51 protein-coding genes (1 of these 51 running past the window's edge) are annotated in these 57,671 nt (G+C 55.6%); 24 read left to right on the top strand and 27 right to left on the bottom strand.

What is annotated here, in order from left to right:
- From JAB8_RS07255 to JAB8_RS07235, 8 genes are all read right to left on the bottom strand, one after another.
- On the bottom strand, nt 1-1,518 hold the 5' portion of the coding sequence (locus tag JAB8_RS07255) for a heavy metal translocating P-type ATPase (protein WP_083287605.1). It extends 585 nt beyond the left edge of the window; 1,518 of the gene's 2,103 nt are visible here — the first part of the coding sequence; its start codon is at nt 1,516-1,518; the stop codon falls past the left edge of the window.
- A 228-nt stretch (nt 1,519-1,746) separates the two neighbouring features.
- Nucleotides 1,747-2,331: an SIS domain-containing protein gene (locus JAB8_RS28030; protein WP_071650239.1), complete on the bottom strand. Its 585-nt coding sequence runs from the start codon at nt 2,329-2,331 to the stop codon at nt 1,747-1,749.
- 127 nt (nt 2,332-2,458) lie between these two features.
- Nucleotides 2,459-2,869 (bottom strand): MgtC/SapB family protein, encoded by a 411-nt coding sequence (locus JAB8_RS28025; protein WP_217494206.1) that lies wholly within the window; start codon nt 2,867-2,869, stop codon nt 2,459-2,461.
- A 426-nt stretch (nt 2,870-3,295) separates the two neighbouring features.
- Complete coding sequence (locus tag JAB8_RS28020; RefSeq protein WP_071650237.1) at nt 3,296-3,958, bottom strand: response regulator transcription factor; 663 nt, start codon at nt 3,956-3,958, stop codon at nt 3,296-3,298.
- 510 nt (nt 3,959-4,468) lie between these two features.
- The gene (locus tag JAB8_RS07250) at nt 4,469-7,654 is read right to left on the bottom strand and encodes a CusA/CzcA family heavy metal efflux RND transporter (RefSeq protein WP_070289056.1); all 3,186 of its coding nucleotides are present in this window, start codon (nt 7,652-7,654) and stop codon (nt 4,469-4,471) included.
- Nucleotides 7,655-7,668: 14 nt separating this feature from the next.
- Nucleotides 7,669-9,189, bottom strand: a complete 1,521-nt coding sequence (locus JAB8_RS07245; protein WP_070289055.1) for an efflux RND transporter periplasmic adaptor subunit — start codon at nt 9,187-9,189, stop codon at nt 7,669-7,671.
- Complete coding sequence (locus tag JAB8_RS28015; protein WP_071654388.1) at nt 9,186-10,511, bottom strand: TolC family protein; 1,326 nt, start codon at nt 10,509-10,511, stop codon at nt 9,186-9,188. The genes JAB8_RS07245 and JAB8_RS28015 overlap by 4 nt, the downstream gene beginning before the upstream one ends.
- 552 nt (nt 10,512-11,063) lie before the next feature.
- Entirely contained in the window at nt 11,064-14,036 is a 2,973-nt protein-coding gene (locus JAB8_RS07235; RefSeq protein ID WP_070289053.1) for a Tn3 family transposase, read from the bottom strand.
- Between the two features lie 755 nt (nt 14,037-14,791).
- Here JAB8_RS07235 and JAB8_RS07230 point away from each other — a divergent pair.
- From JAB8_RS07230 to JAB8_RS07215, 5 genes are read left to right on the top strand one after another with little or no spacing between them, the layout of a single operon-like run.
- Nucleotides 14,792-16,141, top strand: coding sequence for a TolC family protein (locus JAB8_RS07230; protein ID WP_232731429.1), 1,350 nt, complete (start codon nt 14,792-14,794; stop codon nt 16,139-16,141).
- Complete coding sequence (locus tag JAB8_RS07225) at nt 16,138-17,709, top strand: efflux RND transporter periplasmic adaptor subunit (RefSeq protein WP_070289051.1); 1,572 nt, start codon at nt 16,138-16,140, stop codon at nt 17,707-17,709. The genes JAB8_RS07230 and JAB8_RS07225 overlap by 4 nt, the downstream gene beginning before the upstream one ends.
- The gene (locus tag JAB8_RS07220) at nt 17,706-20,861 is read left to right on the top strand and encodes an efflux RND transporter permease subunit (protein WP_070289050.1); all 3,156 of its coding nucleotides are present in this window, start codon (nt 17,706-17,708) and stop codon (nt 20,859-20,861) included. Before JAB8_RS07225 ends, JAB8_RS07220 begins: the two co-directional genes overlap by 4 nt.
- 5 nt (nt 20,862-20,866) lie before the next feature.
- Entirely contained in the window at nt 20,867-21,226 is a 360-nt protein-coding gene (locus JAB8_RS28890) for a hypothetical protein (protein WP_131687601.1), read from the top strand.
- A gap of 58 nt (nt 21,227-21,284) precedes the next feature.
- Entirely contained in the window at nt 21,285-21,545 is a 261-nt protein-coding gene (locus JAB8_RS07215; protein ID WP_070289049.1) for a hypothetical protein, read from the top strand.
- A gap of 161 nt (nt 21,546-21,706) precedes the next feature.
- Here JAB8_RS07215 and JAB8_RS30235 read toward each other — a convergent pair whose 3' ends face one another.
- The 10 genes from JAB8_RS30235 to JAB8_RS07165 all read right to left on the bottom strand — a co-directional run bounded on the left by JAB8_RS30235 (nt 21,707) and on the right by JAB8_RS07165 (nt 31,577).
- Nucleotides 21,707-22,246, bottom strand: coding sequence for a flagellar basal body protein (locus tag JAB8_RS30235; RefSeq protein ID WP_306821361.1), 540 nt, complete (start codon nt 22,244-22,246; stop codon nt 21,707-21,709).
- A 97-nt stretch (nt 22,247-22,343) separates the two neighbouring features.
- On the bottom strand, nt 22,344-23,735 hold the full coding sequence (locus JAB8_RS07205) for a hypothetical protein (RefSeq protein WP_232731428.1): 1,392 nt from the start codon (nt 23,733-23,735) through the stop codon (nt 22,344-22,346).
- A gap of 42 nt (nt 23,736-23,777) precedes the next feature.
- A complete protein-coding gene (locus JAB8_RS07200) occupies nt 23,778-26,159 on the bottom strand; it encodes a heavy metal translocating P-type ATPase (protein ID WP_070289048.1) in 2,382 nt (793 codons plus the stop codon).
- A 99-nt stretch (nt 26,160-26,258) separates the two neighbouring features.
- Nucleotides 26,259-26,771: a cupredoxin family protein gene (locus JAB8_RS07195; protein ID WP_070289063.1), complete on the bottom strand. Its 513-nt coding sequence runs from the start codon at nt 26,769-26,771 to the stop codon at nt 26,259-26,261.
- Nucleotides 26,772-26,803: 32 nt separating this feature from the next.
- Nucleotides 26,804-27,703, bottom strand: coding sequence for a CopD family protein (locus JAB8_RS07190; protein WP_070289047.1), 900 nt, complete (start codon nt 27,701-27,703; stop codon nt 26,804-26,806).
- Nucleotides 27,704-28,072, bottom strand: a complete 369-nt coding sequence (copC, locus tag JAB8_RS07185; protein WP_070289046.1) for a copper homeostasis periplasmic binding protein CopC — start codon at nt 28,070-28,072, stop codon at nt 27,704-27,706.
- Nucleotides 28,073-28,093: 21 nt separating this feature from the next.
- Entirely contained in the window at nt 28,094-28,423 is a 330-nt protein-coding gene (locus tag JAB8_RS07180) for a copper-binding protein (protein WP_070289045.1), read from the bottom strand.
- A gap of 25 nt (nt 28,424-28,448) precedes the next feature.
- The gene (locus tag JAB8_RS07175; protein WP_070289043.1) at nt 28,449-29,840 is read right to left on the bottom strand and encodes a copper oxidase; all 1,392 of its coding nucleotides are present in this window, start codon (nt 29,838-29,840) and stop codon (nt 28,449-28,451) included.
- A complete protein-coding gene (locus JAB8_RS07170) occupies nt 29,837-31,222 on the bottom strand; it encodes a TolC family protein (protein WP_070289042.1) in 1,386 nt (461 codons plus the stop codon). Before JAB8_RS07170 ends, JAB8_RS07175 begins: the two co-directional genes overlap by 4 nt.
- A gap of 1 nt (nt 31,223) precedes the next feature.
- Complete coding sequence (locus JAB8_RS07165) at nt 31,224-31,577, bottom strand: hypothetical protein (RefSeq protein WP_070289041.1); 354 nt, start codon at nt 31,575-31,577, stop codon at nt 31,224-31,226.
- Between the two features lie 443 nt (nt 31,578-32,020).
- Here JAB8_RS07165 and JAB8_RS28010 point away from each other — a divergent pair, with 443 nt between their 5' ends.
- Nucleotides 32,021-32,449: a nuclear transport factor 2 family protein gene (locus tag JAB8_RS28010; protein ID WP_083287604.1), complete on the top strand. Its 429-nt coding sequence runs from the start codon at nt 32,021-32,023 to the stop codon at nt 32,447-32,449.
- Nucleotides 32,450-32,488: 39 nt separating this feature from the next.
- Here JAB8_RS28010 and JAB8_RS07160 read toward each other — a convergent pair whose 3' ends face one another.
- On the bottom strand, nt 32,489-32,833 hold the full coding sequence (locus tag JAB8_RS07160; RefSeq protein ID WP_083287603.1) for a CzcE family metal-binding protein: 345 nt from the start codon (nt 32,831-32,833) through the stop codon (nt 32,489-32,491).
- Nucleotides 32,834-33,374: 541 nt separating this feature from the next.
- Between JAB8_RS07160 and JAB8_RS07155 the strand changes: the two genes are divergently transcribed.
- The 8 genes from JAB8_RS07155 (at nt 33,375) to JAB8_RS07120 (ending at nt 38,623) form a co-directional block, all read left to right on the top strand.
- A complete protein-coding gene (locus JAB8_RS07155; protein ID WP_070289040.1) occupies nt 33,375-33,701 on the top strand; it encodes a metalloregulator ArsR/SmtB family transcription factor in 327 nt (108 codons plus the stop codon).
- A 57-nt stretch (nt 33,702-33,758) separates the two neighbouring features.
- Nucleotides 33,759-34,259: an arsenate reductase ArsC gene (locus JAB8_RS07150; RefSeq protein WP_070289039.1), complete on the top strand. Its 501-nt coding sequence runs from the start codon at nt 33,759-33,761 to the stop codon at nt 34,257-34,259.
- A 69-nt stretch (nt 34,260-34,328) separates the two neighbouring features.
- Nucleotides 34,329-34,838 (top strand): arsenate reductase ArsC, encoded by a 510-nt coding sequence (locus tag JAB8_RS07145; RefSeq protein WP_070289038.1) that lies wholly within the window; start codon nt 34,329-34,331, stop codon nt 34,836-34,838.
- Nucleotides 34,832-36,115, top strand: coding sequence for an arsenic transporter (locus JAB8_RS07140; RefSeq protein ID WP_070289037.1), 1,284 nt, complete (start codon nt 34,832-34,834; stop codon nt 36,113-36,115). Before JAB8_RS07145 ends, JAB8_RS07140 begins: the two co-directional genes overlap by 7 nt.
- A gap of 14 nt (nt 36,116-36,129) precedes the next feature.
- A complete protein-coding gene (gene arsC / locus JAB8_RS07135; RefSeq protein ID WP_070289036.1) occupies nt 36,130-36,561 on the top strand; it encodes an arsenate reductase (glutaredoxin) in 432 nt (143 codons plus the stop codon).
- Nucleotides 36,554-37,297, top strand: coding sequence for an arsenical resistance protein ArsH (arsH, locus tag JAB8_RS07130; RefSeq protein WP_070289034.1), 744 nt, complete (start codon nt 36,554-36,556; stop codon nt 37,295-37,297). Before arsC ends, arsH begins: the two co-directional genes overlap by 8 nt.
- 77 nt (nt 37,298-37,374) lie before the next feature.
- Nucleotides 37,375-38,034, top strand: a complete 660-nt coding sequence (locus JAB8_RS07125) for an NADPH-dependent FMN reductase (protein WP_198511367.1) — start codon at nt 37,375-37,377, stop codon at nt 38,032-38,034.
- Nucleotides 38,035-38,137: 103 nt separating this feature from the next.
- Nucleotides 38,138-38,623 carry an arsinothricin resistance N-acetyltransferase ArsN1 family B gene (locus tag JAB8_RS07120; RefSeq protein ID WP_070289033.1) on the top strand — a complete coding sequence of 162 codons (486 nt, stop codon included), beginning with the start codon at nt 38,138-38,140 and terminating at the stop codon, nt 38,621-38,623.
- A 42-nt stretch (nt 38,624-38,665) separates the two neighbouring features.
- Here the strand turns inward: JAB8_RS07120 and JAB8_RS07115 are convergent, their stop codons facing one another.
- Nucleotides 38,666-40,093, bottom strand: coding sequence for a heavy metal sensor histidine kinase (locus JAB8_RS07115; RefSeq protein ID WP_070289031.1), 1,428 nt, complete (start codon nt 40,091-40,093; stop codon nt 38,666-38,668).
- A complete protein-coding gene (locus tag JAB8_RS07110) occupies nt 40,090-40,761 on the bottom strand; it encodes a heavy metal response regulator transcription factor (protein ID WP_070289029.1) in 672 nt (223 codons plus the stop codon). The genes JAB8_RS07115 and JAB8_RS07110 overlap by 4 nt, the downstream gene beginning before the upstream one ends.
- Nucleotides 40,762-41,192: 431 nt before the next feature.
- Here JAB8_RS07110 and JAB8_RS28885 point away from each other — a divergent pair, with 431 nt between their 5' ends.
- The 9 genes from JAB8_RS28885 (at nt 41,193) to JAB8_RS07065 (ending at nt 50,583) form a co-directional block, all read left to right on the top strand.
- Nucleotides 41,193-41,588: a hypothetical protein gene (locus tag JAB8_RS28885; RefSeq protein ID WP_139142965.1), complete on the top strand. Its 396-nt coding sequence runs from the start codon at nt 41,193-41,195 to the stop codon at nt 41,586-41,588.
- Nucleotides 41,589-41,811: 223 nt separating this feature from the next.
- Complete coding sequence (locus tag JAB8_RS07100; protein ID WP_070289025.1) at nt 41,812-42,927, top strand: efflux RND transporter periplasmic adaptor subunit; 1,116 nt, start codon at nt 41,812-41,814, stop codon at nt 42,925-42,927.
- Nucleotides 42,927-46,010, top strand: coding sequence for a CusA/CzcA family heavy metal efflux RND transporter (locus JAB8_RS07095; protein WP_070289023.1), 3,084 nt, complete (start codon nt 42,927-42,929; stop codon nt 46,008-46,010). The genes JAB8_RS07100 and JAB8_RS07095 overlap by 1 nt, the downstream gene beginning before the upstream one ends.
- The gene (locus JAB8_RS07090; protein ID WP_070289021.1) at nt 46,003-46,305 is read left to right on the top strand and encodes a DUF3240 family protein; all 303 of its coding nucleotides are present in this window, start codon (nt 46,003-46,005) and stop codon (nt 46,303-46,305) included. Before JAB8_RS07095 ends, JAB8_RS07090 begins: the two co-directional genes overlap by 8 nt.
- Nucleotides 46,302-47,531 carry a TolC family protein gene (locus JAB8_RS07085; protein WP_070289019.1) on the top strand — a complete coding sequence of 410 codons (1,230 nt, stop codon included), beginning with the start codon at nt 46,302-46,304 and terminating at the stop codon, nt 47,529-47,531. The genes JAB8_RS07090 and JAB8_RS07085 overlap by 4 nt, the downstream gene beginning before the upstream one ends.
- Nucleotides 47,532-47,581: 50 nt before the next feature.
- On the top strand, nt 47,582-48,292 hold the full coding sequence (locus JAB8_RS07080; RefSeq protein WP_070289017.1) for a HupE/UreJ family protein: 711 nt from the start codon (nt 47,582-47,584) through the stop codon (nt 48,290-48,292).
- Between the two features lie 11 nt (nt 48,293-48,303).
- Entirely contained in the window at nt 48,304-48,912 is a 609-nt protein-coding gene (locus JAB8_RS07075) for a hypothetical protein (RefSeq protein WP_070289015.1), read from the top strand.
- Nucleotides 48,913-49,024: 112 nt separating this feature from the next.
- Nucleotides 49,025-49,387: a hypothetical protein gene (locus tag JAB8_RS07070; protein WP_139142964.1), complete on the top strand. Its 363-nt coding sequence runs from the start codon at nt 49,025-49,027 to the stop codon at nt 49,385-49,387.
- A 107-nt stretch (nt 49,388-49,494) separates the two neighbouring features.
- Nucleotides 49,495-50,583, top strand: a complete 1,089-nt coding sequence (locus JAB8_RS07065) for a DMT family transporter (RefSeq protein ID WP_070289012.1) — start codon at nt 49,495-49,497, stop codon at nt 50,581-50,583.
- Here the strand turns inward: JAB8_RS07065 and JAB8_RS07060 are convergent.
- The 6 genes from JAB8_RS07060 to JAB8_RS07030 form a co-directional block, all read right to left on the bottom strand.
- Nucleotides 50,574-51,080: a hypothetical protein gene (locus JAB8_RS07060; RefSeq protein WP_254679468.1), complete on the bottom strand. Its 507-nt coding sequence runs from the start codon at nt 51,078-51,080 to the stop codon at nt 50,574-50,576. The genes JAB8_RS07065 and JAB8_RS07060 overlap by 10 nt on opposite strands.
- Nucleotides 51,081-51,149: 69 nt before the next feature.
- Nucleotides 51,150-54,116: a Tn3 family transposase gene (locus JAB8_RS07055; RefSeq protein WP_070289008.1), complete on the bottom strand. Its 2,967-nt coding sequence runs from the start codon at nt 54,114-54,116 to the stop codon at nt 51,150-51,152.
- 32 nt (nt 54,117-54,148) lie between these two features.
- Nucleotides 54,149-54,727, bottom strand: coding sequence for a recombinase family protein (locus tag JAB8_RS07050; protein ID WP_065306380.1), 579 nt, complete (start codon nt 54,725-54,727; stop codon nt 54,149-54,151).
- A 34-nt stretch (nt 54,728-54,761) separates the two neighbouring features.
- Nucleotides 54,762-55,091, bottom strand: a complete 330-nt coding sequence (locus JAB8_RS29435; RefSeq protein ID WP_065306351.1) for a hypothetical protein — start codon at nt 55,089-55,091, stop codon at nt 54,762-54,764.
- 450 nt (nt 55,092-55,541) lie between these two features.
- The gene (locus JAB8_RS07035) at nt 55,542-56,297 is read right to left on the bottom strand and encodes a substrate-binding domain-containing protein (protein ID WP_254679467.1); all 756 of its coding nucleotides are present in this window, start codon (nt 56,295-56,297) and stop codon (nt 55,542-55,544) included.
- A gap of 65 nt (nt 56,298-56,362) precedes the next feature.
- Nucleotides 56,363-57,373, bottom strand: a complete 1,011-nt coding sequence (locus tag JAB8_RS07030; protein WP_065306348.1) for a putative sulfate exporter family transporter — start codon at nt 57,371-57,373, stop codon at nt 56,363-56,365.
- A gap of 100 nt (nt 57,374-57,473) precedes the next feature.
- Between JAB8_RS07030 and JAB8_RS07025 the strand changes: the two genes are divergently transcribed.
- Nucleotides 57,474-57,671: LysR family transcriptional regulator (locus tag JAB8_RS07025; RefSeq protein WP_139142963.1), on the top strand; the 198-nt coding region annotated here is incomplete at its 3' end.

The following is a 57,671-nucleotide window of genomic DNA, read 5'->3' as shown; positions in this document are numbered from 1 at the left end:
GCGTTTCCCTTTAAGAACAATCATGGTCGTACGCCCTGCTTCCACTAGTTTCAGATCAGCGTTGAGCACGTCCACCGGCAGGACATTTCCATCTGTTTCCGAAAAAAAGACCGGCTTGGCAATGTACACGAGTTCTTCACCGACCATCGCCTGTACCCCGCGCCCCGTAATGCTCTTGATATCGGACGCCTGCACTGGTATCACGGAGTTCCCTAGTCGTTCCTTTGCACCGACCACCACGGCGGACGCCAGCGGATGGTCACTATGCTCCTCAATTGCCATAGCTACTGATAACAGTTCCTGTTCGGTCGCCCCGTCAGCTGCAACAGCATCAGTCAGCTTAGGCTTGCCTTCAGTGAGAGTGCCGGTTTTATCAAAAGCAATTGAAGTAAGCGTGCCTAGATTTTCCAGCGGCGCTCCTCCTTTTACCAGAACACCACCCCGCGCTGCCCTTGCAACACCGCTCAATACAGCACTTGGTACGGAGATGGCCAACGCACATGGGCTTGCGGCAACCAGGACAGCCATGGCGCGGTAAAAGCTGTCCGAGAAAGGTTCATCCACCACAACTCCGGCAAACAGCAGAATGGTTACCAGAACAAGAACTGCCGGCACGAAGATACGCTCAAACTTTTCGGTAAAATTCTGTGTCGGTGAGCGCTGCGTTTCTGCATCGGCAACCATCTTGACTACGCGCGCCATCGTCGACTGATCCGCACGCCGAGCCACCATGACCTCGATGACGCCACTACCATTGATGGTGCCTGCGAACACGCGGTTTACAGCTGCGACCTTGTCAAAAGCCTTCACCGCCTCTGCAGGATCAGAAGCGGGTTGCTTGTCGACGGGAACGCTTTCGCCGGTTACTGGCGCCTGGTTCACACTGCTGGTACCCCGGGTCACCACACCGTCAGCAGGAAGGCGTTCGTTCGGTCGGACAATCACGATATCGCCAAGCTGCAGTTGTGACACTGGAAGCTCAATCATCGTCCCATTCCTGCGTACGTTGGCCGTTTCGGGAGCAAGCTTGGCCAATGCCTCGATCGCACGACGTGCACGCCCCATTGCATAATGCTCCAGCGAATGCCCAAGGCTAAACAAAAACAGTAATAGAGCCCCTTCCGCCCATTTTCCCAATGCCGCAGCACCCACGGCAGCGACCAGCATCAGAGTGTCAATTTCGAAACGACGCGCACGGATATTCTCGATCGCTTCCTTGGCGGTAAAAAATCCGCCGAAAAAATACGCTGCAACAAATGATGCAGTAGGCAACCAGCTTGGGCCGAACGAGAATTTTTCGATCCCCCATCCTGCCAGCAGCAAGATGCCCGATACACCGGCAAAAATGAGTTCCGCATTTTCACCCAAAGCACCACCATGCGCATGGTCGTGGCCAGCATGTTCATCCTTGGGGCGGTGATCGGCTGCCACCTGCCCAGGATGGTCGTAGGCTTGCGCAGCCTTGTCAGGCTGGTTATCTTCTGGTCCGCCTTCAACGGGATGTTTAGTTGCATTCATGGATTAATTCTTTCATGTCAAAGGAATTATGGAGCTTGCGCTGTGGAACATCGGTCGTACTTAACATTTTCCGATACCGCATCTTTCGCGCAGCTATTGAAACAGTGTCTTTAAGAACCATCCCTAACGATGGGGAAGTAAAAAAACAGTATAAACCAAGGACAAGTTTTATCTCATCAGGTAAAAATTCTCTGCATTCCAGTGAGGCCGGATTTTCACATAAATGTACTAGTAGTTTTCAGGAAAGCGCGAACGCTCTACCAATTCGATCAGTATGTGAATAATCTTAATATGCATCTCTTGCACGCGGTCTGCATATTGGCCAGCTGGTGCACAAATACAAACATCGCATAGTGGCTCAAATTCCGAACCCGCCTTGCCCGTCAATCCAATTACCTTCATTCGGAGATTGCGGGCGCTGGTAACAGCCATAATGATCGACGGACTTTTTCCGCTCGTACTGATGGCTAACAGCACATCGCCTTCACGCCCATGCGCCTCCAGATAGCGAGAAAATACCTGGTCATATCCGAAATCGTTTGCAACACACGACATATGGCTTGGGTCACTGATCGCTGTTGCTGGCAGACCAGATCGATCATTACGGAAACGCCCAGTAAACTCTTCTGCAAAATGCATCGCGTCGCACATGGACCCTCCGTTACCACATGTGAATATCCTTCCTTCACCATTAAAGGCAGCCAGCAAGACATTTGCTGCACGCTCTACCCGCTGCAGCCCAGATTCGTCGGTTAGAAATGTATCGAGGGCCTGTTTAGCATCGGTCAAACTTGCTTTGATGTGTTCCAACATAGTTTACTCCGAAATATATTTTAAAATATCTTACTATTGATAATAATTTTAACTTCATTAATTTTAACAAATAACTATACATAAAACTTCACAAGAAATATTCGTAATGATGGGCATTCATGATCATTCATGTATTTAATTTTCTGAGACGTAGTGTCAAAAAAGTTACAAAACTCAATACCACGGCGATATCGTACAAAGCAAATCCCACTGCAGCGCCAATTGCGCCAGTCACCCACACTGTCGATGCCGTGGTATTTCCGCGCATCTCGCTACTACTCTTGAAGATAGTACCGGTACCAATAAATCCAATCCCCACAATCAAACCGTATAGGACCTGCGCTAACTGTGGTGAATTTTCACCGAGCGCACCGATTCCAATTAAAATAAAACCGCAGCTGGCCATTGCAACTATAGGAAATGTCCGCAAACCTGCGCCACCATTTGTTGCCGACTCTCTGTCCCACCCAATTGGCAATGCCAAAGCATAGGCGATCAACATATCAATAATGTGAGAAGCGACTTCAATCCAGCTCATTGATTGAAAGCGAAGCATCAAAATATAACCTTCTTTTAATTTATTAAAATTTTGGACTGCACAATGGTTTTAATGGCGTCGCCGTTTTCGCTTTCGTGGATGTCGAGTCGGTAGAAGAATTTCTTTCTTTACCAACTTTTTTCTACGACTCGACAGCCGCATCCATAACACGAATCCCATGAGCAGCAAGAATGTCAGAACGGATGTACCCAAAACTGTCCAAGTGACCTCCAGATGAAAATCAGGCATCTCTGTAAGATTGCGCGCCCCCACGCTTTCAATTGGTTTATTTTCTACTATCGGAGAATTTTTAATCGCATCATTCATTTCAGATCTCAATTAATATGTGAGATGTATGTTAAAATTTATATAGCTTTTTAATTTTTATATTTTGTATTTAGAACGCATTCAACTCCAAAGGAATTTTTAGCATGGATTAGCCATTAAATATCCTTGGCCATAGGCGGTAGTAATAATGCCCGCACCCAGTTTGCGTCGGACCTGACAAATATGCACGGCTAGCGTATTGCTTTCAATCGTAGCAGCTCCGTCATACATCATTGCTTCTAGATGCTCATGTCCAACAACATGTCCCTTCCCCTGCATAAGGGTTAGCAGGATCCGGTATTCGTGATCGCTAAGCCGGACTGGCTTACCAGCACGCGTTACACTACGCTTTACGACGTCAATTTCAATATCGCCCCAAGTTATTAAAGGCACCATACGGCCCTCACTTCTTCGGGTTACTGCGCGTACGCGCGCCCACAGCTCATCAAATTCAAATGGTTTCAGCAAATAATCGTCTGCACCAGAATCAATCCAAGTTATACGCTCACTCACCTTACAGGATTCGGCTGTTATGAGTACTGGTGTCACGTCATATTGAGCACGCATATTTCGAAGCAGGTTCAACCCGAATTTCGAAGATAGATCATTATCGATTAGGACAATAGAGTAACTCGTCTCAAGCAAGGCCAATCTTGCTGCGATAAGGTCTTTCACATGATTGATCCTCCAGCCATTTTTCAAGGCGCTATCAAATACCTTATCGGCAAATGAGATATCACTTCCCAGCAATAATATACGCATGACTCCCCCCCATCTTTACCAAAAAATTATTTTTATTTGATTGTCAAATATTTTATTTCTATAAAATTTTTGTGATTAACCAATTTAAATCCGGCAACCAATAGGACACAGAATCAAAAACAACAAAAATCAACAATAAAACGAGTGCCAATATCAACAATTTTTCGCCGATATATTTTATAAATTCTCTTTCATTTTTCATTGATACACCAACTCTTTCCCTATACATCATATCAATGCACAATTAAATCGCAATATTTTTTGAAAAAATTCAATTACTGCCAACCTTCTGATCGCGCTAACCAAGAAGAAATTCTAAAAATATTAATTAATAATTTTCATTTTTAATAAAATAAATAATAATTACATGCAGTATTATCGAAATCATACTTTTCTACTGTGCCCATAGCGGTATTGTGATTTCTGACCACGTCTATGTCGCTCTTTTTCCGCCCAAGCGATGCCATGCTTGGGCGGTTTGTTATCAATTGTCGTTAATCAATATGAGGATCAAGCAGGAAGTTGATCTTTTTCCTGGACAGTACCGGATTCAGCATCCTCATCCTTGCCATGTGCTAAGCGATAAAGCAGCGGAAGGACCAGTAGCGTTAGCAGCGTCGATGAAATAATTCCCCCAATAACGACTGTCGCAAGTGGCTGTTGTACTTCCGCACCTGTGCCGGTCGCAATCGCCATCGGAATAAATCCCAGCGATGCCACTAATGCAGTCATCAAGACTGGTCGCAAACGAGTCAGCGCACCCGTCGTGATTGCCTGGTCTAAGGACATGCCCTCATCGCGAAGTGTCCGGATAAAGGAGATCATCACTAAACCGTTCAGCACGGCCACACCAGACAAGGCGATAAAACCGACTGCAGCGGAAATCGAGAGCGGAATATCGCGCAGCCAAAGCGCCAGAATGCCGCCTGTCAGCGCAAACGGAATGCCTGTGAACACAATCAAGCCGTCCTTGGCGTTATTGAACATCACGAATAGCAAGGTAAACACGAGGAATAATGCGAGTGGCACGACCAGTTGCAGTCGCTGGGTTGCTGACTGCAGTTGTTCAAAAGTCCCGCCCCAGATCATCCAGTAACCAGGTGGTATTTTGACTTCCTTCTGAATCAGTTTTTCCGCTTCGGGAACGAAGGTACCAATATCGCGCCCACGCACATTCGCGCTCACCACGATGCGTCGCTTGCCATCCTCCCGGCTGATCTGATTAGGACCTGGTGCAAAATCGAGGGTGGCTACTTCGGAGAGAGGGATGAAACTAACTTCCCCGGCCGCACCGTTCGTTCCCGAAGAACGTGCCAAAGGAATAGGCAGGCGCTTGAGTGCCTCCAAGTCAGTTCTCAGATCTTCCGGAAGCCGCACGATGATGTCGAAACGGCGGTCACCCTCAAACACGGTGCCGGCATTTCTTCCGCCTGTAGCAATCGCCAACGCTTCTTGAACCGCGCCGACATTGAGGCCATAGCGAGCAGTCTTCTCCCTATCGATATTGACAGTGAGCATCGGCAGGCCGGAAGTCTGTTCGGTCTTGACCTCCGCCGCGCCGGGGATGCGAGAAAGTACACCAGCGATTTGCGCCGCTGTCGCATTCAGGACGTCCATATCGTCGCCAAATATCTTGACGGCGACATCGCTACGCACCCCAGAAATGAGTTCATTGAAGCGCAACTGAATGGGCTGTGAGAACTCATAACTGTTGCCAGCGTAAGTGGCTGCCTCCGCTTGTACGGCCGCTAGTACTTGCGCGCGGGTTTTTTTCGGACTCGGCCAGTCTTTTTCAGGCTTAAGCATCACATAGCCGTCTGAAATATTCGGCGGCATCGGGTCAGAAGCAATTTCCGCAGTACCTGTACGCGCGAAGACCCGCTCAATTTCCGGAAACTTGGCCTTCAGACCAGCTTCGAGCTGTTTCTGCATTTCGATCGACTGGGTCAGGCTAGTCCCCGGGATGCGCAACGACTGAATCGCAAAATCGCCTTCGTTCAGATTGGGAATGAACTCGCTCCCCATCCGACTTGCGACAGCACCCGACAGTACGATAAGCACGACTGCAGAGGTTACCACGACAGCTTTATTGAGTAACGCCTTGGCCAGCAAAGGCGTGTATAAGCGCTTGGCGAACTCCATTACGCGATTTTCTTTTTCAGCAACATTCTTGCCGATAAACAGTGCGATAGCGGCCGGGATGAAAGTGAGCGACAGAATCATCGCGCCGACAAGTGCCGCGACAACGGTAAATGCCATTGGATGGAACATTTTTCCTTCCACACCGGTCAGGGCGAAGATAGGAATATAGACGATCATGATGATGAGCTGACCGAACAACAATGGGCGACGTGCCTCTTTTGCCGCAGCAAATACCTCATGAAAACGTTCCGCGCGAGTCAATGTGCGTTGATGATGCGCTTGCGCATGAGCCAGACGGCGTACGCAGTTTTCTACAATGACAACGGCTCCGTCGACGATGATGCCGAAGTCAAGGGCGCCGAGACTCATCAGGTTCGCGCTGACCTTATAAGTTACCATCCCCGTGAACGTAAACAGCATGGCCAGCGGAATGACCATCGCGGTGATCAGAGCAGCTCGTATGTTACCAAGGAATAGGAACAGTACGACGATGACCAGTACCGCGCCTTCCATCAGATTTTTCTTAACGGTATTGATTGCCTTGTCAACCAGCACGGTCCTGTCATAAACAGTGACGGCTTTGACACCAGCGGGCAAAGTGCGGTTAATCTCCGCCATTTTTTTGTCTACCGCTTGCGAGACGATCCGACTGTTTTGTCCAATCAGCATGAAGACAGTACCCAACACAACCTCGCGGCCGTTATCGGTCGCCGCACCGGTACGCAGTTCACGCCCGAGTTCGACTTCGGCCACATCACGAATGCGAATCGGTACCCCTTGAACGGTATTGAGAATAATATTTCTCATATCCTCCAGCGACTTTACCTGGCCAGGAGCGCGGATCAGAAACTGTTCACCACGTTTTTCAATATAACCGGCACCGACATTGTTGTTGTTCGCGTCCAGCGCAGTGACGATGGCCTGAAACGTCAGGCCATACGATGACAGCTTTGTCGGGTTCGGTGTAACGTGATATTCCTTTGCAAAGCCACCTATGGAGTTGATTTCCGTAACCCCAGTCACGTTGCGCAATTGCGGCTTGATGATCCAGTCCTGGATTTCACGCAAATCCGTCGGCGTGTAAGGCTGGCCATCGGCCTTCTTTGCGTTCGGCTCACTCTCAACTGTCCAGAGATAAATTTCGCCCAAACCCGTTGAAATTGGACCGAGTACCGGAGATACGCCTTCAGGCAAGCGTTCTTTCGCTTCCTGCAATCGTTGGTTGACCAGTTGCCTGGCGAAGTAAATATCCGTTCCATCTTTAAAGATGACGGTAATCTGCGACAAGCCATAACGCGACAATGAGCGCGTCTGCTCCAGACTTGGCAAGCCGGCCATCACTGTTTCGATCGGAAAAGTCACACGTTGTTCAACTTCCAGCGGCGAATACCCTGGTGCTGAGGTATTAATCTGAACCTGGACATTGGTAATATCGGGTACGGCATCAATTGGCAGCTTTTGGTAGCTGAAGATACCAATACCCACCATGGCAATAACACCGAGTATCACCAACCATCGATGCTCGATGGAAAAGCGGATTATGCGTTCAAACATTTGATTTCTCCGGCTTAATGTGCATGTTCGGCGCTGTCTTTGCCCTGCTCCGCCTTGAGGACGAAGCTACCTTTTGCCGCATACGTAGTACCAGCAGCAAGACCCTTTACGATCTCGGTGTATTTCCCATCGCTGCGGCCGGTCTCCACTGGCTGAGCGAAAAAGCCGCCATCGATGCGGATATACACGGCTGGACTACCTTCAACCGTCTGGATTGCATCGCTGGCCACCGCAACAGGTACTTCGCGCTCATCGGAGGTCAGGTCGACATTGACGAACAGGCCCGGGCGCCAGGCCAGTTTCGGGTTTGCCAGGGTGACTCGCGCTTTGGCCGTGCGTGTCTGTTCTCCAAGCAGCGAACCCACATAGGAAACTACACCAGATGCCTCGGAATCCATCGTGGTTGCCTTGACGAGTGCTTTCGTACCAACGCGCACAGTGCCGAGATCCTTGGCGGGAACGATGATTTCTGCCCATACCGTTGACAGATCCGCAATCGTGAATACGTTCACATCGGCGGCCACAGATTCGCCTAAAGTAATGTGCTTTTCGATGATTGCACCATCGAATGGCGCACGCAGTTCAAAGCGGTTCAATGCACCGGAACTAGCACCAGAGGCACCAATGGCGGCGATTTTTTGAGAAGCGTTCTGAGCAGCTATTTCCGCTTCGCGCAGCCCCTGCTGGGCTTGCAAATAATCCTGCTCTGCGGAAATTTTGCCTTCCCACAATTTTTTCTCGCGGTCGTAGGTCAATTTCGCCATCGCCAAGCGCTTTTGCGCACCAAGCGATTCGCTGCGCATTTCAGACAAAACGGTGCTGGCGATGATTGCTAGAACTTGTCCTTTCTTTACCTGCTGACCAAGGTCGACGGCCACACTTTCAACTACACCTTGCAAACGGGGCACGATGTGTGCAGTACGGTCTTCGTTGAAGCGCACTTCGCCAGCTAGTTGAAAGGCACTATTAATACTCGCCGTACCGGATTTTGCTACCATCACCCCAGCAGTCTTGATTTGAGCATCAGTCAACTCAATTTTGCCTTCCTCGCTTTGCAACTTGATCGGGATCGTGACGCCGCCCTTACGGACAGTAATGAGAGCATCAAAAATATGCGGTTCGGCAATGCTCTCTTTGGCCAGCAAACTATCTTTGTCGACTGCGAATTCAAAGTTCATCACCTGGCCGTCAGCGCGTTTGATTTGCTCGGTCGCAGTGGCGGTAGTCGGCGCAACGGGTTTGCCATTTTCGTAGAGCCATAAGCGATGGCGAGCTTCTCCCTTCTCTTCTGCAAGGATGACTTCAACGGTAGTCGCCCCTTGGACAAACAATTTTCCGCCATGGCTGCCTTTGCCGGCGCCTCCTCCAACGCCTTTCTCTTTTTCATCTGCCTTGGCGGAAGTTTCAGTGTCCGTCCCTTCCGGGGCGCCGCCGGATTTACCAGTAAATAAAATGGCGGCCAACAGCACAGCGCCGATTGCTACGATCGCCATCATCGCGCGCAGCGATTTCTTTTCAATGTTCGGTGTTTTCATTTTGTTTCCTGATATGAGATCGCAGGTGCAATCAAAGTGCCATTCGATTCAACGCGTCCGATAATGCGATCGATGTCGGCGGCGGAGCGATGTGATTCAGCGAGCGCGCGTACATATTGAGTTTTTGCCTGGAAAAGTGTGCGCTGTGCATCAAGGACATCAAGGAAGCTAAATTTTCCGAGTTCAAACCCTTTTGAAGCTGCCTCATATGCACTCAGCGCTCCTGGCAGAATGTCGGTCCGCAAAATTGTCAATTCGGACTGCGCAACACTGAGGCGTGCAGTTGCCTCAGCAACTTCCGCTGACAATCTGTTCTCTACTGCCTTCAGTTCATCTCTGGCTTTGTCTGCTCGGCGCAAGGCTGCGAGGACATTGCCTTGATTACGATCGAAAAGTGGCAACGGAATCGATAGCCCCAAGATGGTGCGACGCGGCCCGACTTGACCAAGTTGTTCGTCACGCTGGGTTCCAACGATCAGATTTACATCAGGAATCCTGCGGCTGCGTTCTACCTTAGTCAACGCCTCTTGGCGATCAACTTCCAGACGTGCCCGGAGAGTCTGTGGGGCTGTCGGAAGGCGATTATTCAATTCATTAGAGGTAGGGATAGCCTGTGCTGGCATTTCAAGTGCGACAACGGAATCAAACTGGGGTGTCTGGCTTCCCCAAGTTGCAGCGAGACGCCGTTTGGACAGCGTCAGATCATTGGCAGCCTGATTGAGTTCGATCTTGCTGCTTGCTTCCGCCACACGAGCCCGGGTTTGCTCTACCGGTGACACCTTGCCTGCCATCACACGCCGCGCCGCTGCATCGCTGACGCGCTGCGCAAGTTGCTGTGATACAAGCGCAAGTTGATAGCCCTCTTGAGCCGCTACGACGTCGAAAAAAGCAGTCACGACGTCAGCGCGCAACGAGGTACGGTACCCGGCCAGATCGGCAGAGGCAATATCCCCTCCGAGGCTCGCTGCCGCCATGCGGGCAGCACGTTTGCCACCCAGCTCCAACGGTTGACTGAATTGTATAGTTCGTGTCCTCTGTTCTTTTTTTAGACCCTCCGAAACAAAGGAAAGCTCAGGGTTAGGTCGGGTACCCGCCTGGATCAATTCGCCAGCGGCGATATCAATATCACGCATGGCTGTCCGGAGCCCAGGGTTGCCCTCAAAGGCGAGTTTGATTGCTTCTGCCAATGTCAATGCAGAAGCGCCTTTATGAGCAGCCGCTGGGGCTGCCGTTGCAACTGACGGTGCTTCCGTCTGTGCAGCCGCTTGCAGCGGAAATGCGAGTACGATAGCAAGCACAAGCGGCAAAAATGATGGTCGCATAGAATTCTCCAAAAAATGAAATGGGAAGAATCCGGCGACGACACGCTCACCTGTAGTGGTGATCTACAAATACGAAGATGTGTATGAGTCGATGTCGCCGGACTAGGCGGCAACATGCCACTGAGGGCGCTCAGGTAATTCAGGATAGGGAGGGGGTAATGCTCGAACTAATAACGGCGGGGAATGAATTGCCGTCAACGGCTCCTCGAAATTGGAAGCCCAAGTGATCATGCCTACCAAGCCATGCGAGCACGATGGGCAGTCAAGATGAACAGCCGATTTCTTTGAACTGGAAGAGGAAGAACCACAGCAAGTATCTTTGGATGTTTTGTGTTCGTGCTGGTGATGCCCAAAATGCAAACTTGCTTTACCGCTCTCATGCAAGCAATATGCGCTCGCAATTCCCCAACTCATCTGGAGAGCGAAAGCGACAGCAAGAATATAGAGGAAGCGTTTGAGCATGACTGATTATAACTGGATATTACTCGGGATGTGATAGAGGGCCGGCCGGGATTGCAGTTTTTTTCGCAAAAACCGACCTAACCAATTGATTTATTTGGTAAATTCGACTTTATAATTCATCGGGGCTACCTCGCGTTCAAGGTCCAGCATATATTCGCCGAATCGGTTGATGTGCCCTTTCCGATATGGCGCTAAGCCGCGAAGCACCTCCTCCGTTAGCACATATCCCTTTGCCTGTATTGTCTTGAGGAGCCGCGTCATCTCATGGACATTGTGCAGGATGACCATGTTCGCAACGAGCTGGTTGTACTTGATAACCTTGCGCTGTTCGTGCCGAACGTTTTCGGCAATGATGCCTTCGCCCCCAAAAAACAACCATTTGATGAAGCCGTTGAATTCCTCGCTCTTGTTGGTTGCTGCATGGATGGTACGACGCAATTCTGCGTCGTTGATGTACTTGAGCAGGAACATTGTCCGATGTACCCTACCGAGCTCGCGGAACGCGTAGTAGAGCTTGTTCTTGCGGCTAGCGGTCCCTAGGCGGCGCAGGATCGTCGATGGCGCAATCTTGCCCGCTTTGATGGAAATAACGACGCGCAGCATGTCCTTCATATGGCGCGCGATCAGTTCCCAGTCGATCGATCCACGGAACAGGCTGCCAATATTGTCATACTGGTCGGCCTTGTCCGCCTTGAAGAACACCAGATCTTTGATATTGCGGATGCGCGGCATCAGGTCGATACCCAGCAGCGAAGCCAGGCCAAAGACAGGCGTGCTTTGGGCCTGGGTATCGCCGTGCAGCGTATCTGGCTGGATGTCCGACTGGTTGTTGATTAGCCCATCGAGGATGTAAACCGCCTCATAGACGCCGCATGGAATAAAGTGACTGAACAACGCGATGTACTTGTCGGACACATGGTAGTAGCCAATGCCGCCGTATCCACCGTAGCGGATATGGTATTCGGAAAGCAGGTTAGCCTCGTAAATGTTCCATTTGGTACCGTCGGCCGACGCGCTCTTTCCCGACCCCCAATAACGTGGCAATGCGAAGCGGTTGTATGCATTGATCACCTTGACGATCGCCTTGTCCAGACGCTGCTCGGTGACATGCTTGAGATTGAGCCAGGCCACCTGCTTGCGGCTCAGTCCCTTGATCGAGCGTGCGGTTTGCGTGGCGCCCAGGTTACAACCATAGCAAAACAACGTAGTGATGAAGCGCTTGCGCGGATCGTCTACTTTGGCCTCGAAGCCGGACAACGGACCGAAGAGTTTATGCAAGTCCAACCATTTTTCAGTCTCGGTCAATACATCAAGGATGCTCACCGGATCCATTTCATTGGTGACCATCTGCTCGATGGCGTCAAGTTCGGGTGGCGGCTTCGGGCGCTCCATGCGACGGATCACAATGCCGCTCTCGTCTATATCGGCAAGGCTATTTTGCGGGAATCGGCTGTCAACGTCGCGCGCTAGACTGCCGAGTTTGTCGCGCAACTGCGCGACAAACGCCGGAGCTTCCACCGACAGCCCTACCAGTTCACCATAGGCTTTCACTTCACGCTCGTATTGCTCCCAGTCCACCAGGTGGTTGCGATAATCATCGTAGTCGCCGCTATGCTCGACGTACAGATCGCCCGACTTGAGTTCATCCATGACTTGCGTCATCACGGCAAGTTCGAAATACTTGCGATGCACGTTCGCTGGGGCATCGGCTGCGACTCGGCCAAAAACCAGCTTGCGCCACTTATCGGACATCCAGTCCAGTGCCAATTCAGGTAGCGCACCTTCTGCCGCTGGCAGTTGTTCCTTGTGGCTGGAGCGATGCTTTTGGATGATGGCGATCGCCGCCAGCAGGCTCTGATCCTGGGAGCTCGATTTCAGACTGAGCGCTTCGAGGCACTTGAAGAGCAGGCTGCGCTTGCCAACATACCCGACCAGCATGAACGGATAATAGTTATTGCCAGCATACGCCATGTGCTCGTCGCATTCAGTGATCCATGCCCCAAGATCCCCGTCGAGGGATTGCTCGACCCTAGCGACGCGCTCCTCGTCGCTGCCCTCGTCGCTCAGGACGGTCAGCACTTCGCGGAACTGTCCGATCAAACGCTCAATCTGTTCGGCGTGCTGCAGGTGATATTGCCGCAACCGTTCCTCGGCACCGTTATGCAAGCTGCGGATGGTCTTGATGAAGATTTCGGCGATATCGTCCATTGCCTTCTGCAACTGGCTTTGAATCAGCAGCACGATGAGGGTGTGGCGCTTGAGTGGCTTGAGCCGCCGCATTTCCGCCACATCCAGGGCACGCGCCTCCAAAACGAGTTGTTCACGCTTGGTTGCGGCGATGGCCTCGGTATTGGGCAGATCCTGCGCCAGCGCGATCATGGTCTCAATGTGGGCCAGGAAATCCGTCACCGCACGCACATTGGGCTGCTTCGGCTCGCGTTTGAGGCTATCCCATATGCGCAGGTTCTTACCCGCAGTGAGCATGTGTTCAAAACGCTCGACCACGCAAGTTGGCAATCCGCCAGCCACCGCCTTATAGATGCCGTCATTGACGCTGGTACGGGAATGGCGAGCCAGCCTGAACAAGTAGGTGAATCCAGGCAGTTCCAGGCGACGCTGGACCAACTCTTCAATCAGGACATTGATAATGTCGGGTAGCTCCTGCTTGGTATGGGCAGCCTGCAGGGCCTGATCTTCCAGCCAGTATTCATCGGACGAGTCCATCACCCGGATCCCCACGTACCCGCGCAGACGGCGCTGGTGTGTTGTCTTGCTACCGGATTGATCGTATTGCGCCAGCGCTCGTTTTGCCGGAACGCGCAGACCGCTATGTTCGCAGATATGCCGCACCACGATAGACGGGATGCTCGACAAAGGGACGAAATAACCGAGCCTTTGCAACAGCATAAGTTGGATCAGCAAAAAAGTACGATGCGATGCTTGGCGATACAGCGTGAAGATATGGTCAATTTGTGCGCGCGAAGGCGTGTAGATCGCCCCGAGCTCCTGCTCAGTGAACTCTTGTTTCAGGCGTGGATAAGCCGTTTCATGGATATTCGTCATTGAAATCAATCGACACCGGTCCAGCGAAGGAATTGCTGGAAATGGTGCATCGATTGCAAGTTTTTTGTCAAGCAATTAAACGTAAAGCATTCCAATCCGGCGACATATGTCTTTGATTGACCTTCCCATTATGGTAATGCGTATAGTGATGATATCTGTCATTCGATCCGTACTTGCTCACGGTCAAGTGACAGCATAGCAATAGCTTGACAGTTGGTTTGATACAACCTAGGCTACGAATATCATCCGTTTAGATAGTTTATGAAGACCTCCCGCACAGTGCGATTGTTCACGGCTCTTGTCGCGATACTTAGCATGCTGTTCATACAGCATGCGGTCGCTTCATACCTATGCCCCGGCGTACCGATGGGAGTCGGTAGTTCCGTTACATCCGCAGGTGTTGGGGTGTCTGCGATGCCCGCGATGACAGACTGCGCCGGCATGGACACTGACCAGTCGACGTTGTGTCAAATTTATGCTGTGGGGGATGCGTCCAGGCAGTCGCTGGACAAGACGCCTGTCGCCGACCACCCATCTTTCGTACCTGTTGTCCTGCTTCTGACGTTAGCTATTTATGACACTCCCGTAGTGTATACAGCCAAACCTCCTTTGCTCATTACCTTGGCGAGGCCAACGGCACCGCCTATCGCTATCCGCCATTGCTGTTTCCGTATTTAACACTCCAGACTGCCTAGATCGCCATCGCCTTGTCGGGTTCGACAAGGCGATGCCTCCCATCGCATTCTGGAGCTGCCATGTCAATCCCGTACACCGTGCATACAAATGCACGCGTCGTCCGCCTTCACCCATTCATGAAGACGGCGTTAACTCTCGCCCTTACTGTTCCGCTGCTTGCCTTCGTTCATGATGCGCGCGCGGCCCCCCAGCCAGTCACCTTCACCGAGGCGCTGCAGCAGGCTGTCGCCCGCTCGCGCCAACTTCATGCGCAGGACCAGGCAACTGTCGCCGCACACGAAATGGCGGTAGCAGTGGCGCAGCGCCCCGATCCCACTCTCAAGGTCGGCATCGATAATGTGCCCTTAAGTGGCACCGATCGCTTTAGTTTGAGCGGGGATTTCATGACGATGCGGCGCATCGGCATTTCGCAGGAACTGACACGCGCCGATAAATTGCGCTGGCGTTCCGCACGTCTTGAGCGCGAAGCCGACAAGGCGCAGGCGCAAAAAGATGTCGCACTCGCCGCGATTCAGCGCGACACGGCGATCTCCTGGCTCAACGTCTACTACATTCGGAAAATGTCAGTAGTTCTGACAGAACAAGTGGTCTTTTCCCGCCAGGAAATTGACGCCGCTACGGCCGCCTATCGGGGCGGGCGTGGCAGCCAGGCCGACGTGCTGGCTGCGCGTTCTGCCTTGTTAACCCTTGAGGACCGAGCCAGTCAGGTCGAACGCGACCTCAATACGGCAAAAAACATGCTGGTGCGTTGGACTGGCAGCAGCGGCGAACTTGCCGATTCCAGCATGCCCGACTTGGGCACCATCCCTCTGGACCCGGTGTTGCTCGACACTGAACTGGCGCACCGCCCGCAGATCATGGTGTTGAATCGGCAGGAAGAAGTCGCCCAGGCCGACGTCAATCTGGCGCAAGCGAATCGGCATCCGGACTGGAGTATCGAGTTCGCATTCCAGCAGCGCGGCGCGGCCTACTCGAACATGGTCTCCGTTGGCCTATCCCTGCCATTACAGTGGGATCGCAAAAACCGGCAGGACCGCGAACTAGGCTCCAAACTCGCCTTGGTCGAACAAGCGAGGAGCGAACGCGACGAACTGCTGCGAGAAGATGCCGCCAACATCCGTGCCTTGCTCATCGAATGGAGGAGTGGCCAAGAACGTAGCGAGCGCTACGCGCTCCAGCTATTGCCCCTTGCCGACAAGCGAAGCCAAGCGGTCCTGGCCTCTTATCGTGGCGGAAAAGCCTCTTTGGCTGAGGTGCTCGCTGCCAGGCGTAACAGTGCGGACATGCACGTTCAGTTGCTGCAGTTGCAGATGAATACAGCCCAGTTCTGGGCACAGCTTCGCTTCCTCTTTCCCGACATCGCAATCACGCAGATTTCCGCAGTACATCGCCAGCAGGAATTCAAATGAACAATAAGAAATTACGCGTCCTAGTACTTGCGGGTGCCCTTGCAGCGGTCGCTTATGCCGGTTACCAGTTTGGTTTACGACAAGCACATCAGACAGTATCTACAGGTGACGTCAAGGCGGTATCCGGCAACGCAGCAGGCGCCGCGAGTGCTGCCAACAAGAAACCATTATATTGGCATGACCCCATGGTGCCGGGCCAGAAGTTTGACAAACCCGGTAAGTCACCGTTCATGGATATGCCGCTGGTGCCCGTCTATGCTGCGGGGGATGGTGAGGACAGTAATGTTACGATTAGCCCGCGGGTCCAGCAAAACCTGGGAGTGCGCACAGCGCTCGTCACATCAGGAAGGATGTCCGCCGGCTTGGTTGCCGTCGGTAACGTTGCCTATAACGAGCGCGACGTGGCACTGGTGCAGGCGCGTAGCGGTGGATTTGTAGAGCGCTTGTATGCGCGTGCCCTGCTCGATCCGGTGGAAAAGGGGCAACCCTTGGCTGACTTGTATGTCCCTGACTGGATCGCGGCACAAGAAGACTATCTGGCAAGCCGTCGTATGCAAGGCAATGAAACAGCATCCCTGGTCGACGCTGCCCGCCAGCGCATGCGGCTAGTTGGTATGAGTGAGGGGCAAATCCGGCTAGTCGAGTCAAGTGGAAAGGTCCATCCTCGCTTGACGGTTTCAGCACCCATCAGCGGTGTGATCGCAGAGCTTGGCGCCCGCGAAGGAATGACCGTCTCCGCTGGTGCGCCGCTGTTTCGCATCAATGGACTTGCGACAGTATGGGTCAACGCGGAGGTTCCCGAAAGCGTGGCGGCCAAGGTTCGCCCTGGTGACGCCGTCGAAGCGCAGGTACAGGCGCTACCCGGAACTATTTTCAAGGGCAAGGTGGGTGCCATTTTGCCGGAAGTTAATGCCGCGACGCGAACCCTGAAAGCCCGTGTGGAGCTGGCTAACCCCGGCGCTCAGTTGTTGCCCGGTATGTTTGCTACTCTGACCTTCGCGTCAAACAGTGGCACCGATGTTTTGCAGGTGCCGTCGGAGGCAGTCATCCAGACGGGTACGCGCAGCGTTGTCATGCTTGCCCAGGAGGGCGGCAAGTTTATGCCCGTCGATGTGGAGGTCGGCAGCGAAGGCAGTGGTCTCACCGAAATTCGCAAGGGCCTATCCGCTGGTCAGAAAGTGGTCGTCTCGGCGCAGTTCTTGATCGATTCCGAGGCCAGCCTGAAGGGAACGACGACACGCATGAGCGATACGCAGTCCCCTGACGCAGACAAGGCACTTCCGCGCCACCATGGGGTAGGCAAGGTCGAACAGATCGGCAAGGATGAAATCACCATTTCGCATGGCCCTATCACGTCGCTGCAGTGGGGGGCGATGACGATGGGTTTCAAAGTGTCTTCCACGGGCTTGCAGCGCAATATTGGCATAGGTGACCGAGTCGCCTTCGACATCCAGCAAGGCGAGGATGGCAGCTTTGAGATCGTGGCCATTGCGCCGACCTCCGGTGCGCCGAAACCCGAAAATAAACCCATGGGTGGCATGAAAGCACCCGCGGGAGTGGCGAAATGATCACAAAACTGATCCGCTGGTCTATCAGCAACCGTTTTCTGGTCTTGTTGGCGACTGTATTCATTACGGTCTGGGGCATTTGGTCGCTGGCGCGCACGCCGCTCGATGCCATTCCCGACCTGTCGGACGTGCAGGTTATTATCCGCACCAGCTATCCGGGGCAAGCGCCGCAAATCGTCGAGAACCAGGTCACGTATCCACTGACCACCACCATGCTGTCGGTGCCGGGTGCCAAGACGGTGCGCGGATACTCGTTTTTCGGTGACTCCTTCGTCTACATTCTGTTTGAAGACGGTACCGATCCGTACTGGGCGCGTTCACGGGTGTTGGAATATCTGAACCAGGTGCAGTCACGCCTGCCACCGCAGGCAAAAACCGCGCTCGGACCAGATGCGACCGGCGTCGGCTGGGTCTATGAATATGCGCTGGTCGACCGTAGCGGCAAGACCGATTTGTCGCAATTGCGCGCCTTGCAGGACTGGTTTCTCAAGTATGAGTTGAAAGCGGTGCCCAACGTCTCGGAAGTGGCCAGCATTGGCGGCATGGTGCGTCAGTACCAGATCGTGCTCGATCCAGACAAGATGCGCGCCTTTAACATCCCACATGGCAAAATTATCGATGCCGTGCAGAAAGCCAACCAGGAAACGGGCGGTTCCGTGCTGGAATTGGGCGAGGCCGAATACATGGTACGGGCCTCTGGTTATCTGAAGTCGCTTGACGACTTCCGCAAGATTCCGTTGATGACGACTGACGCTGGCGTATCGGTCCGGCTGGGCGATGTCGCGCGCATCCAGATCGGGCCAGAGATGCGGCGCGGGATTGCCGATTTGAATGGTGAGGGCGAAGTTGCTGGCGGCGTGATCATCATGCGTTCCGGGAAAAATGCGCTGGAAACCATCGATGCCGTCAAGGTCAAGCTGGAAAAGCTAAAAGCGAGCCTTCCGCCCGGCGTCGAGATCATCCCCACCTACGACCGATCGAACCTGATCAAGCGCGCTGTGACCAACCTGAAAGAAAAGCTGATCGAGGAATTCATTGTCGTCGCTGTGGTCTGTGCGCTGTTCCTGTTTCACTTGCGCTCGGCGCTGGTGGCCATCATCACGCTGCCGATCGGCATCCTGATCGCCTTTATCGTCATGTACTACCAGGGAGTCAACGCCAATATCATGTCGCTGGGCGGTATCGCCATTGCTGTAGGCGCGATGGTCGATGCCGCCGTGGTGATGATCGAGAATGCCCATAAGCATATTGAAGCCTGGAATCATGCCCATCCAGGTAAACAGCTAAAGGGTCATGAGCATTGGCGCGTCATTGGCGACGCTGCTGTTGAGGTTGGACCAGCACTGTTCTTTTCGCTTTTGATCATCGTTCTCTCGTTTATTCCCGTGTTCACTCTGGAAGCGCAAGAGGGCCGTCTGTTTTCGCCGCTGGCCTTTACCAAGACGTATGCGATGGCGGCGGCGGCTGGACTGGCGGTGACGCTGATTCCCATTTTAATGGGCTATCTGATCCGCGGCCGGATTCCCGATGAGCAAAAGAATCCCCTCAATCGTTTCCTGGTCGCGCTATACCGCCCCTTGCTCGATGTCGTACTGCGTTTTCCAAAGCTGACTTTGCTGGCGGCAGCACTGGTAGCAGCCATCACGATCTGGCCCATGACCCGGCTCGGCGGCGAATTCATGCCGCCATTGGATGAAGGCGATGTGCTGTACATGCCGTCGGCGTTGCCCGGTCTGTCGGCCGGCAAGGTCGCGCAGTTGTTGCAGCAGACTGACCGGCTGATTAAAACGGTACCAGAGGTACAAAGCGTCTTCGGCAAGGCCGGTCGAGCCGAGAGCGCCACTGATCCGGCGCCGCTGGAAATGTTCGAAACCATGATCCATTTCAAGCCGCGCGATCAGTGGCGCCCTGGCATGACGCCGGAAAAATTGATACAGGAACTGGACCGCACCGTCAAGGTGCCTGGGCTGTCCAACATCTGGGTGCCGCCGATCCGCAACCGGATTGACATGCTGGCCACCGGCATAAAAAGCCCGGTCGGCGTCAAGGTCGCAGGCGTTAGCTTGCAGGAAATTGACCGCATCACTGGTGAGATAGAACGCGCAGTCAAGAAGGTGCCGGGTGTCTCCTCAGCGCTGGCCGAGCGCCTGAACGGCGGACGGTACATCGACGTCAACATCGATCGCGACGCGGCCGCCCGCTATGGCTTGAATATAGCAGACGTGCAAAGCGTGGTGTCGGCGGCGATCGGCGGCGACAATATCGGTGAAACTGTTGAAGGATTGCAGCGTTTCCCGATTAATGTGCGCTATCCACGCGAGGTGCGCGACTCAATTGAGAAACTGCGCCAGCTACCGGTGCTGACAGAGCGGGGGGCGCAAATCCGGCTGGGTGATGTCGCCGCGATCCGCATCGACGACGGCCCACCGATGCTCAAGAGTGAAAATGCCCGGCTGTCAGGCTGGGTGTATGTCGATATTCGCGATCGCGACTTGAGTTCGACTGTGTATGACATGAAGCAAGTCGTCGCCAGGGAAGTCAAATTGCCGGCGGGTTACTCCATTGCATGGTCGGGGCAGTTCGAATATCTAGAGCGTGCCACTGAAAAACTCAAAATCGTCGTGCCAGCGACCTTGCTTATTATCTTCGTGCTGCTTTATTTGACCTTCAAGCGCTTCGATGAAGCGGCCTTGATCATGGCAACGCTGCCGTTTGCGCTGGCCGGCGGCATTTGGCTACTGTGGTTGCTCGACTATCACCTGTCAGTCGCCGGCGGCGTCGGCTTCATCGCGTTGGCTGGCGTCTCGGCCGAATTCGGCGTAATCATGCTGCTTTATTTAAAGCATGCCTGGGATGAACGTCTGGCGAATGGTAACGCTAGTGAAACCGATCTGCTCGATGCAATTCGTGAAGGGGCGGTCTTGCGCGTGAGGCCCAAGGCAATGACGGTGGCGGTCATTATCGCCGGCCTGGTGCCGATTATGCTGGGCACCGGCACCGGGTCGGAGGTCATGCAGCGCATCGCCGCGCCGATGGTTGGCGGCATGATTACCGCGCCGTTGTTGTCCATGTTTGTGGTCCCTGCGGTTTATCTGCTGCTTCGTCGGCGTCAGATCCGTGCCGCCGGCTCGGCAGCAGCAGAGGAGAATTAGCCGTCATGAGACCGTTCGGCACCTACCGCTCGGCTAAGCACCTCGTGTATTTCGTGAGGTGTGCGGTGGTGTTGTTCGGTTTTATCTGGTGCAGCCATATACCGGCGTTTCCACTGCAAAACGACATGCCTGCATCTGCGGCGATTGCGCAGCCGATGGCCATGCCAAGCTGCCAGACATGCGCCTTCTGCTATATGGGACCACCTTTTGCCGACCATAACGCAGGCGGCGACTATCCGGATCTCGGTGCTACCACTGCTACGATGCGTTTTGTTTCGCAAACGGATAGAAGTGATTTTTTTTCTGATATGTCAGACGTTCCCGCAGTTGCGCTGCGGCTTTTGTATTGTCGATGGTTGAATTAGCCACTTGACCATGGGGATGACGATGCATACATCAAATTAGTTTATCGAGGAGTCTATCATGAAAAAATTACTACTTACGCTGCTCTGTATCAGCACTCTTAGCACTGCATTTCCCGCCTTCGCTGGCCCGGACTGGCAACTGATTGAGCAAGGGCGCAAGGCCAAGCAGGCGCAAATGATGCGAGCGGCCAATAAAGCCCCGCAAGCTGGAATGGAACATCAGATGGAGCCAAAAAAGGATCATCAAATGGATCCGAAAATGTATGAAAAAATGGATCAAATGATGAAGGACTGTCAGGAAATGATGAAGAAAAAGTAACGCGGTTTTGAGTGCTGGATGCGATCGCTGCTGGTGGCATATGCGGCCAGCAGCGATCGTATCCATTCAGGTGCTTACCCGATCACGCCATGACTTAATCTTTCCGTTGCCTGCGGTAGTTGCATTAAGTCGCTACTGTCAGTATTTCCAAGAAGAGATTACTAATATGGTGTATTTTTCAAAAGGTCATCTAGTTCCTTGAAGCGTCCCTTGACACGATCAACGCTGTATTCATACATGAGGGAATTGTGAGCAAATTGGGCCCGTTCAACATCCATATCAACGGTGTTTCCATCAATGCTACCTTGGGCTGGAATACGAAATTGCAGGGAAACGTCATCTTTTGACTTTCCTGTTTTTAAGGCCTTCTCAATGTCAATATCTACCGCCACATATCCAGGCGTATCGGCATTCGCGATATTGGATGCGAGAAGTTCTTGACGGTACGCCCGCAGTCCGAGCGCACGTTCATTGATACTCACCTGCTGCCAAATCTTAGCAGCGGTCAAATTCAATGGAAGGTCAAACTGTGTGTGTTGAATAGTTGCCACTGGAGGCAAGGCCATTGCCACTATTGGCGTCGATCCTAGTGCATTAGCTAATGTGGCAGAAAACATTTGCCCTGCCGTCTTGCCTTCCGCGCTGGTGCTACCCTTAACTGTGAGCCCGATAGATGCCTGGATCGATTCAATTTTATTCATGGATTCCTCCCTCATTGACATTCGATTTCTGACGTTTCAGAGAGCTGGTCGGATAGAGTAACTAACTAACCTGTTCGCTTTAAGGATCAAACACGTCTCAATCGTGATGGGAACTAGCTCTAGTCGCGATAGAGCTGATTTCATTCGCAGTGCGCTCGTCGTCCAAACTATAAACAGGTGCAAAACCACCTCCAGGGGTGCGAAAGTTGGTGGTTTGCCCCTGATACATCCTGGCCGCGGTCCACTGCACCTTTCCGTCATAAACATAGACTCGAAGGTCGAATTTCAGCGAGCTAGGATTATCGGTGGAACCGATCGAGCGCTCACCGGGTATGACGAGGGCCTGAGCGACGTAGTCACCAGCCAGAATGTCCTGCCATACCCGTTTGGTGATCTTTTCACCACGGTACGTGGCTCGCCCCCCGTAACCTGCAACAGGTTTAAAAAACAACTTTCGGCGCTCCGTCCACAAGCGGTCCGCATCGGAGGCCGTCACAATCTGCGTTCGCGGTATGCTCTTGAGCAGAATATCTTGCACGGCGGGGGCTACGCCAAGCGCTACGAGCTCTTTCTTATCCGATAGCAGAACCAGATTTGCCTTATTTGCATAGAGGGTATGCGCTTGGGGGTGCGGCGTTAGCACGATTGCGCTTTCTAGATACGCCGAACGCAATGGGAGACACTGGGGCGACTCAAGCATGAAATCGGTCAGCCGGTTATAGACCAAGTCGATAGCAAGATCCCCATGACGTAAAACGCCATCACGATAGGTAAGGTCCGATGGTGAGGCAATAACGGCCTCTATGCCGTGGCGTTCGAACAAGCGTCGAAAAAGAACAAACTCGGGATAGAGATACTGCTGCTCTGGATGATCGTCAACTATCGCGACTGTCCGAAGTGGCTGTGAACGTTGAGAGAGCGCCCATTCCGACTCAAACATGTTGAAGATGGTATCTTCAAGGGTCGCACCGCTATCAATGGCTCGTGTCAATTCACTATCGCTGAGACAGCACGATCTATGGGCTTTTGCCATCGCGGCGTTGAGCATCGCTCCACCGGCATTTGTGTTGATTTCGATGAGCGCCAAGGTATCGTCGTGGATGTGGAAGTCATAGCCAAAAAATACTCCTTTTGCATCATCAGGATTATGCTTGGCAATGTCAGGAGCATCAGTCAGAACGCGCGCACGATACGATGGCAGCGATATTACGGATTCAATCGCTGCAATAACGTCCGCAATACGTTTGCTTTGGCGATACGAGACAAAAATAGGCCGCGCAGAAAATAGATAGGGACACCGCTCCTCGATCAACTCGTGCAATCCGTCCATGCCCGGTTCGCTAGAAAGCGCTATTTTCAATGCGGAGCTATCCAAACTGGTGCAGAAACAGTCTCTATTGAGGCGTGCAGCCGGAAGAAAATTCAATTCTTCGTTGCTAAGCAAGCAGCCATTATTCGATGCAGCTTTCACTATCGCAGGTATATTCATGTTTGCTTCCACAAGAATGTCGCTCGGTGCCACAGTCAGCGGTTAAGGCCGACCGGTACCGCGCAACCGGAGTGCATTGGTAATGACAGACACGGAACTCAGGCTCATCGCTAACGCGGCGATCATCGGCGATAGCAGTTGGCCAGTAAATGGATACAGCACACCGGCAGCCAGGGGAATGCCCAAGGCATTGTAGACAAACGCGAAGCCCAGGTTCTGCCACATATTTCGAACAGTATCGACCGAGATTCGACGGGCAAGGGCAATCCCACGCAGATCTCCTTTTACTAAAGCGACGTGAGCGCTATTGATAGCCACGTCTGTTCCTGTACCCATGGCAATACCAACATTGGCCTTCGCCAGTGCGGGGGCATCATTGATTCCATCGCCGGCCATTGCGACCACCTTGCCTTGCTTTTGCAGTTTTTCTACCAAGGCCAACTTGTCCTGTGGTTTCACCTCGCCGTAGAACTCCGTGATGCCCAGCCTTTCGGCTACGGACTTCGCAGTGGTGACGCCATCGCCAGTGGCCATGATTACGGTCAGCCCTTCAGCGCGCAAGCCTTCTATGGCCTCATGCGTCGTTGCCTTGATGGGATCCGACACCGCAATCAGTCCAGCCAAAACGCCGTCAGAGGATAGATACATGACGCTAGCACCTTCTGTCCGCAGGCGTTCAGCGACCTCAGCAAGCGGCCTCCAATCGACTTTGTCAGCATCCATCAGCGCGGTGTTGCCCAGTGCGATGTGCACCCCGCCAAGCGTGCCGCGCACGCCAATACCGCTGGCAGACTCAAAACTGTCAGGTTTGGTTAGCACCAGTGCTCGCCTGTTCGCTTCGTAGACGATCGCGTGCGCTAACGGATGTTCGCTGCCCTGGTCTATGCTCGCCGCCATTTGCAGGACGTCTTCGTCCTTGAAACCGGGCGCTGCGACCACGCTGTTAAAGGAAGGCTTACCTTCAGTGAGGGTCCCCGTCTTGTCGACAATCAGTGTGTCGACCTTCTTGAGGTCTTCTATCGCTGCGGCATCCCGAAAGAGCACACCTTGGGTGGCCGCGCGGCCTGTGGCGGCCATAATGGACATCGGCGTGGCTAACCCCAATGCACATGGGCAAGCAATGATCAGTACTGCAACGGCGTTAACAAAACCAAAGACCCAGCTCGGTTCAGGGCCATACATTCCCCATAACACGAACGTCAGTAGCGCTATTGCCACGACAACGACCACGAAATAGCCTGCAACACTATCGGCGAGTCGTTGCATAGGCGCGCGGGAGCGCTGCGCCTGCGCGACCATTTGTACGATTTGAGACAACATCGTGTCGCTGCCGATTTTTTCGGCACGCATAATCAGGCTCCCGCTGGTATTGATCGTTGCGCCAATCAACGTGTCTCCTGCACGCTTTGTCACAGGTAAGGGCTCGCCAGTCAGCATTGACTCATCGAGCGAGCTCTCGCCATCGAGCACTACGCCATCAACTGGTACCTTCTCACCGGGTCGGACACGGAGTTTGTCGCCGACGTGGACGTGCGTGAGCGGGATGTCATTCTCGGAGCCATCGTCCTGAATGCGTCGAGCCGTCTTTGGAGCGAGGCCAAGTAAGGATTTGATTGCGGCGGAAGTTTGGGAGCGTGCGCGCAGCTCAAGTATCTGTCCAAGAAGCGTGAGCGAAACAATGACTGCCGCTGCTTCAAAATATACGCCTATGCGGCCATGTGCAGCAAAGGTAAGCGGGAAGAGGCCCGGTGCGATTGTGGCGACGACACTATAGCCATAAGCAGCCATTACGCCAAAGCCAATCAAAGTCCACATATTCGGGCTCATGCGTGCCAGCGATTGCGCCCAGCGTCTGAAAAATGGCCAGCCGGCCCACAGTACGACAGGTGTACTTAATGCGAATTCAATCCAGTTTTGGCCTGGCAGCCCCATAGAAAGGAACACATGCCCAAACATCGCCAGTAAGAACACCACTAAGGTAAGAGGCAGCGTCCACCAGAAACGATGGCGAAAATCGACTAGCTCCGGGTTTTCCGCCTCATCTAGCGTCGGCATTTCAGGTTCGAGCGACATGCCGCAAATAGGGCAAGTTCCCGGTGCTGGCTGGCGAATCTCGGGGTGCATCGGGCAGGTGTAGACTGCTCCCTCCTGGGGGGCATGCGCAGGGTTGGGTGCCGCATTCGCTTTATCGATAAAGGAATCTGGCGCTGCGTTGAACTTTGTCATGCACTTTCCGCTACAGAAGTGGTAGACCATACTTTTGTAGGTGATTTCTTTTTCGGGATTTGCGCCAACGTGCATACCGCATACCGGGTCAATGAATGGTTTTTCGTCTACTGCCAGCCGCGCATCGTCGGGTTCAGTTTTACTGTGGCTGTCGTGATGATGCTCGTGTGCATGATGCTCGGCGTCAGTTCTACTCATGAATCACTCCTTGGCCAGATTCGCCTGTTTCGTTGGCTGTGGTGGAACCAGCTATTGCGGCAACGGCGGGAATTGAACATTCCCGCCGAATGAAGTCATCTATTTGGCAGAAACCACTACCTGCCCCTTCATGCCCGCCTCAAAGTGGCCGGGTTGTAAGCACGCAAATTCCACTTTGCCGGCTTTGTCGAACTGCCAGACAATGGTTCCCGATTTCCCAGGCGTCAGGGTCACCTGATTGGGTTCCGCATGCTCCATCTCCGGAAACTTTGCCATTTGTTGGGCATGTTCTTTCAACTCGCTCTCAGAACCAATGACCATCTCATGCTTGATCTTGCCGGAATTGTTGACGACAAAGCGAATAGTCTCGCCCCGTTTCACGGCGATAGACGCTGGGTTAAAACGCATGGTGTCGTTCATATCGACAGTGACGGTACGCGTCGCTTTTTTCGGGTCACCCGCCTTGCCCACAAGAGATGCGCTCTGCTCATTTGCGCCATGCTGGTGGCCACTATGTGCTGCTGGGTTGCTATCCGGTACCGCAGCAATGCTGAAAGTGCTCAAACTGGCCAGTAACATTACTGCAATTGCATTTAAGGTCATCTTTTTCATATCGTACTCCCTTGTAGAAAACCGTCGCGACATTACATCGCGGTAGGTGGTTGTTGAGTGGTAAGAATTGCCGCCGCAAACAGTGCACCGAGCAGTAGCAAGGTCTCTACTTGTAAAACGACTCTCACCAGAGTGACGCCGCGGGAGGAGCGGGAGGCGGCAGGCAATCCAAGAAATTTGTTGTAGCCGCCCAAGGCGACGGCAAGAAGGACCATTGCAACTTTGACCAGTAAGGTGATGCCATAGGTGGTATGAACAAGATGCTCTGAGCTCCCCACTCGGTGCCATGCGCTGTAAATTCCAGTAGCAACAATGGCAACTACTGCAAGCATTGCTGCCTGGGACATCAATTCTAGGTATTGATCGGTGGTACCCGTATCAAATTTCCTTATCCGCGACTTATGTAGAACAAACCAGCCGGAAACCATCACTGCACCAGTCCATAGGCCGATGGCAAAATAATGGATCGCTTCAACCGCTAGCGGAATGGTCCAGAAGCCTTCCTCGCCCGCATGCCCCATGGACGCCCGTGTTGCAGAAAAAATAGCCAAAAGCAGAACGACAGCAATATCGCTGCTGCGGCCGACTCCGCCTACAAATCGAACAATAAAGAGAACAAGCATCGTCACAACAATGGCGCAGCCTGCATGTCCGTAGTCAGTTGTCGACACCATCATCCAAAACATCGGGCACGCTTCGCGTAGCCCTACACCTCCCATGACCGCCGTCGCGCTCAATAGTGCCGATGCACTACCAACCATGCTGATTGCCGCTGCCATCAAGTCAAGTTTGCGCAGCGCTGGTTCGAAATGATCATGATCGACACCGCTAGAACGCATCCAGTAGCGTGCAAACCATGATCCAACGAGCCAGGCAAAGCCGAGGTTCAGCAGCAAAGCTGAACTGACTTGCAACAGCGAGACTGCATCCATTTATTTCACCGTGAACTTAAAGTCGCCTTTGCGACGGTGTCCATCGTGCCCTGCAACTGCCCAGCTCACGGTATAGGCGCCAGCATTCAATGTCGGTACTTCCAAGCGTAAGATGGCCGGATTTGCTGCATCAACCTTTGCCTTGTCTGCAGCAACGGCTTTGCCTTCGTCATCGCTCAGAGTGATTGAGCTAAAGGCTTCTTCCACCTTCTCGTTGAAGGTCAGCGCAATCTCCTTTGGTGCAACTGCCAGGGAGGCACCTGCCTCGGGATTGGAGCTCTTCAAGCTCGCATGTGCCAAGGCAAATGGGGTAGCCAGCGTTGCCGCCACAATGGATGTGGCAAGAATCATTTTCCGCAGTGTCTTCATGTTCAACTCTCTTTGTTAAATTTACTTTACTGCTTCGATGGAAGTGACCGTCAATGCACCGCCAACTTTTTCCACCACGAAACGTACTTTGTCGCCTTGTTTGACCTTGTCAAGCATCGACGGCTCTTTGACCTTGAACATCATAGTCATCCCAGGCATGCCCAAGTTCTTCAGCTCGCCATGTTTGATGGTCAGCTTGCCGGCGTCCTTATCCACTTTCTTGATTTCCCCTTCGCTCATCGCGTCTTGCGTCGCGGAGGCGCTCTGCTGCTGTGCGAGCACCACGGAGGTCGTTGCCACGGATGACAGGCCAATCAAGGTTGCCAATACAACTTTGTGCAGGTTTTTCATGATGTTTCCTTTCAGTTAAAAAAAATTAGTGACCGCTATGTCCGGTCGGTTTACGAACAGTAACTTCAATATTGGGTTTGTTCATCGTCGGCATCGACTGCCCCCCAGCGTTAGTTGCACGTTCTGGCTCAGGAAGGTTACCCGTCCACTCGTATGCCACGGTTCCGGCCGGATGCTTGTACCAGCCAGGATCGGAGTAGTCGCCGCGCTTCTGGTCCTTGCGCACCTTCAAGACGGTAAACATTCCCCCCATCTCAACCCCACCGAACGGTCCTTCACCCGTCATCATCGGTAAAGTATTATCTGGTAGCGGCATTTCCATGCCTCCCATGGAGCCGCCCTTGTCGCCCATCACCATATATTCAGGGACGATTTTGTTAATTTTTTCAGCAACCCCGCGATGGTTGACGCCAATCATTGTCGGTACCGAATGGCCCATTGCATTCATGGTATGGTGGGATTTATGGCAGTGAAGTGCCCAGTCACCCAGATCAGTAGCGACGAACTCGATGGCGCGCATTTGCCCAACTGCGACATCGGTGGTGACTTCAGGCCAGCGCGACGCCGGTGGTGTCCAGCCGCCATCCGTACCAGTGACGAAAAACTCATGGCCATGTATATGAATAGGGTGATTCGTCATCGTCAGGTTACCGACACGGATGCGTACCTTGTCACCTTGGCGCACAGGCAATGAATCAATGCCGGGGAAGACGCGGCTATTGAATGTCCACAGGTTGAAGTCCAGCATGGTGTTGATCTTCGGCGTATAGCTTCCCGGCTCCACGTCATACGCGTTGAGCAGGAAAACGAAATCACGGTCCACAGCATGGAGCGATGGATCCTTTGGATGGGTCACCCAGAAGCCCATCATCCCCATCGCCATCTGGGCCATCTCGTCGGCGTGGGGATGATACATAAATGTACCTGGCCGTTTGGCCTCGAATTCGTAGACGAAAGTCTTTCCCGGAGCGATACCCGGTTGATTGAGGCCCGTTACGCCATCCATACCGTTCGGCAAGCGCTGGCCATGCCAATGAACACTGGTGTGCTCAGGTAGCTTGTTGGTCACGAAAATACGCACCCGGTCACCTTCGACCACTTCAATTGTCGGGCCTGGGGATTGCCCGTTATAGCCCCAAAGGTTGGCTTTCATCCCTGGTGCAAGTTCACGCACCACGGGTTCGGCAACGAGATGGAATTCTTTTACGCCGTTATTCATCCGCCATGGCAATGACCAGCCATTCAGGGTCACGACCGGATTGTAGGGCCGGCCAGTGGGTGGCACCGGAGGGATGTGCGTCTTGGCATTGTCCATCAACATGGCCTCAGGCAATGACGCGGCACCGGCCTTGCTAACGGCAGCGGCGCTTACCGCTACAGCACCTGCACCTCTGAAAAAATCTCTACGTGAAATCATGGCATGGCCCTTGTATCGTTCGTACTTCCGCTGTTGATGGCGGATTGAAGTTTGGTTTCTGCAATCCAAAAGTCGCGCTGGGTTTCGATGGCGGCATTTACGCTCACCAGTTGCTCGCGCGAATCTGCCAGTAATTCGAATACGCTGGCAAGCATCCCGTTGTAGCGAAGCAGAACCTCGTCGGATATTTTTTTCCGCAGCGGCACAACATCGTCACGATAATGACGGGCGATGTCATAGCTAGTGCGGTATGCGGAGTACGCCTCCCGAACTTCCGAGCGCGCCCGCACGGCAGTGTCGGTGGTGCGATGAACGGACTGCATGTAGAGCGCCTCGGCCCGCGCGACCTTGGCGCCACCCCAATCGAAAATTGGTAATTCAAGGGAAATCTGGTAGCCGCTCTCGCGTGGCAAACCTGTCGTACTCTTATTGGTGTAGCCGGCATCAAAAACGTTGATGAAGCCAGTTGCCTTTGTCAAGCCAAGTGCCGCGGCCGTTGCCTCGGTATCGCGGCGGGCCGACAGCATATCGAGACGTTGCGACATTGCCTGTGCTTCCGCATTGTTCGTTTCCTGCGGCTTTTCCGGCAGTGGAGGCAATCTGTCAGGCAGGACGAAATTTTGCTGCTCTCCCCACAGGCCCAGGAGGCGAATGAGCTGTTCGCGCGTGGCTGTTGCTTCATGCCTGGTCCTCGCTAATTGTGTCAACGCATCTTGGTAAAACGCACGCTCACGGGCCTGATCAAGTGTGCTCCAGTTTCCAACCTTGGTCATGCTGTCGGCGAGTTGCGATGATGCCTCGGCGGCGCCACGCACTTGCTCCGCGAAAGCGGCCGATTGGGCCGCCGCAACGGCCATAAAATATGCCCGACGGGTTTCTGCCGCCAACTGCACAGCCTGAGCAGCTGTTAGCAACTTGGCTTGCTCAAAGCGTCCTTGCTCAACGCGGCGACGCGTGGGCAACGTCAGCAGGCCCGCAATATCAAACATCACACTGCGATCGATTTCCGCATCGCCACCACCACTGACGCGGCCGAAACTAAAACTTGGATTGCGCATCCGTCCAGCTTGTACAAACTCAGCCTCCGAGACGCCCAATTCAGCGAAGGAGATCTTCAGCGCTGCATTATTGAGCAGCGCAATCTGAACCGCAGATTCAGGCGTCAGTGGCGCGGACAGCAGTGATTGCACCTGTGAAGTGGACTGTTGGCTATCTTTCAGCGTCTCTTTCGTGAAGGGCTTGACCTGTCCAATCCTCTCTTGCGTTAGCCGGGAGACATCATTTAATCCACCATCCGGTGAAAAGCTGGCGCAACCTGCAAGAAATATGACACCGAATACAGTAGCTACCCGATTGGGTGTTGGCAACGATAGTCGCTTCATGTCATTTGCCTTTCATGTTCATTTGATGGCCTTTGTGCGGATCGTTCGCCGAAGACGGCTTGGGTTCTTCCTGGCTTTTTGCACCGGGTACCATTTCCATCGACATGTCCCCCAGATCGCCATGCTGAGAGTCCCCTGTCACTTCTTTATTTGCCTGAATCCAGGCCTTATCTGGAGATATCGGGGGCTCCCCAATCGGCTTAGCATCCGCAAAAGCAGAAACATATTTCAACGGCGGCACAATGGCCTTAGCATCCGTCACTGTCGCCGTGGTGCTCGCGGGTTGAGTGGATTGTGCATAGACAACCGGCGAGAAGCTAACCGTTGCCAGAAGCAATAAGTGGAAGCGTTGCATGATTCTCTTTCAAAATGACTGGTTACTGGGTGGATACAGCACGAGGTGAGGCGAACGCCAGTGCATGATTTCAGGAGGTGGCGGGGAAAGTGGTGTGGAGGGAGCTCAAGGGACGCGAGGAATGAGTGGCGGCTATTGTTGCCTCCAAAGGTAGAGTAAGGCGTACGCTGTCCTGCACCTATTTCGGCCCGGTTGCTTACAATGCGCGTCAGCATGAAATTCATCTGCAGTATCTTCCCTATGACGGACAACTAAGTTCCTTGCAAATTACCTGAACCACCTGAGATGAAATCGCCTTTTTACGCTACACCTTCCAACTGGCGGAAGGTCAAGCGAATTTCAGTTTTCCAGAGTATTTTCACTTCCACCTTGTCACAATCACCGCCCGCTGATTTAATTGCATCACTGCAATTCATCATATAAACAAAAACACTGGAGACCTCGTGCGCCAACTTACTTCCCTGATCGCTATTTCCGTATTCAGTCTTCCCCTATACGCCGCCACACCAACTGAAACTGTTGCTGCATTTCACGAAGCGCTCGCCAGCGGAATATCCGAGCAGGCGAGCACTTTGCTTAGCCCTGAAATTAAAATTTACGAATCTGGGCATGTTGAGCGTTCACGTGATGAATACGCTGGCCATCACCTGCCAGCCGATACCGCCTTTGCTAAGGCCACTAAAAGCAAAGTCCTAAAACAAAACGAACGTATTGATGGAAACCTGGCCGTCGTGATGCAGGAAACAGAGACCACAGGACAATTCCAGGGCAAAAATGTGCACTTATTCGGCACGGAAACAGCTTTGCTCGAAAAACAGGGCGATCAATGGGTCATCTTTCATCTGCACTGGTCGTCCCGCAAATCTCAATAACTTCATGAGCCAGCAGTACACTGGCGGGCGTACATGTAATTAGTTGGCGTAGGTCGGGTTAGGTGCCACGTACACACGTACGCCGTGGGTATTCACGCCAGACGGCGCAATTGCCGAAAAGTCAAAGCTCGAATTGGCTCGTAGCGTATCGAACTGCCAAGTGAACGTCTTACCATCCACATCAAACTTGACGACGTCGCCCTGGGCGACATTCACATACTTCGTAGTCGATGAAATCGTGATAGTGCGCGTGGCGGCCGGCGCCGGAGCAGCACTGCCAAACGCTGGATTCGAGTGCATTTCGCCTTGGTGTGCCATCGCGGCAAGCGGGCTGAGAGCGATGACAGCAAAAACGGCGACGATGTTGGCTTTGATGGATTTCATTGGAATGTCCTTATTTTTCAGGTGCGGGTGAATGAAGTTGCGGATCCGATGAAGCTATTCTACGTAGGGGACCCGCACACCCGAATGACTGAAACATTACATTTTCATTACAGAAACCTTGATAATTTGATTAAGGTAGCAGGTTCGAAGTGGAACCGCGACTTTCTTGCGGCAACATGCTAGGCGCAGCAATGGTTTATCAAGAGTAGGTCGAGTGTGAAGATAGGCATGCCGTCGTTGCGGCCGCCAAGCATTCGCTTTAAGCGCTAGCAGTACCGCCATTTGATTGAGCAGCTTATTACCTCTCGATAAGTCGTTTGTCGCCAGATACATGCGATACCAGAGTTTCCAACGTGCTGAGAGACGCACACCTCTGCCACTGAGTACGAAGATTCAGCTAATTGGTATGTCGATACGTCTGGAGAAGACCAGGACGTCAAGAGTTCCGTACCAAGGTGAATCGATAGCCGCGCATAAAAATAGGTTTACATTAATTTCATAATTCGATTATTATAGAAATATGAAATTAAAAGGAGTGCACATGGAAACTAAAAATGTCATCGCTGCGTTGGCGGCACTGGCACAGGAGTCACGCCTGGCCATCTTTCGCTTGCTTGTCCAGACCGGACCGCAAGGGATGGCGGCAACGAAGATTGCCGAACAGCTGGGCATCCCGCCATCTTCCCTGTCATTTCACTTGAAGGAACTGGTGCACGCGGACCTGATCGTGCCGCGCCAAGATGGACGCTTTGTCATCTACGCCGCGCATATCGACAGCATGAATGCCCTGATCGGCTTTTTGACCGAAAACTGCTGCGGCGGCGCGCCTTGCACTACTGCGCAAGGCGCAGCCTGTGATGCCGCATGAATCCAAACGTACAAATTGAATCGCCCCCCAACCAACGCAGTGATTAAAGGATTCGTCATGACCGACAAAGTGTACAACGTGTTGTTTCTCTGTACCGGCAACTCAGCCCGTAGCGTGATGGCCGAGGCGCTGGTCTCCACCATGGGCAAGGGCCGCTTCCGTGGCTTTTCGGCTGGCAGCCACCCGGGCGGCAGCGTCAACCCATTCGCCATCGAGCAAATTGAAGCGACCGGCTATCCGCTCGATAAACTGCGCAGCAAGAGCTGGGATGAATTCGGTACTCCAGACGCACCACACATGGACTTCATCATTACTGTGTGCGACAACGCCGCCGGCGAAGTCTGCCCATACTGGCCAGGTCATCCGCTTTCGGCGCACTGGGGATTCGAAGATCCGGCTGCAGCTACTGGCACCGACGCAGAAAAGCGCGAGGTATTCCATAAGGTGTTCCGGCAGATCATGACCCGGATGAACGTTTTCGTCAGTTTGCCGCTGCACATGCTCGAAAAAAACGCGATCCAGCACGAGATCAAGGCAATTGGACAAAGCGCCGTCTAGTAGGCGAGCGCCCCGGCATGCCTGTTGATAACGGGCATGCCTTACTTTTCACTATTTTGCGATAATTTCATGAACGTTCTTTTTTTGTGTACCGGCAACTCTTGCCGATCCATCCTGGCAGAAGCGACTTTCAATCATCTGGCGCCGGCAGGCTGGCATGCGCTGAGCGCAGGCAGTCATCCGGCCGGGGCGCTGCACCCAGGAGCACTGGCGTTGCTGGCCAACGAGCAGATATCGACCCTGGGGTATTACAGCAAGTCCTGGGACGCTCTGCCTTCCGTGCCCGATATCGTCATCACCGTGTGTGCCAGCGCCGCTGGCGAGACGTGCCCGGCCTACCTGGGCCCAGTGCTTCGTAGCCACTGGGGTGTAGACGATCCCGGCCATGTCACGGGGACGGACGCAGCAAAGGACGCTGCTTTCCGGGTGACGTATGGCATTCTGCGCGCACGCATCGAGGCTTTCTTCGCCTTGCCGCTAGAGCAGCTGCAGCATGACCCTGTACGCCTGAAAGCTGAACTCGACAACATTTCTAGTGTCTTTGCCCCGGCTGCCCCCAAGGAGGCGCTCGTATGTTGACTGCTTTCCTGATTTTCTTGGCGACTCTGGTACTGGTTATCTGGCAGCCGCGTGGCTTGGGTATTGGCTGGAGCGCGGCCATCGGCGCTGGCGTCGCGCTGCTGGCTGGTGTCATCCAGTTGTCGGACATGCCCGTCGTCTGGCACATCGTCTGGAATGCAACCGGCACGTTTATCGCCGTCATCATCATCAGCCTGCTGCTCGACAAGGCCGGTTTCTTCGAGTGGGCCGCGCTGCACGTGGCACGCTGGGGAGGTGGTAGCGGCCGCAAGTTGTTTGTCTTGCTGGTCCTGCTGGGCGCCGCTGTCGCTGCGTTGTTTGCCAACGATGGTGCGGCGCTGATACTGACGCCTATCGTGATCGCCATGTTGCTCGAACTGAAGTTTTCAGCCAAAGCTACGTTGGCCTTCGTGATGGCGGCCGGCTTTATCGCCGACACGGCCAGCCTGCCGCTGGTGGTGTCGAACCTGGTCAATATCGTTTCGGCCGACTATTTCAAGATCGGCTTTGCCGAGTATGCGGCCGTGATGGTGCCGGTCAACGCGGTGGCAGTGATAGCGACCCTGCTTGCACTGATGTGGTTTTTCCGCAAGGACATCCCGCAAGACTATGACGTCTCCCAGCTCAAACGCCCCGGCGCCGCGATCCGCGACATGGCGACCTTCAAGGCCGGCTGGCTGGTCCTGGCGCTGCTGCTGATCGGCTTTTTCTGGCTTGAGAGCCTGGGCGTGCCGATCAGTGCCGTGGCCGCCGTTGGCGCCGCTCTGTTGCTGGCTGTCGCCGCTAAAGGCCATGTGATACCCACGCGCGAAGTCATTCGCAATGCACCATGGCAGATCGTTGTTTTTTCTCTGGGCATGTATCTGGTCGTATATGGCCTGCGCAACGCGGGCCTGACCGGCTACCTGACTGGCGTACTCAATTACTTTGCCCAATATGGCGTATGGGGCGCGGCCATGGGCACAGGCGTGCTGACGGCCGTCCTGTCCTCGATCATGAACAATATGCCGACGGTGCTAATCGGGGCCTTGTCGATCGATCCTACCTCAGCGCATGGCGCCGTGCGCGAGGCGATGATTTATGCCAATGTCATTGGCAGTGACCTGGGGCCGAAAATTACCCCTATCGGCAGCCTGGCGACCCTGTTGTGGCTGCATGTCCTCGACAGTAAGAAGATTCACATCTCCTGGGGTTATTACTTCCGCGTCGGCATCGTCCTCACCTTGCCTGTGTTGCTGGTGACCCTGGCGGCGCTGGCACTGCGCCTCAGTTATTAAGGAAAGGATTTATTATGGATATCACTATTTATCACAACCCGGCCTGTGGCACTTCGCGCAACACCCTGGCGTTAATCCGCAATACTGGCACTGAGCCGCAGGTCATCGAATACCTGCAGCAACCGCCAATGCGCGAGACCCTGGTCGATTTGATTGCCCGTGCTGGCTTGAGCGTGCGCGAGGCCATTCGCCAGAAAGGTACGCCGTACCTGGAACTGGGTCTCGACCAGGCCCAAATCAGCGACGAGGCACTGTTGGACGCCATGCTGGCCCATCCCATCCTTATCAATCGTCCGTTCGTGGTCACGCCGCTTGGCGTGCGCCTATGCCGCCCATCGGAGTTGGTGCTTGACGTTCTGCCCTTGCCGCAACTGGGCACGTTTGCCAAAGAAGACGGCGAGGCGGTCATCGATGCGCAAGGAAAGCGGGTGGTGCCCCATGTATAAGCCAGTCAAGGACTTGCCCAATATCAGTGCTGCGCACCTCGATACGCCGACGGTTGATAAACTTATGCCAGCGACGGTGGCAACGCATCCGCCGCGCATGCTCTTGCTGTACGGCTCGCTACGTGAACGCTCGTTCAGCCGCTTGCTGACTCTGGAGGCGGAGCGGCTGCTGCAGAATTTTGGCGCCGAGACGCGGGTTTTCGACCCGCATGGCTTGCCCATGGTCGACAGCGTCAGCCCTGACCATCCCAAGGTGCAGGAGCTGCGCGAGCTGTCGCTCTGGTCGGAAGGCCAGGTTTGGTGCAGTCCGGAACGCCATGGCGCTGTGACAGGTGTGTTCAAGTCACAAATTGACTGGCTGCCGCTGGAAATGGGCAGCGTGCGTCCGACGCAGGGGCGGACCCTTGCGGTGATGCAAGTGTCGGGCGGCTCGCAATCGTTCAACGCCGTCAACGGCTTGCGCGTGCTGGGCCGCTGGATGCGCATGGTGACCATTCCGAACCAGTCGTCCGTTGCCAAGGCATACCAGGAGTTCGACGAAAACGACCGCATGAAGCCGTCGCCATATTACGACCGCCTGGTCGACGTCATGGAGGAATTGTATAAATTCACCCTGGTGGTGCGCGATCGCTCGGATTACCTGACCAGCCGCTATAGCGAGCGCAAGGAATCCATGCCGGCCGAAGTACGCGCCCTCGCCGAAGCGGCCATGAATCACGAGACGCCAAGCAAATAGGCTGTTTTCATGTTGGCCCGTTCGCCGGGTTTTCACTGCACGATGACCTAGCCGAGGTTTTGGCTGGAAAGGGTAAGATGAAGATGAAAATTCTGGTGTTTCTCGGTTCTATTCGCACCAGCACACCGCCCCTGCCTGCGCGCGTGGGCGAACGGGTCGCCAAGGCCATCGTGGCGCAGTGCCGCCATGATGGCCACAATGTGGTGCTCATCGATCCGCTCGATTACGAGCTAGGTGACGTGTTCAAGCCACACTTTTCCTATGCGCAGGGGCGCGCGCCCTTGCCGTTGGAGCAACTGGCCAGTGAGATTGCCAGCGCCGATGGGTATGTGATGGTCAGTTCTGAATACAATCATTCAATGAGTCCGGCACTGATGCATTTACTGAACCACTTTGGCAGTTCTTTGTTTGCCTTCAAGCCCAGCGCCATCGTCACTTATTCGGCGGGCCAGTGGGGTGGTGTGCGGGCGGCGGTGGGTATGCGCGCTTTTCTGTCCGAGCTGGGCTGTTTGCCGGTGTCGGCCATGATCCATATTCCGACAGCACATACTGTTTTTGCTGCCGATGGCAGCTTTGCACCTGAAGTCGACAGTACGCGTTGGGTTTCCTATATCGAACGCACCTTTTCCCAGTTGATCTGGTGGGCAGAGGCCGCAGGACGGGAGCGGGCCCGCTCGGGAGGCACAGGGCCTTCACCAGCTTTTCTGCGCGATCCTACTCAACGCAATGCGCCGTGAAGCCACATAGGATGGATTATTGCTAGAATGATACTTTAGGGTGCCGTGCGTAGTTTGCGGCCGTGCTCCTTCCTGCCATTTCACGTCTATTTGGATCCCGCTGATGATTCGACTTGCCACTACCGCCGATGCTGCTGCGATCGCCACGATATACAACCATTACGTCAGCAGCTCCACCATCACGTTTGAAGAGCAGATGGTCGCCATCGATGAGATGGCCCAGCGCATCGCTTCTGTGGGTGCGCAGTTGCCGTGGTACGTCTTTGAACGCGATGGTCAAATACTAGGTTACGCCTACGCAACGCCCTGGCGTGCCCGGAGCGCCTATCGTTTTTCGGTCGAGTCAACGGTGTACGTGGCGCACGATGGAGTCGGTCAGGGCATCGGCCGACAGCTTTACAGTACCCTGATCGAGGAGCTCCGGCACCGCCAACTGCAAGTGGTCATTGGTGGCATTGCGCAGCCCAATGAATCTAGCGTTGCTTTGCACGAGCGCCTAGGATTTGAGAAGGTGGCCATGTTCAAGCGGGTTGGCTGTAAATTTGATCAGTGGATTGATGTCGGATACTGGGAGCTGCAGCTTGCTTAGTTAACCGCTGAGCACAAGATTTCTGTCCTCAAAAATCCATTTTCAGCGCTTAACTGTTTCGTTCGATGCTGTCGTGCCAGGAAAAAATAGCGTGAATTGGGTAACTCCATCAAGCTCACTCGTGACACTGGCTCGGCCATGGTGAAGCGCCATGATGGATTTGACGATTGAAAGACCCAATCCAGCGGAGGCTGACGTACTGGCCCTCGATTTATCGGAACGGTAGAACCGGTCAAACAACCGCGACAGGTGTTCCTGCGCGATGCCTGGGCCAGGATTGGAAACAGAAACTACGGCCCCGTCGTCGTCCTCTATCGCCTTGAGCAAGATAATTTCGCCCTTCGGCGTGTACCGAAGAGCGTTCGATACAAGGTTACTCACCGCGCGGCGAAGCAGGTGCCCATCAGCAAGCACTTTACCTGAGGCGATGACGATGAATGATATCCCTGCGTCGGATGCCGGCCCTTCAAAATACTCGGCGATTCGCGTCAGCTCAACATCCATATCAAGCTGCTCAGTTGCTAGCGAAACTTGGTCATGGTCAGCCCGCGCCAAAAATAATATGCTTTCCACCATTCTAGCTAGACGGCCAAACTCCTCGTAGTTAGATGAAAGCAGGTTTTGATATTCATCGGATGATCTGGGCTGAGACAGGGCAACTTCTGTTTGAACCATCAGATTGTTGAGAGGCGTACGCAAATCGTGTGCCAAGTCATCTGCAAACTGGGAAAGGTTATTAAAGCTATTTTGCAGGCGGTCAAGCACCTCATTGAACGAATCAGCCAGTATCTGGATTTCCTTCGGTGCTGATTTTGCATGCAAGCGCACTTCCAAATTGTGCGCACTGACTTGCTGAGCTTGCTGCGCGATGAGCTTTACTTTGTGCAACGCGCGACGTACTAGTAGAAACCCCAGTAGGGCTGTTAGCACCGCACCAAAGAAGCCCGATGCAAGCACTTTTAACTTGTATGCAGATAGAACAGCTGCGCGGCTCTCTTCGCTTCTGGCGAGCGTGATTTTCACCACGGAACCTGTCGAACCAACGGTACCCAGGGCAGCAATAACTCTTAGGTTGGGTTCGCTATGCCCTGGTGCAGCACGTACGTGAGATGGCTCTGGCAACGTCTCTACCGGTACAGCCCGACTGGCATGCATGAATGAACGGTCACGGGTATTGCGGGTTAATTCTTCACCGTCTTGTGCCTGCATAACGAGCAAAAAGCCGCCATGCAAATCGACCGCATCTAAAAAACGGTGCGGATCCACACGAATCGACTCTACACTCGGTGTTTCCTCAAGCATATGTCTGATGAACACAATACGGTCGACAAGGTCTGCGTCATCCCGTGCTTGGAGCTGTACCGTGAGAGCTTGATAGAGATAGATGCCTAAGGCCGAAAATACAATTGCCGAGATGCAGGCGAAGAGCGCCCCCAGCTGCGTGGTGAGAGACCAGTTCTTGGTCTTCATTGTCTATCTTCTAATACATAGCCCATACTCCGAATCGTATGGATCAGTTTTACCTCGAAGGGGTCGTCAATTTTTGCTCGTAGACGGCGTACCGCGACATCCACCACGTTCGTGTCGCTGTCAAAATTCATATCCCAGACTTGCGATGCAATCAACGGCCGGGATAAAACTTGTCCGACCCGTTTGGATAGCAAATGCAAAAGTGCAAATTCTTTCGCAGTCAAATCAATCCGAACACCGGCCCGTATTACTCTTCGCTTAGGAATGTCCAGTTCCAGATCGGCAATCTGAAAAATATCAGCTTCTCTGATCGGCCCTCGGCGCAACAACGTTCGAATACGAACAAGCAACTCAACAAAAGCGAATGGCTTAACTAAGTAATCATCTGCACCAAGCTCCAGACCCTTGATGCGGTCATCGAGCCCATCCCGTGCGGTAAGAAATAGCACCGGCGTATCAACCGTTTTGCGCAACTCAGAGATGATTTGCCAACCATCTAAGCCCGGAAGCATGACGTCAAGCACGATCAGGTCATAATGGGCAGTAGTGGCAGCGTGAAGTCCGTCGGGTCCAGTTCTCGCCAAGTCAACCACGAAGCCAGACTCGTTCAGACCTTTCTGGATATATTCGCCCGCCTTTTGCTCGTCTTCCACCACTAATAATCGCATATCACTTTTTCACTAGTTCAACTGCTGTGTCCACGTTCTGCGGATGGCGAAGATCCCCGTCGGTCTCTGTCTTTAGTCTACATTGGAAAGGTGACAGTCGTCTAACGCCAGGATTACAATCCTGTCAGAATTGAACTGTTTACCAGTGCTAATGAGAATACGAAGAAAGGTGTCTGCACTTTTTTAAACTTTTCACAACAGCGCCATGATATGAACGCTGACAAGGAGGGCGCGCTATCGGTCGGCAGGCTTACAACGAGCAGAAAGCGTTGTAGATGGATGGTTCTCATGACTGCCGTATGTCTGAATGTTAAAACGTTTGCAAGAAATTTCGACCTCATTGTTTGCCAAATGTTTTCATGTGATGTGGTGAAATTTTTCTCTTGCAAGTAGCCCTCGCAAAGTCATGACAGGCGTGATACATTCCGGGCATGCGCAAGTCACTCTCCCATTACCTCGCTTTTTTCCTGTTCGTCATGTTCATGACGAACAGCGGCGCATGGACGGGGAGCAGCGTTCGCCTGGCACATGAGATGGCGCATATCGGCCAGCTCGACCAGGATGCCGGTGAGCATGAGCATGCCCACCTGGGCCACAGTGACGACGGCGATCATGATGATCGCAACAATGAGGTGCCCGGCAAGTCCGGACACCAGGCCTTGCACGCCGTCGACCACCTTCAGTTTTTCCCGGATACCGCCTTTGGTGGTTTTTCCATGCTGGCTGCGGACGCCAATGTCCCGCCGCAATTCGTCACCCTGCGCTTGCCGCTCCCATCGTACGACCCTCCGTTCCGCCCGCCTTGTAGCGGTGCGCTGACAGCCTAACTCCGTCTGCAAGACCGGGAGCCTGCGCTCCCCATCCAGCATCTGCCGGGGTAGACGCGCGCCCTGATGCGCCGCGCGTCTCTGTCCTCGTTGCATCTTTACCTTGTGCTGCCTTCCTTCACAGCCGCCACTTTGGCGCACCTGGGGAGCGTTGGCGTGCCTGGCCTGCGGGCCATGGCGTCGATTGCCCGGTAGCCCTGTCTGTCTCATTCAGGAAAGAATCATGAAAACAAGAGAAATACTCTCACCCTTGTGCCTGGCGCTTGCGCTGGCATGGTGCCTTCCGTCGTCCGCTGCGGAGCGCTCGGCCAAATTTGCTGTCACGGAACAGCAGATGAAAGCCCTCGATATTCAAGTGCGGGCATTGCAGCGCGATGCCGAGCTGGTCGTGCTGAACCTGCCTGCACAAGTCACGTTGCCCGCCAGTGGTGAACAGATTGTCAGCTCGCCCGTGACGGGCTTGGCGGTCCAGTTGTACGTGCAGCCGAACCAGGTAGTCAAGCGCGGTGCACCATTGCTGCGCCTGGTGAGCCAGGAACTCGGGCCTTTGCAATTGCAATTGCTGCAAGCTGCGAGCCGGGCCGGCCTGGCCCGCCAGACTGCGCAGCGCGAACGCGCCTTGTTCGATGAAGGCATCATCGCCCAGCGCCGTGTGCAAGAGGCGCAGGCAACGCTGCAAGATAGCGAGGCGACATTACGCCAGGCAAAAGCCGCGCTGCGCCTAGCTGGTTTGTCGGCACAGTCTATCGAACGCATTATCGCCAGCGGCAAGCTGGAGGATGGATTGACGCTCACGGCCACCCAGGCCGGCATCGTGACCAACATCGAGGTCAAGCCGGGTCAGCGAATCGACCCTGCCACCGCCTTGCTGCACCTGACGCAAGTGGATCGCCTGGCACTGGACATCCAGGCGCCTGCCGCTGAATCTGCGGCTTGGCGGGTCGGCGGCGCCTTGCAGATAGAGGGGCGCAACAGCAAGGCACGCATCGTCAGTATCAGTCCGGTCGTCGCACCCGGTAGCCAGACGGTCGCTATTCGCGCCGAACTGGATGCTGGGACAAGCGGCTTGCGGCCCGGTGAAATGGTCACCGTGCAATTGCCGTTGAGTGCCAATACTGCCGCCTGGGACGTGCCGCTGGCCGCGCTGGCACACGACGGCAAGCAAGCTTACGTTTTTGTGCGAAATAAGGATGGCTTTGAAGCCCATCCGGTGACCGTCGTCAGTAGCGCCGGGCAGCGCGTGCGCGTGTCCGGGAAGCTGAAGGCAGGCGATCATCTCGCCATCTCCGGCGTCGTGGCCCTGAAAGGCTCTTGGCTTGGCGAAAAAGGAGGCAGTTGATGTTAGCCCGTCTGATTCAGGCCTGTCTCTCGCAACGGCTATTTGTCCTGCTGGCGGCGTTGATGCTGAGTGGTGCTGGCTGGTATGCCTTCAACCAGTTGCCCATCGACGCCTTTCCGGACGTCTCAAGTACCCAGGTCAAGATCATCATGAAGGCCCCCGGCATGACGCCGGAAGAAGTGGAAAGCCGCATTGCTGTGCCGATCGAAGTCGAAATGCTGGGAATTCCCAAGACCAAAGTCCTGCGTTCGGTCACGAAATATGGCCTGGCCGACGTCACCATCGACTTTCAGGACGGCACTGATATTTTCTGGGCCCGCCAGCAAGTCAGTGAACGGCTTGCCGGTATCACCGAGAGCTTGCCCGGTGGCATCAGCGGTGGCATGGCGCCGATCACCACGCCGCTGGGTGAAATGTTCATGTTTACCATCGAGGGCGGCGGTCTTTCCCTGGCCGAGCGCCGCAGTTTGCTCGACTGGGTGATCCGCCCCGCCTTGCGCACGGTGCCAGGGGGGGCTGACGTCAATGCCTTGGGAGGTGTCGTACGCGCCTTTGAGGTCGTGCCTAATCCGCTGGCCATGGCGGCCGGCGGCGTCACCCTGGCGCAGTTGAGCGAGGCTATTCGCGCCAACAACCGCAACGACGGTGCCGGGCGCCTGGGTGAAGGCGATGAGGTGTTGCTGGTGCGCAGCGAAGGCAGCATTACCAGCCTCGATGATCTGCGCGCGGTCGTCGTCACGGTACAGAACGGGGTGCCGCTACGTGTGGGCGCACTGGCCGAAGTGCGTATCGGCTCACTGACACGCTATGGCGTCGTGACCCAAAGTGGTAAAGGGGAAGCGGTGCAAGGTCTGGTGCTTGGCTTGGCCGGCGCCAATGCGCAGCAAGTGGTCGAAGGCGTGCGCAAGAAGCTCGACGAAATCAAGCCCACCCTGCCCAAGGGCGTCACCCTAAATGTCTTCTATGACCGGGCACAGCTCGTCTCGAAAGCTGTGGGTGCCGTCTCGTCCGCATTATTGGAAGCAACGGTGATTGTCGTTGTCCTGCTGGTGCTGTTCCTTGGCAACTTGCGCGCGGCGCTGACGGTGGCCCTGGTCCTACCGCTGGCGGCGCTGATCACGTTCCTTCTCATGCGCGGCTTCAATATGTCGGCCAATCTGATGAGTTTGGGCGGCCTGGCCATTGCCATCGGCATGCTGGTCGACGCGGCCGTTGTCGTGGTGGAAAACATCGTCCAAAGGCTGGCGCACGATCCGACTGCCGGCAAGTTGCCCCGCCTGCATACGATTTACCGGGCGGTGCGCGAAGTGGCCGTCCCCGTTACCTCCGGCATCGTCATCATCATCACTGTCTTTTTGCCACTGTTGACGCTGCAGGATCTGGAAGGCAAGTTTTTTGCCCCGGTCGCCCTGGCGATCGTTTTTGCGCTGGCCGGCTCGCTGCTGCTGTCGCTGACCGTCATTCCCGTGCTGGCTTCGTATCTGCTGCGCGACGTGGCGCATCAGGAACCCTGGTTGCCGCGCAAGCTGCTGACCTGGTACGAACCCGTTCTGGCCTGGAGCATGCGCCGGCAACGGGTGGTTGCCATCGGCGCCGCAGTCATGTTGCTCGGCGCGGGCTTGCTCTACACACAGGTGGGCAAGACGTTCATGCCAACCATGGATGAGGGCGACCTGATTGTCGGCATCGAAAAGCTGCCTTCCGTCAGCCTGGAGCAAAGCGCTGCGTTGGACCTCAAGATCCATCAGGCCCTGATGCAGGCACTGCCCGAAGTGACGGGCGTGGTGGCGCGCGCGGGTTCTGACGAGATCGGCCTCGACCCGATGGGTTTGAATCAAACCGACACTTATCTCTTGCTCAAGCCACGCGGCGAATGGCGGATGAAGGGCAAGGAAGCGCTGATGGACGAGATCCGCAAGGTACTCGACCAGCTGCCGGGCATTAAATACAGTTTTACGCAACCGATCGAAATGCGCGTGAGCGAGATGATCATTGGCGTGCGCGGCGATATCGCCGTGAAAATCTTCGGTCCCGACCTGGCGCAACTAAACCAGTTCGCGTCGCAGGTGGAAAGCGTGCTGAAAACCATACCGGGCAATCAGGATGTGTACACGGTGCAAAACGATGGCGTGCAATACCTGCGTGTGGCCGTCGACCGCTTGCAGGCTGGCCGATTAGGCCTGAGTGTCGAAGAAATCCAGGACGCGCTGCGGGTGCAAATCGAAGGCCAGCAGGCGGGCCACGCGGTCGAGGGCAATCGACGTACGCCTATCTTGCTGCGCGCCGACGAATCTGTGCGTTTGTCGCCGACGGATTTTGCCGCCGTGCGCATCACCGCCAAGGACGGCAGCAACGTGCCGCTCAGTTCGGTCGCCAAGCTGGAACGGGCCGAGGGGCCGGTCAAGATTGACCGCGAGATGGGTAGCCGCTATAGCGTGGTCATTGCCAATGTCAGCGGGCGCGACCTGGTGGGTTTCGTCAACGAAGCCAAAGCCAGTGTGGCCAAGACGCTGACGCTGCCGACCGGTTACCGCATCACCTGGGGTGGCCAGTTCGAGAATCAGCAGCGCGCGGCCGCCCGGCTGGGTGTCGTCGTTCCGGTGGCATTGGGCTTGATCTTCATTGTCCTGTTTTCCACCTTCCGCTCGGTGCGCCAGGCACTGCTGATACTGTCGATCATCCCGTTCGCCCTGGTGGGTGGCATCGTCGCCTTGTGGGTCACGGGCGAGTATCTGTCGGTGCCGGCATCGGTCGGTTTTATCGCCTTGCTGGGCATCACGGTGCTCAACGGCATCGTTTTGGTCAGCTATTTCAATCAGCTGCGTGCCGAGGGAATGGCCTTGGCCGAGTTGGTGGTGCAAGGAGCGAGACGACGCCTGCGCCCAGTGATGATGACCGCTTCGATCACCGCTTTTGGTTTGATTCCGCTGCTCTTTGCCAGCGGCCCGGGCTCGGAAATCCAGCGCCCCTTGGCCATCGTCGTGATTGGCGGCCTGATCACGGCGACCGCCTTGACCCTGCTGCTGTTGCCCATTCTTTACTTGCGCTTCGCGGTGGCGAAGCAGGAGAAATCCCATGACTGAACTGTGTTTAACCTTGCTGTGTCCTCCAGCACTGGAAGAGCGCGTGCTCGACACGCTGCTGATGAGTAGCGAAATTTCCCTTTTTACCAGTACGGCGGCGGCCGCACACGGCCTGGCGCACGATCGGCTCAGCGCCACCGAGCAAGTACTTGGTTTGGCCAAGATGACACGCATCGATGCACTTCTGCCGGAAGAGCATAAGGATAAGGTGATTGCCATGCTGCGAAAGGTATTCCAGGGTGCTGGTTTGCGTTATTGGTTCACGTCCGTCATCGACGCGGGGGAGGAGCTATGAAATTTGCCTTACTCATTGCGCTGGCGGCAGGTGCGGTCCAGGCCGCGCCACTGCCACCGGCGCCCGGCTTGTTGCCGACAGCGATGGTTCGTCCCTTGCTGGACCAGGATACCGAGGTGGCTGCGGCCCGTGCCGGGCGCGAGATGCTGCGCCAGGATGCCGCGCTGGCGCAGGACTCACCTTATGAATGGACCGCCAAGGTCACGGCCCAGCGGCGTACCGTGGAAGCAGGTCCCCAATACAAGGAGTGGAATGCGGGCGTGGAGCGCACATTGCGTTTGCCGGCCAAGGCCAGTGCCGATCGCCGCATCGGCCAGGCGCTGCTGGACGAGGGTGAGGCGCGCTATGGCGAGGCCTTGCACGAGACCGCCCGTGAATTGTTGGGGCTGTGGCTGGATTGGGCGCACGCAGAACAGGCGCTGGTACTGGCGGCCGAGCACCAGCAGGCGGCCAGCGACAATCTTGCTGCGGTGAACAAGCGCGTCAAGGCAGGTGACGCCGCCGTGCTCGATGCCAGCTTGGCGCGTGGCGATCTGGCCGACCAGCAACGCGTCAGTATCGAAGCCAAAACGGCCGCTGCTGTTGCCTGGGCGCGCCTGCATGCGCGTTTTCCTGGCTTCCAGCGCGAGTTGTCCACCTTGCCTTCCTCGCTGCCCCTTGCCGAGTCGCCGACGTTCTGGCGTGAGCGCATCCTGGCCCAGAGTGACGAACTCAAGATTACCGAGGCGCAACTGCTCAAGGCGCAAGGCCTCAGCGCGCGCATGCGGGCCGAGCGCACGCCAGACCCCACTGTCGGCCTGTACACGGCGTCGGAGGTGGGCGGGCGTGAGCGCATCACGGGTGTCATGTTCAGCATTCCCTTGCCGGGAGCCCACCGGGCCGCACGCGATGGGCGGGCGGTCCAGGCCATGGAGGTGTCGCAGCATGAGGTCGCACGGAAGCGGCGCGCCCTCGATGGCGCCATTGCCGTATCACTGGCATCGGCACAAGGCGCGCATGAAAGCTGGCAAGTGGCCGAAGCGGGCGCGGCGGACATGCGTGACAACGCACGCCTGCTGCAACGTGCCTACACCTTGGGCGAAGCCGATCTTCCTACGCTACTGACGGCGCGGCGCCAGGCAACCACTGCCCAGCAAAACGCCCTAGCGGCGCGGGTGGCGGCGGCGCGTGCGTATTACGGCATCCTGGTCGACGCGCATGTGGTGTGGGACATGGATCATGAATAAGGCACCTTCCAGGCGTCTCCCGACACTATGACTTTTAACAGGAGCAACACATGAAATTGATGACGAACAAGCCGGGCCTTGGCGCCTGGTGGAGCTGGCTGGCCAGCGCCTTGCTGTGGCTATGTGCTGGCGTCGCGGCCGCCCATGGCGTATCCGAGTCCGACAAAGGTTTTCTGCAGGCCAGCAGCGGTATGCAGATCCTGCCGTACATCTATCTGGGCGCCAAGCACATGGTCACCGGCTACGACCATTTGCTGTTTTTGTGCGGCGTGATCTTCTTCCTGTACCGCATGAAGGATATCGGCCTGTATGTGACGCTGTTTGCCATTGGCCACAGCACGACCCTGCTGCTGGGCGTGATCAACGGCTGGCATATCAATGCCTATTTTGTCGACGCCATTATCGGCCTGTCCATCGTGTACCGCGCATTCGACAACCTGGGCGGCTTCCAGACGGTCTTTGGCATACAACCGAACAAGCGGGCGGCCGTGCTGATCTTCGGTTTCTTCCATGGTCTGGGACTGGCCACCAAGCTGCAGGACTTTGCCCTGTCCGCCGATGGCCTGGTGCCGAACATGATTGCCTTCAATGTCGGCGTGGAGATCGGTCAGCTGCTCGCTCTGAGCATGATCCTGATCGCCATGCGCTACTGGCGCAGCACGGCCAGCTTTGTACGGCATGCAGCCACCGGCAATTTCGTCCTGATGACGGCCGGATTCATTCTGGCCGGCTTCCAATTCACCGGCTTTCTCAGCAAATAGGAGCACCACCCATGACATCCCTCCCAATGAACGGCGGCATTTCGGTCGCAAAAAAAGAACTGCTGCGCGGTACCGGCCTGGCGGCCTTGGTTGCCGGCCTCATTTTGACCGTTGCGATCCTGCCTGCCGAATACGGCATCGATCCCACAGGAATCGGCAAGACGCTGGGCTTGACCACCTTGCATCGCCCGGCGGCGAGCGCTGCCGAAAGCGCACCCGCACCGCAGGGCTCGCAGGTAGCGGCGCCGGGCGAGGAACGCGCGCTCACCATTGCTGCCAAGCAAACGGTGCCGTACCGTTCGGACGAGCAGGAAATTACGCTGGCGCCCGGCAAGGGCCTGGAGGTCAAAACCCAACTGGCCAAGGGCGCAACGCTGATTTATTCCTGGGAAACGAAAGGTGGCGCCGTGGTCAATCATGATTTCCATGGCGAGCCAGTCAACGCGCGCGAAGACGAGTTCGAGAGCTTTATCGCCGACAAAGGTGTGAGCAGCTCCAGCGGCTCGCTGATCGCGCCCTTTACGGGCGTGCACGGCTGGTACTGGAAAAATAAATCGGCCGAGCCGGTGACGCTGGTCCTGCGCTCCAGCGGTTTTTACGCCGATATTTACAAAAAGTAAGTAATCCGCTTGATTTTCTCTGCGCGGCGCTGATGACACGGTGCAGCGTACATGTAAGACGGCTTATCGCGGCGAGGCCGACCAAAAAATCGCCGCATCCATGGAGAATTGCATGAAAAAAGTTATGTTGACGTTGGCCACCTTGTTGCTCGTTTCCAGCGCACCTGGCGGGTGGGCCCATACCGACCACGATCATGATGAGGCGCAGGCCAAGATCAAGCTGGAACTGAAGGGCGGCAAGACGGGCGCCACGGTATATGCCAAAAGCGCGGGCAAGAACTACGCAACTGCCGGCGCAACGGGTGTGTTGACGATCATCTCGGGCAGTACCAAAACCGACGTTGTCTTGCAGCCTGGCGCGGACAATACGATGGTCGCCATGACGGCGACGCCGCTGGTGGCCGGCACCCGTGCCCAAGCCAGTATCACCTTTGCGGACAAGAACACGGTCAAGGCCGAGCTGGTCGCCAAGTAAGCCACCATGCGGCCCTTCAACGGGCCACGTGCGAGGGCTGCGCTGCCAGCGTGCGCGAGATCGTGCATACTGGCAGCCAAAGCAAAAACACTCTACGAAAGCATGGTATGACTTCCTCATCGTCTTCATCTTGGCCAGGTACGCATCAGGGTGTCGCATACGCCTTGCTGGCGGCGGCCCTTTTTGGCGCCAGTACGCCTTTTGCCAAAATGCTGGTTGGGCAGGTTGCTCCCGTCACTCTGGCCGGTATGCTGTACTTGGGCAGCGGACTGGGCTTGCTGGCCTGCTTCGTGATGCGCGCGGTGCTCACCCTCAACAGTAACGACAAACCCGCCACGCTCACGGCTACGGATCTGCCATGGCTCGCGGGGGCGATTGCCTTCGGCGGCATTGCCGGACCGGTGCTGCTGATGTTCGGCCTGACGCTGACGCCCGCGTCCTCGGCATCGTTACTGCTCAATATCGAAGGCGTACTCACGGCCATGCTGGCCTGGTTTGTCTTCAAGGAAAATTTTGATCGGCGCATTTTCATCGGCATGCTGCTGATCGTCGCCGCCGGCATCCTGCTGTCGTGGGAGCAGGTGCCAAAGCTTGGCGTGCCTTGGGGCGCGATCGCCATTGTCGGCGCCTGCCTGTGCTGGGGCATCGACAACAACCTGACGCGCAAGGTGTCGGCCAGCGATGCCTTGCAAATTGCCGCCTTGAAGGGCTTGGTGGCCGGTTCCGTCAACCTGGCCATCGCGCTGGCCCTGGGTTACACCTTGCCCAGCGTAAGCATCTCCTTGGGCGCCGGACTGGTGGGTTTTTGTGGTTACGGCTTGAGCCTGGTGATGTTCGTGCTGGCCTTGCGCCATCTGGGAACGGCCCGCACGGGCGCCTATTTTTCGGCGGCGCCGTTCGTTGGCGCGGTGATCTCGCTGTTCATGCTGGGCGATATACCCGGACTGCTGTTCTGGCTAGCCGCAGCGCTGATGGCTGCCGGCATATGGCTGCATTTGACGGAAAAGCATGTGCACGATCACGAGCATGAGCCGCTGTACCATACGCATACGCACAGCCACGACGCCCATCACCAGCATACGCACGATGACGGCTGGGACGGCAAGGAACCGCATGTGCACGCCCATCAGCATCTGCCGCTGCGCCATGCGCATCTCCATTACCCCGACATTCATCATCGGCACGATCATTCCTGACTCTGGTCAAGGAGAAGGTTGCATGGGCTGAAATCGCGGATTCGCACAATCTCGCCAAGCTTACGGGTGTCGAGGGTGAATTCGTACTCTCCCAAATAGATGGAATGCTTGGAAGGACCAGCGATGATTGACGAGGCTGGGGCTATCGTCTGAAGGATCACGCCGCCTTTGCCGACGGCGTTCAAGCCGCCAGCGAACGTGCTGGCCGTCTCCTCCCTGCCGGTCCATGCGGTTCCGACCATACCATTTTCAAGCCGATCAATGTTCTCACCTCGATATAGTTCCACTGAAGGACCGTTGTAGCGCGGGAGCCAAACCCATAACATATCCATTAGCAAAGCATCGTCATCTATAAGCTGCCGAATGTAGTGATGAGATACATGCCATTGTGTGTGGAAGTTATCGGCAATGGTGCGATCCTTCGGCGGGCAAATGATCAGTCTTTTGAACAGGGAGCGCCATTCAGTCCGGTGCAGCGCAACATCGGGGCTCTTCAAAATCGGCCCATACTCTTTTCCTTCCAGGGGAGAACACAGGATTCGGAAAAAATCGGGCGCTAAGCCACTTCACTCGTTATTGCGGAACCCCAACGGCCGAAATTGTCCATCGTCGCTCTTCCGACTCTGACGCCAGACGTAATTTCCGGTCAGATTGATGTGTTCCCAGCCCAAGGGCGAAAGGTATTGCAGCATGTCGTCCTTGGCCAGCTTGCCTGACTCGCGCAAGGCCTGCGTGGCCCGCTCCAGGTACACGGTGTTCCATAGCACAATGGCGGCCGTCACCAGATTCAGGCCGCTGGCACGATACCGCTGCTGTTCAAAGCTCCGGTCCCGAATTTCGCCCAGCCGGTGGATGAAGACTGCCCTGGCCAGCGCGTTGCGCGCCTCCCCTTTGTTCAATCCGGCGTGGACGCGCCGGCGTAGCTCGACGCTTTGGAGCCAGTCCAGAATGAACAGCGTGCGCTCGATGCGGCCCAGTTCACGCAGCGCGATCGCCAGACCGTTCTGGCGCGGATAACTGCCGAGCTTGCGCAGCATGAGCGATGCGGTGACGGTGCCATGCTTGATTGACGCCGCCAGGCGCAGGATTTCGTCCCAGTGCGCGCGCAAGTGCTTGATGTTCAGGGTACCGCCGATCATGGACTTCAACCCTGGATAGTCCGCAATGGCGCCCGGAATGTACAGCTTCGTGTCGCCGAGGTCGCGAATGCGTGGCGCGAAGCGAAAGCCCAGCGTATGCATCAGCGCGAACACGTGGTCCGTGAAGCCGGCGGTGTCCGTGTAGTGCTCCTCGATGCGCAGGTCTGATTCGTGATACAGCAATCCGTCGAGCACATAGGTCGAATCCCTGACGCCGACGTTGACCATCTTGGTGCTGAACGGAGCGTAGTTGTCGGCGATATGCGTGTAGATCATCTTTCCCGGTTCGGCGCCGTACTTCGGGTTGATGTGTCCGGTACTTTCGGCCCGGCCGGCCGCGCGGAAGCGCTGGCCATCCGATGATGACGTGGTGCCGTCGCCCCAGTTAGCGGCAAACGCGTGAGAGGATTGAGCGTTGACGAGGTCGGCCAAGCCGGCCGAATAGGTTTCGTCACGGATGTGCCAGGCCTGTAACCACGACAGCTTGGAATAGGTCACGCCGGGGCTCGATTCCGCCATCTTGGTCAGGCCGAGGTTGATGGCGTCGGCAAGAATCGCCGACAGCAGCAGTGTCCTGTCCTTGGCCTGCTCGCCGTTTTTCAGATGGACGAAGTGGCGGGTGAATCCGGTCCAGTCGTCGACGTCCATCAGCAGTTCCGTAATCTTGATGCGTGGCAGCATCGCGCTGGTGAGGTCGATCAGTGCCTGGGCCGACTCGGGCACCACCGCGTCCTGCGGGCTGATTTTGAGGCCAGTGTCGGTAATAATGGCGTCCGGCAGTTCATTGGCCAGCGCAAGCCGGTTGACCGTGGCCAGTTGCTGGTTCAGCAGCATCACGCGTTCGAGCAAGTACTGGTCGAGGTCAGGGTTGATTGCAATGGGCAGCGTACGGGCCTGTCTGAGTTCGCTGAATTTTTCCGGTGACAGCAAATACTCCTCGAAATCCCGGAACTGGCGCGAGCCCTGCACCCAAATATCGCCGGAGCGCAGGGCGTTCTTCAGTTCGGACAGTGCGCATATCTCATAGAAGCGTCGGTCGATGCCATCGCTGGTGATAACTAGCGGTTTCCAGCGGGCTTTGACGAATGTGATGGTCGCATCTTCCGGTACCTTGCGCGCTCCGGTCGTGTTCATCTTACGCACGACATCAATGGCGTCGAGCACCGCTTGTGCTGCGGGCGCCGCCTTGAGCTTGAGCACGTCGAGAAATTCGGGCGTATAGCGACGCAATGTGCTGTACTGCTCTTCAATCAATTTTAGATGGTCAAAGGTGGCGGGCCGGGCGAGCTGGGTGGCCTCGGTGACGCTTTGTTCAAATTCAATCCACGGCAGCACGGACTCGATCGCGGCATATGGGTCGTCGCCGGATTCTTTGGCTTTGACCAGCGCACGGCCAATTTTCGAATACAGACGTACCTTGTCGTTGATCGCCTTGCCTTGCTTTTGGAACTGCTCCTGGTGCTTGTTCTTGGCGGCGCTGAACATCTTGACCATGATGCGGTCGTGCAGGTCGACCAACTCGTCCGTCACGGTGGCCATGCCTTCGATGGCCAGTGCTGCCAGTGTGGCATAGCGCCGCTCGTCCTCAAATCTGGCAAGGTCACTCGGTTGCATCTGCGCGCCTTCACGCGCAATCTTCAGCAGACGGTTTTGGTGAATATGCCGGCCCAGTCCCTCCGGCAGGGCGAGCGACTGGAAGATCTTGAGGCGCTCGATATGCTCCCGCACGTAGCGGGAATTCGGTTTGCGTGGTGACTGACGCAACCATACGAGCCAAGTGATTTTTATGTCCGGCGCAACATTGAGCAGGTTATCCAGCCCGCTTCGGTGATGTCGTTCCAGCGGCTCGATCAACGTCCGATAGATGCGCCTGTTGGCCCGCGTCACAGCTTCCGCGCAAGCACGCTCAATGACCGATAGAGCCGGCAAGATAATCCGTTTCTGCCTCAGCGTTTGCAAGGCATGGCTTGCGAGCACGATGCCTTTGTCAGTCTGCATGGCAAGGTCAGCCAAACTGTGAGCCAGCTTCCGAAAATCCGTCAACCCGAACGGTGACAATCCGAGATAGGCGCGCAACTCATGCAAATGCTCATTCCGCGTTTTTTCGCGCACCCCGTATTCCTGCCAAGTGGCGGCATCGCTTCGTACCTGGCGGGCGACCCATTGAATCACCATATCCGGCACCAGCATGTCGCCAGCCAGCGCGTAGCCAGGGTAGCGCAGCAGGCACAATTGGACGGCGAAGCCGATTCGGTTGGCGTCGCCGCGGCGCTGCCGGATCATGGACAAATCGGACTCGGTGAAGCTGTAATGCTGAATGAGATCGTCTTCGGCCTCCGGGAGGGCCAATAGGCTCTCCCGTTCCGTTGAGGAAAGTACCGAACGACGCGCCATACGTTACGTCATCCTGCCGACGCATAGGCACCTCATGTTGGCCCCGCTCCGCCAATTCGCGAAATGGTTTCAATCAGCGTGGTTCGCTTGACCCCAAAGGTTCGGCAGACAGCCGCCTTGGACATGCCGTCGCGCAGTGCGGCAAGAATGGACTCCAATTTTTCGCCGGTAATTGACGGTGGGCGGCCGCCGACACGACCGCGCCGACGCGCTGCGGCAAGTCCGGCGGTCACGCGTTCCTTGGTCAACGCCCGCTCGAACTGGGCCAGCGCGCCGAAAACATGGAACAGCAGTTCGCCGGAAGCTGTCGTCGTGTCCATTCCTTCGGTGAGTGACCGAAAGGCGACCTGCTTGTCTTTGAGCGTGTTTACGATGGAAAGTAGGTGCGGCAATGAGCGGCCGAGCCGATCTAGCTTCCAGACGACAAGCACATCACCAGGCCGCAAGAATTCAAGCGCCTGAGCCAAGCCTGGCCGATCATCCTTGGAACCGGACGCACGGTCTTCATAAAGATGCCGGACATCGACGCCCGCCGCCTGCAGCGCGTCGCGCTGCAGGTTGGTGTTTTGGCGGTCAGACTCGGACGAAACCCGCATGTACCCGACAAGCATGTACGGAAAACCCATGAAATATGATTGTCGTATGCTACACCATGACGACATAGTATTCCGTACACTTTTCATGCCTTGGGGTGTAAGCTCGAGATATCGCCTGTCGAGCCGTCGGAAAACATCTGTTTTCCGACAGGCAGCTTTCGGCCAAAAGCGGACTGTCGCTGTCCGGCAAGCCCGTAGTAGCGAACCTGTGGGCCAGTTGGTGCCCGCCGGTCGTCGAGAGACGCCGGTCTTGGCCAAAGCGCAGGCAGGGCGTGGCGATGTCGTCTTCATCTTTGCTAATCAGGGTGGTTTTGCCCCGGCATTCAAATGCTGTCTTTCCCAAAAAAGCCTGGTCCTGCAAAATGTTCTGATCGACCATATTGGCGCCATGGCGCGCTAATCAGGGGCGCGCTATCGCCGGCGACCTTGGCCAAGCATCTCGACAAGCTAGCCGTTCGGCGACAGCGCTGTGGGCCATCAGCATCGCGATGCCGTGGCCAAACGCAACGACCTCGATCCTCACGTTGTCGGCGCCCAGGTCATCCTGCGCATTGCAAGTATTGTTGAGCGTCAGATTCCGTTTCATGGGGTTGGCGTCGCTCCCCTGGAAGACGACCCGCCATGCGGTGGCAGTCCCTGCGGCTGCAGCTCCAGAAAGAATTCCAAGTGCACCGGGCGCTGCCAGGGCAAGCGCTTGGGTCACGACCGCCCCGCGCGATGGTGCGTTTTTGCCCATTTTGTCCAGGAATCGTTACCGCCGCAGTGCGACGCGCTGCACGCGGTACCTGAACGTACTGAAACCCGCCGCAGGCCGACAATCCGGCGCTCATTATTTCTGCCAGCCCCACTTGGCAAAGATCGCGCTGCCTTGCGTCGATTGCAGGAATGCGATGAACTGCTTCGCTTGCGGGTTGGCGGCGCCATGCTCAGTCAACGCCACGCCGGTATCGCGGTAAATCGCATAATCAGGTTCGATTGGCACGACGTCGGCCAGGCGCGGGTTCGACACCTGCCAGATATTCCAGATAAGCCACGCGTCGATGTCGGTGCGGGCGGTCCAGGTATCGCGCGCGCTCGCGCTGTTGGGTGCGTAACTGGCAATATTCGCGCGTACCTTGCGCACCGACTCCATGCTGCCTTTGCGGCCAGCCATGTCTTCCCAGACGCCGTTCTGGCCGGCGCCGTTGACCACAAGCAGACGCACGCCAGGCTGCATCAGGTCGGCCACGCCGCGGAGGTGCTTGGGATTGCCGGGACGCACCAGGATCGCCAGGGGACGCATATATAGCGGGGTAATGCTTGCCTCCTGTATCTTGCCGCCCATCGCTACCGTAAAGTCCGTCATCATCGTTTCCGAACCGCTGTAAATGATGTCCGCATCCTGTTTTGCATGGTCGATCCAGCTTGGCGTGGGGCCGGCCGTGACGGTGACTTTGATGCCGTTCGCATGCTCGAATGCCGCCGCTGCTTCTTTCATCGCAGGAGCCGGTCCACCCGGGCCGTACACCAGCAACGGCTGCTGGGCACACGCGATACCAGCGGTGAGCGCAACTGCAGCAACAAGGCTGCAGCGCGCCGCGGTCAAATAGTGATGTGATGTCATGGCGTTATCTTTCGTTTGTGGAAAATGGATGGCGTACTGCTACGCCCTTAAACACCCAGAAATTTGATCAGGGTGAAACTGATGACACCAAGGCCGAGCAGCGAAAAAATGACAACCCCGGCGACCTTGCCGCCGGCACGCAGGACAGCGCGGGCATCGACGCCGAGGCCGAGCGCGGCCATCGACATAATGGTGAAAAAATTGGCGGCATCGTGCGCTGGCGCCAGCGCTGCCTGCGGAATCCAGCCCAGCGAGCGCAAGCCCAGCAATGCAAGGAAGCCGACGATAAACCACGGCACCAGGTGCGCGACGTTCAGGCGGGCGCCTCCCCGTCCGCTTCCCATCAGAGACAACACCAGCACGACCGGGCCCAGCATCAACACGCGCACCAGCTTGACCAGGGTGCCAATGTGTACGCTGACTGCGGACACCGAACTCGTTGCCGCCAGTACCTGTGGCACGGCATACACGGTCAGCCCGGCAAACACGCCGTATTGAACCGGCGTGAATGACAACAGCCCCACCAGCAACGGCAACCCGAGCACCACCACCACACCCAGCACCGCCGTAAAGGCGATGGAGGCGGCCACGTCCTTGCCATCTGCGTCGATCACCGGGGCCACCGCCGCAATCGCCGAGTTGCCGCAAATTGAATTGCCGCAAGCAATCAGGATCGCCATCTTTTTCGGCAGACCGGCGCTGCGGCCCAGGAAATAACTGAACAGAATCGCCAGTACGACTACCCCGGCAATGCCGCCGACCAGTCCCATGCCGTTTTCGAGCAGCGCGCCGGCGCTGACGGACGCGCCCAGCAGCACCACGGCAATCTCAAGCAGCAGCTTGGCGCCCATGTGGATGCCTGGCTCGAACCGCTGATCGAGACGGTGCACGGTGCGCAGTCCAGTTCCGAGCAAAATCGCCAGGACCAGGCTTTCGAGCCACGCGCGTCCGAACAGGTGGGCTTCTGCAGCTTCCATTCCATACGCGGCCAGCGTGACAGCGCCGCACAGCAACAGGCCGGGGACAAATGGAGCGCATTTTTGATACTGGGATGTCATGGTCGACTCTCGTTCAGATGTTCAGAGCATGCATTATCGAACGGTGATTTCGTTCGGTCCATCGTATAATTAATTACAAATCATTAGATTGGATCGAACGATGACATTGGACCAGCTACGCATTTTTGTTGAAGTCGCACAACGGCAGCACCTTACCCAAGCGGCTGCCGCCCTATTTTTGTCCCCGTCGGCCGTCAGCTCCTCGATCAAGGCCCTGGAAGAGCACTACGGCACGGCACTGTTCCATCGCATCGGGCGGCGCATCGAACTCTCCGAAGCCGGGCTCTTATACACATCT

The sequence above is a fragment of the Janthinobacterium sp. HH106 genome, from assembly GCF_001758725.1.
Lineage (GTDB): Bacteria > Pseudomonadota > Gammaproteobacteria > Burkholderiales > Burkholderiaceae_D > Janthinobacterium.
Note: the sequence above shows the minus strand (reverse complement) of the source record. Positions and strands in the feature narration are given on the sequence as shown.

What these genes read in the sequence shown, in the direction of transcription:
- JAB8_RS28030 (WP_071650239.1), bottom strand. Translation starts at nt 2,331, where the DNA reads ATGTTGGAACACATCAAAGCAAGTTTGACCGATGCTAAACAGGCCCTC.
- JAB8_RS28025 (WP_217494206.1), bottom strand. Translation starts at nt 2,869, where the DNA reads ATGAGCTGGATTGAAGTCGCTTCTCACATTATTGATATGTTGATCGCC.
- JAB8_RS28020 (WP_071650237.1), bottom strand. Translation starts at nt 3,958, where the DNA reads ATGCGTATATTATTGCTGGGAAGTGATATCTCATTTGCCGATAAGGTA.
- JAB8_RS07250 (WP_070289056.1), bottom strand. Translation starts at nt 7,654, where the DNA reads ATGTTTGAACGCATAATCCGCTTTTCCATCGAGCATCGATGGTTGGTG.
- JAB8_RS07245 (WP_070289055.1), bottom strand. Translation starts at nt 9,189, where the DNA reads ATGAAAACACCGAACATTGAAAAGAAATCGCTGCGCGCGATGATGGCG.
- JAB8_RS28015 (WP_071654388.1), bottom strand. Translation starts at nt 10,511, where the DNA reads ATGCGACCATCATTTTTGCCGCTTGTGCTTGCTATCGTACTCGCATTT.
- JAB8_RS07235 (WP_070289053.1), bottom strand. Translation starts at nt 14,036, where the DNA reads ATGACGAATATCCATGAAACGGCTTATCCACGCCTGAAACAAGAGTTC.
- JAB8_RS07230 (WP_232731429.1), top strand. Translation starts at nt 14,792, where the DNA reads ATGTCAATCCCGTACACCGTGCATACAAATGCACGCGTCGTCCGCCTT.
- JAB8_RS07225 (WP_070289051.1), top strand. Translation starts at nt 16,138, where the DNA reads ATGAACAATAAGAAATTACGCGTCCTAGTACTTGCGGGTGCCCTTGCA.
- JAB8_RS07220 (WP_070289050.1), top strand. Translation starts at nt 17,706, where the DNA reads ATGATCACAAAACTGATCCGCTGGTCTATCAGCAACCGTTTTCTGGTC.
- JAB8_RS28890 (WP_131687601.1), top strand. Translation starts at nt 20,867, where the DNA reads ATGAGACCGTTCGGCACCTACCGCTCGGCTAAGCACCTCGTGTATTTC.
- JAB8_RS07215 (WP_070289049.1), top strand. Translation starts at nt 21,285, where the DNA reads ATGAAAAAATTACTACTTACGCTGCTCTGTATCAGCACTCTTAGCACT.
- JAB8_RS30235 (WP_306821361.1), bottom strand. Translation starts at nt 22,246, where the DNA reads ATGAATAAAATTGAATCGATCCAGGCATCTATCGGGCTCACAGTTAAG.
- JAB8_RS07205 (WP_232731428.1), bottom strand. Translation starts at nt 23,735, where the DNA reads ATGAATATACCTGCGATAGTGAAAGCTGCATCGAATAATGGCTGCTTG.
- JAB8_RS07200 (WP_070289048.1), bottom strand. Translation starts at nt 26,159, where the DNA reads ATGAGTAGAACTGACGCCGAGCATCATGCACACGAGCATCATCACGAC.
- JAB8_RS07195 (WP_070289063.1), bottom strand. Translation starts at nt 26,771, where the DNA reads ATGAAAAAGATGACCTTAAATGCAATTGCAGTAATGTTACTGGCCAGT.
- JAB8_RS07190 (WP_070289047.1), bottom strand. Translation starts at nt 27,703, where the DNA reads ATGGATGCAGTCTCGCTGTTGCAAGTCAGTTCAGCTTTGCTGCTGAAC.
- copC (WP_070289046.1), bottom strand. Translation starts at nt 28,072, where the DNA reads ATGAAGACACTGCGGAAAATGATTCTTGCCACATCCATTGTGGCGGCA.
- JAB8_RS07180 (WP_070289045.1), bottom strand. Translation starts at nt 28,423, where the DNA reads ATGAAAAACCTGCACAAAGTTGTATTGGCAACCTTGATTGGCCTGTCA.
- JAB8_RS07175 (WP_070289043.1), bottom strand. Translation starts at nt 29,840, where the DNA reads ATGATTTCACGTAGAGATTTTTTCAGAGGTGCAGGTGCTGTAGCGGTA.
- JAB8_RS07170 (WP_070289042.1), bottom strand. Translation starts at nt 31,222, where the DNA reads ATGAAGCGACTATCGTTGCCAACACCCAATCGGGTAGCTACTGTATTC.
- JAB8_RS07165 (WP_070289041.1), bottom strand. Translation starts at nt 31,577, where the DNA reads ATGCAACGCTTCCACTTATTGCTTCTGGCAACGGTTAGCTTCTCGCCG.
- JAB8_RS07160 (WP_083287603.1), bottom strand. Translation starts at nt 32,833, where the DNA reads ATGAAATCCATCAAAGCCAACATCGTCGCCGTTTTTGCTGTCATCGCT.
- JAB8_RS07155 (WP_070289040.1), top strand. Translation starts at nt 33,375, where the DNA reads ATGGAAACTAAAAATGTCATCGCTGCGTTGGCGGCACTGGCACAGGAG.
- JAB8_RS07150 (WP_070289039.1), top strand. Translation starts at nt 33,759, where the DNA reads ATGACCGACAAAGTGTACAACGTGTTGTTTCTCTGTACCGGCAACTCA.
- JAB8_RS07145 (WP_070289038.1), top strand. Translation starts at nt 34,329, where the DNA reads ATGAACGTTCTTTTTTTGTGTACCGGCAACTCTTGCCGATCCATCCTG.
- JAB8_RS07140 (WP_070289037.1), top strand. Translation starts at nt 34,832, where the DNA reads ATGTTGACTGCTTTCCTGATTTTCTTGGCGACTCTGGTACTGGTTATC.
- arsC (WP_070289036.1), top strand. Translation starts at nt 36,130, where the DNA reads ATGGATATCACTATTTATCACAACCCGGCCTGTGGCACTTCGCGCAAC.
- arsH (WP_070289034.1), top strand. Translation starts at nt 36,554, where the DNA reads ATGTATAAGCCAGTCAAGGACTTGCCCAATATCAGTGCTGCGCACCTC.
- JAB8_RS07125 (WP_198511367.1), top strand. Translation starts at nt 37,375, where the DNA reads ATGAAGATGAAAATTCTGGTGTTTCTCGGTTCTATTCGCACCAGCACA.
- JAB8_RS07120 (WP_070289033.1), top strand. Translation starts at nt 38,138, where the DNA reads ATGATTCGACTTGCCACTACCGCCGATGCTGCTGCGATCGCCACGATA.
- JAB8_RS07115 (WP_070289031.1), bottom strand. Translation starts at nt 40,093, where the DNA reads ATGAAGACCAAGAACTGGTCTCTCACCACGCAGCTGGGGGCGCTCTTC.
- JAB8_RS07110 (WP_070289029.1), bottom strand. Translation starts at nt 40,761, where the DNA reads ATGCGATTATTAGTGGTGGAAGACGAGCAAAAGGCGGGCGAATATATC.
- JAB8_RS28885 (WP_139142965.1), top strand. Translation starts at nt 41,193, where the DNA reads ATGCGCAAGTCACTCTCCCATTACCTCGCTTTTTTCCTGTTCGTCATG.
- JAB8_RS07100 (WP_070289025.1), top strand. Translation starts at nt 41,812, where the DNA reads ATGAAAACAAGAGAAATACTCTCACCCTTGTGCCTGGCGCTTGCGCTG.
- JAB8_RS07095 (WP_070289023.1), top strand. Translation starts at nt 42,927, where the DNA reads ATGTTAGCCCGTCTGATTCAGGCCTGTCTCTCGCAACGGCTATTTGTC.
- JAB8_RS07090 (WP_070289021.1), top strand. Translation starts at nt 46,003, where the DNA reads ATGACTGAACTGTGTTTAACCTTGCTGTGTCCTCCAGCACTGGAAGAG.
- JAB8_RS07085 (WP_070289019.1), top strand. Translation starts at nt 46,302, where the DNA reads ATGAAATTTGCCTTACTCATTGCGCTGGCGGCAGGTGCGGTCCAGGCC.
- JAB8_RS07080 (WP_070289017.1), top strand. Translation starts at nt 47,582, where the DNA reads ATGAAATTGATGACGAACAAGCCGGGCCTTGGCGCCTGGTGGAGCTGG.
- JAB8_RS07075 (WP_070289015.1), top strand. Translation starts at nt 48,304, where the DNA reads ATGACATCCCTCCCAATGAACGGCGGCATTTCGGTCGCAAAAAAAGAA.
- JAB8_RS07070 (WP_139142964.1), top strand. Translation starts at nt 49,025, where the DNA reads ATGAAAAAAGTTATGTTGACGTTGGCCACCTTGTTGCTCGTTTCCAGC.
- JAB8_RS07065 (WP_070289012.1), top strand. Translation starts at nt 49,495, where the DNA reads ATGACTTCCTCATCGTCTTCATCTTGGCCAGGTACGCATCAGGGTGTC.
- JAB8_RS07055 (WP_070289008.1), bottom strand. Translation starts at nt 54,116, where the DNA reads ATGGCGCGTCGTTCGGTACTTTCCTCAACGGAACGGGAGAGCCTATTG.
- JAB8_RS07050 (WP_065306380.1), bottom strand. Translation starts at nt 54,727, where the DNA reads ATGCTTGTCGGGTACATGCGGGTTTCGTCCGAGTCTGACCGCCAAAAC.
- JAB8_RS29435 (WP_065306351.1), bottom strand. Translation starts at nt 55,091, where the DNA reads ATGGTCGATCAGAACATTTTGCAGGACCAGGCTTTTTTGGGAAAGACA.
- JAB8_RS07030 (WP_065306348.1), bottom strand. Translation starts at nt 57,373, where the DNA reads ATGACATCCCAGTATCAAAAATGCGCTCCATTTGTCCCCGGCCTGTTG.